49 protein-coding genes and 7 pseudogenes are annotated in these 55,101 nt (G+C 68.4%); 25 read left to right on the top strand and 31 right to left on the bottom strand.

What is annotated here, in order from left to right; translation table 11 throughout:
- Positions 1-179 precede the first annotated feature (179 nt).
- Together ACZ7GZ_RS34645 and ACZ7GZ_RS34650 are read right to left on the bottom strand one after the other, a co-directional pair.
- Positions 180-614 carry a hypothetical protein gene (locus ACZ7GZ_RS34645; protein WP_471030418.1) on the bottom strand — a complete coding sequence of 145 codons (435 nt, stop codon included), beginning with the start codon at positions 612-614 and terminating at the stop codon, positions 180-182.
- Positions 615-712: 98 nt separating this feature from the next.
- Positions 713-883: a hypothetical protein gene (locus ACZ7GZ_RS34650; RefSeq protein WP_471030420.1), complete on the bottom strand. Its 171-nt coding sequence runs from the start codon at positions 881-883 to the stop codon at positions 713-715.
- A gap of 209 nt (positions 884-1,092) precedes the next feature.
- Between ACZ7GZ_RS34650 and ACZ7GZ_RS34655 the strand changes: the two genes are divergently transcribed.
- Together ACZ7GZ_RS34655 and ACZ7GZ_RS34660 are read left to right on the top strand one after the other, a co-directional pair.
- Positions 1,093-1,263 (top strand): hypothetical protein, encoded by a 171-nt coding sequence (locus ACZ7GZ_RS34655; RefSeq protein WP_471030422.1) that lies wholly within the window; start codon positions 1,093-1,095, stop codon positions 1,261-1,263.
- 37 nt (positions 1,264-1,300) lie between these two features.
- Positions 1,301-1,621: pseudogene (locus ACZ7GZ_RS34660) on the top strand (RNA-guided endonuclease TnpB family protein); the annotation flags it as partial.
- A 498-nt stretch (positions 1,622-2,119) separates the two neighbouring features.
- On the opposite strand, the gene ACZ7GZ_RS34665 reads toward ACZ7GZ_RS34660, so the two are convergent.
- A complete protein-coding gene (locus ACZ7GZ_RS34665; protein ID WP_031174186.1) occupies positions 2,120-2,290 on the bottom strand; it encodes a DUF5670 family protein in 171 nt (56 codons plus the stop codon).
- 121 nt (positions 2,291-2,411) lie between these two features.
- Between ACZ7GZ_RS34665 and ACZ7GZ_RS34670 the strand changes: the two genes are divergently transcribed.
- The 7 genes and pseudogenes from ACZ7GZ_RS34670 (at position 2,412) to ACZ7GZ_RS34700 (ending at position 8,502) form a co-directional block, all read left to right on the top strand.
- Positions 2,412-3,266, top strand: a complete 855-nt coding sequence (locus ACZ7GZ_RS34670) for a transposase (RefSeq protein WP_471030423.1) — start codon at positions 2,412-2,414, stop codon at positions 3,264-3,266.
- Positions 3,266-4,207, top strand: coding sequence for a hypothetical protein (locus tag ACZ7GZ_RS34675; protein WP_471030426.1), 942 nt, complete (start codon positions 3,266-3,268; stop codon positions 4,205-4,207). Before ACZ7GZ_RS34670 ends, ACZ7GZ_RS34675 begins: the two co-directional genes overlap by 1 nt.
- On the top strand, positions 4,116-5,660 hold the full coding sequence (locus tag ACZ7GZ_RS34680) for a tyrosine-type recombinase/integrase (protein ID WP_471030428.1): 1,545 nt from the start codon (positions 4,116-4,118) through the stop codon (positions 5,658-5,660). Before ACZ7GZ_RS34675 ends, ACZ7GZ_RS34680 begins: the two co-directional genes overlap by 92 nt.
- Before the next feature lie 16 nt (positions 5,661-5,676).
- Positions 5,677-6,219 carry a hypothetical protein gene (locus ACZ7GZ_RS34685; RefSeq protein ID WP_471030430.1) on the top strand — a complete coding sequence of 181 codons (543 nt, stop codon included), beginning with the start codon at positions 5,677-5,679 and terminating at the stop codon, positions 6,217-6,219.
- Positions 6,173-7,204 (top strand): Mu transposase domain-containing protein, encoded by a 1,032-nt coding sequence (locus ACZ7GZ_RS34690; RefSeq protein WP_471030431.1) that lies wholly within the window; start codon positions 6,173-6,175, stop codon positions 7,202-7,204. The genes ACZ7GZ_RS34685 and ACZ7GZ_RS34690 overlap by 47 nt, the downstream gene beginning before the upstream one ends.
- Positions 7,201-7,847 (top strand): annotated as a pseudogene (locus tag ACZ7GZ_RS34695) (ATP-binding protein); the annotation flags it as partial. The gene ACZ7GZ_RS34690 and the pseudogene ACZ7GZ_RS34695, both read left to right, overlap by 4 nt.
- Positions 7,848-7,965: 118 nt before the next feature.
- Positions 7,966-8,502: a GNAT family N-acetyltransferase gene (locus tag ACZ7GZ_RS34700; RefSeq protein WP_471030433.1), complete on the top strand. Its 537-nt coding sequence runs from the start codon at positions 7,966-7,968 to the stop codon at positions 8,500-8,502.
- A gap of 732 nt (positions 8,503-9,234) precedes the next feature.
- Here the strand turns inward: ACZ7GZ_RS34700 and ACZ7GZ_RS34705 are convergent.
- Positions 9,235-10,209 (bottom strand): alpha/beta hydrolase family protein, encoded by a 975-nt coding sequence (locus ACZ7GZ_RS34705; protein ID WP_471030436.1) that lies wholly within the window; start codon positions 10,207-10,209, stop codon positions 9,235-9,237.
- Between the two features lie 347 nt (positions 10,210-10,556).
- Here ACZ7GZ_RS34705 and ACZ7GZ_RS34710 point away from each other — a divergent pair, with 347 nt between their 5' ends.
- On the top strand, positions 10,557-10,964 hold the full coding sequence (locus ACZ7GZ_RS34710) for a hypothetical protein (RefSeq protein ID WP_471030437.1): 408 nt from the start codon (positions 10,557-10,559) through the stop codon (positions 10,962-10,964).
- 9 nt (positions 10,965-10,973) lie between these two features.
- The gene (locus ACZ7GZ_RS34715; protein WP_189952113.1) at positions 10,974-11,192 is read left to right on the top strand and encodes a helix-turn-helix transcriptional regulator; all 219 of its coding nucleotides are present in this window, start codon (positions 10,974-10,976) and stop codon (positions 11,190-11,192) included.
- A 901-nt stretch (positions 11,193-12,093) separates the two neighbouring features.
- Here the strand turns inward: ACZ7GZ_RS34715 and ACZ7GZ_RS34720 are convergent.
- On the bottom strand, positions 12,094-12,705 hold the full coding sequence (locus tag ACZ7GZ_RS34720; RefSeq protein ID WP_471030440.1) for a hypothetical protein: 612 nt from the start codon (positions 12,703-12,705) through the stop codon (positions 12,094-12,096).
- A gap of 536 nt (positions 12,706-13,241) precedes the next feature.
- Here ACZ7GZ_RS34720 and ACZ7GZ_RS34725 point away from each other — a divergent pair.
- Together ACZ7GZ_RS34725 and ACZ7GZ_RS34730 are read left to right on the top strand one after the other, a co-directional pair.
- Positions 13,242-14,216 (top strand): GlxA family transcriptional regulator, encoded by a 975-nt coding sequence (locus tag ACZ7GZ_RS34725; protein WP_471030442.1) that lies wholly within the window; start codon positions 13,242-13,244, stop codon positions 14,214-14,216.
- Between the two features lie 109 nt (positions 14,217-14,325).
- Positions 14,326-15,072 (top strand): MBL fold metallo-hydrolase, encoded by a 747-nt coding sequence (locus ACZ7GZ_RS34730; RefSeq protein ID WP_471030444.1) that lies wholly within the window; start codon positions 14,326-14,328, stop codon positions 15,070-15,072.
- A gap of 151 nt (positions 15,073-15,223) precedes the next feature.
- On the opposite strand, the gene ACZ7GZ_RS34735 is transcribed toward ACZ7GZ_RS34730, so the two are convergent.
- From ACZ7GZ_RS34735 to ACZ7GZ_RS34780, 10 genes and pseudogenes are all read right to left on the bottom strand, one after another.
- A complete protein-coding gene (locus tag ACZ7GZ_RS34735) occupies positions 15,224-15,523 on the bottom strand; it encodes a hypothetical protein (RefSeq protein WP_471030445.1) in 300 nt (99 codons plus the stop codon).
- A gap of 105 nt (positions 15,524-15,628) precedes the next feature.
- Complete coding sequence (locus ACZ7GZ_RS34740; RefSeq protein WP_471030447.1) at positions 15,629-15,901, bottom strand: hypothetical protein; 273 nt, start codon at positions 15,899-15,901, stop codon at positions 15,629-15,631.
- A 304-nt stretch (positions 15,902-16,205) separates the two neighbouring features.
- The gene (locus tag ACZ7GZ_RS34745) at positions 16,206-17,273 is read right to left on the bottom strand and encodes a DUF6292 family protein (protein WP_471030449.1); all 1,068 of its coding nucleotides are present in this window, start codon (positions 17,271-17,273) and stop codon (positions 16,206-16,208) included.
- A 143-nt stretch (positions 17,274-17,416) separates the two neighbouring features.
- On the bottom strand, positions 17,417-17,674 hold the full coding sequence (locus tag ACZ7GZ_RS34750; RefSeq protein ID WP_471030450.1) for a hypothetical protein: 258 nt from the start codon (positions 17,672-17,674) through the stop codon (positions 17,417-17,419).
- A 192-nt stretch (positions 17,675-17,866) separates the two neighbouring features.
- The gene (locus tag ACZ7GZ_RS34755) at positions 17,867-18,520 is read right to left on the bottom strand and encodes a hypothetical protein (RefSeq protein ID WP_471030452.1); all 654 of its coding nucleotides are present in this window, start codon (positions 18,518-18,520) and stop codon (positions 17,867-17,869) included.
- 9 nt (positions 18,521-18,529) lie between these two features.
- The gene (locus tag ACZ7GZ_RS34760; protein WP_471030454.1) at positions 18,530-18,838 is read right to left on the bottom strand and encodes a hypothetical protein; all 309 of its coding nucleotides are present in this window, start codon (positions 18,836-18,838) and stop codon (positions 18,530-18,532) included.
- Positions 18,835-19,155, bottom strand: a pseudogene (locus tag ACZ7GZ_RS34765) (zinc ribbon domain-containing protein); the annotation flags it as partial. The pseudogene ACZ7GZ_RS34765 and the gene ACZ7GZ_RS34760, both read right to left, overlap by 4 nt.
- A 193-nt stretch (positions 19,156-19,348) precedes the next feature.
- Positions 19,349-19,666, bottom strand: a complete 318-nt coding sequence (locus ACZ7GZ_RS34770; RefSeq protein WP_471030456.1) for a hypothetical protein — start codon at positions 19,664-19,666, stop codon at positions 19,349-19,351.
- A gap of 669 nt (positions 19,667-20,335) precedes the next feature.
- Positions 20,336-20,707: a hypothetical protein gene (locus tag ACZ7GZ_RS34775; RefSeq protein WP_471030457.1), complete on the bottom strand. Its 372-nt coding sequence runs from the start codon at positions 20,705-20,707 to the stop codon at positions 20,336-20,338.
- 11 nt (positions 20,708-20,718) lie between these two features.
- Positions 20,719-23,313 (bottom strand): hypothetical protein, encoded by a 2,595-nt coding sequence (locus ACZ7GZ_RS34780; RefSeq protein WP_471030459.1) that lies wholly within the window; start codon positions 23,311-23,313, stop codon positions 20,719-20,721.
- A 284-nt stretch (positions 23,314-23,597) separates the two neighbouring features.
- Between ACZ7GZ_RS34780 and ACZ7GZ_RS34785 the strand changes: the two are divergent.
- Positions 23,598-24,344, top strand: a pseudogene (locus tag ACZ7GZ_RS34785) (transposase).
- A 101-nt stretch (positions 24,345-24,445) separates the two neighbouring features.
- Here the strand turns inward: ACZ7GZ_RS34785 and ACZ7GZ_RS34790 are convergent.
- Positions 24,446-25,381 carry a hypothetical protein gene (locus ACZ7GZ_RS34790; RefSeq protein WP_471030461.1) on the bottom strand — a complete coding sequence of 312 codons (936 nt, stop codon included), beginning with the start codon at positions 25,379-25,381 and terminating at the stop codon, positions 24,446-24,448.
- 208 nt (positions 25,382-25,589) lie between these two features.
- Here ACZ7GZ_RS34790 and ACZ7GZ_RS34795 point away from each other — a divergent pair.
- Together ACZ7GZ_RS34795 and ACZ7GZ_RS34800 are read left to right on the top strand one after the other, a co-directional pair.
- Positions 25,590-25,973 (top strand): annotated as a pseudogene (locus tag ACZ7GZ_RS34795) (transposase family protein); the annotation flags it as partial.
- A gap of 395 nt (positions 25,974-26,368) precedes the next feature.
- Entirely contained in the window at positions 26,369-26,614 is a 246-nt protein-coding gene (locus ACZ7GZ_RS34800) for a hypothetical protein (protein WP_471030462.1), read from the top strand.
- A gap of 393 nt (positions 26,615-27,007) precedes the next feature.
- On the opposite strand, the gene ACZ7GZ_RS34805 is transcribed toward ACZ7GZ_RS34800, so the two are convergent.
- Positions 27,008-27,226, bottom strand: a complete 219-nt coding sequence (locus ACZ7GZ_RS34805; protein ID WP_471030463.1) for a DUF5133 domain-containing protein — start codon at positions 27,224-27,226, stop codon at positions 27,008-27,010.
- Positions 27,227-27,744: 518 nt separating this feature from the next.
- On the opposite strand from ACZ7GZ_RS34805, the gene ACZ7GZ_RS34810 reads away from it, so the two are divergent.
- From ACZ7GZ_RS34810 to ACZ7GZ_RS34825, 4 genes and pseudogenes are all read left to right on the top strand, one after another.
- Positions 27,745-27,936: a DUF2795 domain-containing protein gene (locus ACZ7GZ_RS34810; protein ID WP_471030464.1), complete on the top strand. Its 192-nt coding sequence runs from the start codon at positions 27,745-27,747 to the stop codon at positions 27,934-27,936.
- 155 nt (positions 27,937-28,091) lie between these two features.
- Entirely contained in the window at positions 28,092-28,655 is a 564-nt protein-coding gene (locus ACZ7GZ_RS34815) for a hemerythrin domain-containing protein (RefSeq protein WP_471030466.1), read from the top strand.
- Positions 28,656-28,871: 216 nt separating this feature from the next.
- Positions 28,872-29,036, top strand: a complete 165-nt coding sequence (locus ACZ7GZ_RS34820) for a hypothetical protein (protein ID WP_471030469.1) — start codon at positions 28,872-28,874, stop codon at positions 29,034-29,036.
- A gap of 13 nt (positions 29,037-29,049) precedes the next feature.
- Positions 29,050-29,565, top strand: a pseudogene (locus ACZ7GZ_RS34825) (glycosyltransferase); the annotation flags it as partial.
- A 557-nt stretch (positions 29,566-30,122) separates the two neighbouring features.
- Here the strand turns inward: ACZ7GZ_RS34825 and ACZ7GZ_RS34830 are convergent.
- Positions 30,123-30,656, bottom strand: a complete 534-nt coding sequence (locus tag ACZ7GZ_RS34830) for an EF-hand domain-containing protein (RefSeq protein WP_471030470.1) — start codon at positions 30,654-30,656, stop codon at positions 30,123-30,125.
- Positions 30,657-30,704: 48 nt separating this feature from the next.
- Entirely contained in the window at positions 30,705-31,259 is a 555-nt protein-coding gene (locus ACZ7GZ_RS34835; protein ID WP_471030471.1) for a hypothetical protein, read from the bottom strand.
- A gap of 601 nt (positions 31,260-31,860) precedes the next feature.
- Between ACZ7GZ_RS34835 and ACZ7GZ_RS34840 the strand changes: the two genes are divergently transcribed.
- On the top strand, positions 31,861-32,640 hold the full coding sequence (locus ACZ7GZ_RS34840; protein WP_471030474.1) for a hypothetical protein: 780 nt from the start codon (positions 31,861-31,863) through the stop codon (positions 32,638-32,640).
- A 399-nt stretch (positions 32,641-33,039) separates the two neighbouring features.
- On the opposite strand, the gene ACZ7GZ_RS34845 is transcribed toward ACZ7GZ_RS34840, so the two are convergent.
- Entirely contained in the window at positions 33,040-33,201 is a 162-nt protein-coding gene (locus ACZ7GZ_RS34845; protein WP_471030475.1) for a hypothetical protein, read from the bottom strand.
- 190 nt (positions 33,202-33,391) lie between these two features.
- Here ACZ7GZ_RS34845 and ACZ7GZ_RS34850 point away from each other — a divergent pair, with 190 nt between their 5' ends.
- Positions 33,392-33,793 (top strand): hypothetical protein, encoded by a 402-nt coding sequence (locus tag ACZ7GZ_RS34850; RefSeq protein ID WP_471030476.1) that lies wholly within the window; start codon positions 33,392-33,394, stop codon positions 33,791-33,793.
- A 21-nt stretch (positions 33,794-33,814) separates the two neighbouring features.
- Here the strand turns inward: ACZ7GZ_RS34850 and ACZ7GZ_RS34855 are convergent, their stop codons facing one another.
- Entirely contained in the window at positions 33,815-37,552 is a 3,738-nt protein-coding gene (locus tag ACZ7GZ_RS34855) for a HEAT repeat domain-containing protein (protein ID WP_471030478.1), read from the bottom strand.
- A 176-nt stretch (positions 37,553-37,728) separates the two neighbouring features.
- Between ACZ7GZ_RS34855 and ACZ7GZ_RS34860 the strand changes: the two genes are divergently transcribed.
- Complete coding sequence (locus tag ACZ7GZ_RS34860) at positions 37,729-37,896, top strand: hypothetical protein (RefSeq protein WP_471030480.1); 168 nt, start codon at positions 37,729-37,731, stop codon at positions 37,894-37,896.
- Positions 37,897-38,465: 569 nt separating this feature from the next.
- On the opposite strand, the gene ACZ7GZ_RS34865 is transcribed toward ACZ7GZ_RS34860, so the two are convergent.
- From ACZ7GZ_RS34865 to ACZ7GZ_RS34905, 9 genes and pseudogenes are all read right to left on the bottom strand, one after another.
- On the bottom strand, positions 38,466-39,815 hold the full coding sequence (locus ACZ7GZ_RS34865; protein ID WP_471030483.1) for a hypothetical protein: 1,350 nt from the start codon (positions 39,813-39,815) through the stop codon (positions 38,466-38,468).
- Positions 39,816-40,098: 283 nt separating this feature from the next.
- Positions 40,099-41,010, bottom strand: a complete 912-nt coding sequence (locus tag ACZ7GZ_RS34870) for a hypothetical protein (protein WP_471030486.1) — start codon at positions 41,008-41,010, stop codon at positions 40,099-40,101.
- A 782-nt stretch (positions 41,011-41,792) separates the two neighbouring features.
- Positions 41,793-42,989 carry a glycosyltransferase family 4 protein gene (locus ACZ7GZ_RS34875; protein WP_471030488.1) on the bottom strand — a complete coding sequence of 399 codons (1,197 nt, stop codon included), beginning with the start codon at positions 42,987-42,989 and terminating at the stop codon, positions 41,793-41,795.
- 600 nt (positions 42,990-43,589) lie between these two features.
- On the bottom strand, positions 43,590-46,118 hold the full coding sequence (locus ACZ7GZ_RS34880; RefSeq protein WP_471030490.1) for an ABC transporter permease: 2,529 nt from the start codon (positions 46,116-46,118) through the stop codon (positions 43,590-43,592).
- An 84-nt stretch (positions 46,119-46,202) separates the two neighbouring features.
- Positions 46,203-47,060, bottom strand: coding sequence for an ABC transporter ATP-binding protein (locus ACZ7GZ_RS34885; protein WP_471030492.1), 858 nt, complete (start codon positions 47,058-47,060; stop codon positions 46,203-46,205).
- Positions 47,061-47,111: 51 nt separating this feature from the next.
- Positions 47,112-48,383 (bottom strand): sensor histidine kinase, encoded by a 1,272-nt coding sequence (locus ACZ7GZ_RS34890; protein WP_471030495.1) that lies wholly within the window; start codon positions 48,381-48,383, stop codon positions 47,112-47,114.
- Positions 48,380-49,078, bottom strand: a complete 699-nt coding sequence (cseB, locus tag ACZ7GZ_RS34895) for a two-component system response regulator CseB (RefSeq protein WP_471030497.1) — start codon at positions 49,076-49,078, stop codon at positions 48,380-48,382. Before cseB ends, ACZ7GZ_RS34890 begins: the two co-directional genes overlap by 4 nt.
- 620 nt (positions 49,079-49,698) lie before the next feature.
- Positions 49,699-49,810, bottom strand: a pseudogene (locus ACZ7GZ_RS34900) (Tn3 family transposase); the annotation flags it as partial.
- A gap of 409 nt (positions 49,811-50,219) precedes the next feature.
- On the bottom strand, positions 50,220-50,726 hold the full coding sequence (locus tag ACZ7GZ_RS34905; RefSeq protein WP_471030499.1) for a Tn3 family transposase: 507 nt from the start codon (positions 50,724-50,726) through the stop codon (positions 50,220-50,222).
- 514 nt (positions 50,727-51,240) lie between these two features.
- On the opposite strand from ACZ7GZ_RS34905, the gene ACZ7GZ_RS34910 reads away from it, so the two are divergent.
- Positions 51,241-52,143 carry an NADP-dependent oxidoreductase gene (locus ACZ7GZ_RS34910; RefSeq protein ID WP_471030501.1) on the top strand — a complete coding sequence of 301 codons (903 nt, stop codon included), beginning with the start codon at positions 51,241-51,243 and terminating at the stop codon, positions 52,141-52,143.
- Positions 52,144-52,812: 669 nt separating this feature from the next.
- On the opposite strand, the gene ACZ7GZ_RS34915 is transcribed toward ACZ7GZ_RS34910, so the two are convergent.
- On the bottom strand, positions 52,813-53,985 hold the full coding sequence (locus ACZ7GZ_RS34915) for an epoxide hydrolase family protein (protein WP_471030504.1): 1,173 nt from the start codon (positions 53,983-53,985) through the stop codon (positions 52,813-52,815).
- Between the two features lie 102 nt (positions 53,986-54,087).
- On the opposite strand from ACZ7GZ_RS34915, the gene ACZ7GZ_RS34920 reads away from it, so the two are divergent.
- A complete protein-coding gene (locus ACZ7GZ_RS34920; protein ID WP_471030506.1) occupies positions 54,088-54,663 on the top strand; it encodes a CGNR zinc finger domain-containing protein in 576 nt (191 codons plus the stop codon).
- Positions 54,664-55,101: the final 438 nt, after the last annotated feature.

Genomic DNA, 55,101 nt, shown 5'->3' on the forward strand with positions numbered 1-55,101 from the left:
CCGCCGCTGGGCGAGACTGAAGAAGAGGTCGTCGAACCGGGCCGCGTAGTCCTCCAACGGCCCCGGCGCAGGCGGACACGGACGGCGAGCGGTCATCTTCAGCCCCCAGTAAGGAAGTTGACTCCTCCCACCGGCCTACGGCCAACCCGACCTGCCGCCAACCCACACCACCGCCGGATTTAACGAACTACCGGTAGGACGTCGACCACGAACTGCGAGGTTTCCATCAGCCTGCGGTACACCCCCGAGGTCAGACGCTGGGAACGGGCGAGCACCTGAGCGCCGTCTGCGCAGCCGTAGCACAGCGGGAGGGAGGCGCACAGCAGGGTCGAGACGACCAGCGCCTCGTAGCGGCCCAACAAGGTGCGGCCGCGCTCGATCAGCTCCCGGTCGGCCCACTCGGGCAGTACGGAGGTTTGCCCGAAGTACCTGTGGAGCTGGGGCGGCAGGCTGGCGGGCAGTGCGTCGCTGTTCTTGCCGAACCCGAGCAGCGCCTGCCGTACCTCTTCCTGCCGCCCCAGCTCGTAGATCTCGGCGATCGCGGTATCGCCCACCGGATCACCGGCGACCCGCATCGGGTCCAGCACTTCGTCTGTCCATACACCGGCGGGCACATCGGCCTCCTAGAAGCAGGTCACGGGATACCCACTCCTACCAGCCCGAACAGGACTCCATGGGAGGTATCACCCAACGAGGCCACGGATGACTCAAACTAGTTCTGGACCCACCCGTTGGCGGGGTCGTAGCGGTAGGCGGGGGACGTGACGTCCCCCGCTGATGTCTCTTCGCCCAAGCGGACGTTCAGGGTTCCGGAGTTGTCGGCGAAACCGTCGTCGTTGATGCCAAGGAACAGCGTCCGGCCCTTGAGCGGATCGTCGCCCAAACCCCGTTCGGTGTAGTGCTCACCGACCTTGAAGGTCTCCCCATCCTTACCCCACTAGCCGACGAGAGACCCCCGCACGGCGCCCGCGCCGTGGTGGGGCGTGGTCTCGTCGCCATCTACGCGCATGTAGTCGGAGGCGACGCTCCCGCCTTGCGGCCCGGTGGTCCACTCACAGCGGCCGTGTGGTCGGGTAGCCGGATCACCGGCACATGGAAGATCAACAGCTATCGCGGCTCGACGCACTCCGCTTCGCCCGACGCGTCGTCGCCGAGCACACCGCCCGCCAGCTCGCTGCCATCGACCAGTGGATCGCCGATGAGGAACGACGCGAGACTGAGCGACGGCAGGGTGAGGAGCGTCGTCCGCCAGCGCCGGAGTAGCTGATCCAGTACGGCCTCAACAGGGCCAACGTGGATGATGCTGCGGGATCACTGCTCGCTCTACAACGGTGCGTTACAGGAGCGTCGCGACGCCTACAGGAACGTCTCGAAGACGAGCGCCACGTGCGGTGACCAGTCCTCTCAGCTCAAGGAAATCCGGACGTTCGAGCCGGATCGTCAGGGCCGCTGGTCGTTCTCCTCGCAGCAGGCCACGCTGCGCCGGCTGGACAAGGCGTTCGCCGCATTCTTCCGTCGGGTGAAGGCCGGTAAGAAGCCCGGGTACCCACGCTTCAAGGGCGTCGGGTACTTCGACACCGTGGACTTTCCCAAGGACGGGGACGGCTGCCACGGGGATGCCGCCCATCTCCAAGTCGGCCAGGACTTCAGTGCCAGGCGCCACCAGCGGGGCCATCTCACGGGCAATCTCATCGAGCAGGACCGGATCGCCCTCGAATTGGCACTCATCGAAGCATTCGGTGCGGCTGCTGCTGACCGAGCCGCCGTTTCCGAGCCCGCAGCCGTGCCCTGGCTGCGGGCCGTCGGCATTATCGCGGTCGAGATGGAGGGCGTGTGGTCTGTTGGACATGGTCGCCGGGGTCGAGCCGCGTGGCCTGGCCACCCGGCCGAACCAGATGCACGCCCGATACGCACCTACCTCGCAGACCGGAGGAGCAGGGTTCCACTGCTGAGTCTGCGGGGCAGGTGCATGACTCACGTACCCTGCGGTGCGTCCGATAAGCCCGATCCCTCCCACCGCCGCAAGGAAGCTTCTCTTTCACGCCAGTGGGCCCGGCCGTGCCGGCCGGGCCCACCATTGCTCGCGCGTGGCGCGCTCCTCGCGCCGGGTGTCATTCGTCTACCAGCGGTACCAGCGGCCCTTGCGGCCTGCGCTGTCCGCGGAGCGGACGACGAAGCCGAGCAGCCACACGATGAGCACGATCACCGCGATCCACCACAGTGCCTTCAGGGCGAAGCCCGCGCCGAAGAGGATCAGAGCCAGCAGAAGAACCAGAAGCAGGGGAACCATCGTTATCAACCTCCTGGCCACCGGATGCCCTTGCTTCAGCCCTACAAGCACAAAAAATATGAGTTACTTCCAAGGAATGAGGGGCATATACGCGGCGATTCGGCGGGACCACCGAGCCGGCATGACGATGCGGGAGTTGGAGCGCAAGCACAATGTTGCCTGGCGGACGGTGCGCAAGGCCCTGGACTCGGCCTGGCCGGAGCCGCGCAAGCCGCTGCCGCCGCGGTCATCGGCGCTGGATCCGTACAAGGCGGTGATCGACGGGATCCTGCGGGCGGACCTGGACGCGCCGCGCAAGCAGCGGCATACGGTCACCCGGATCTTTCACCGGCTGATCGAGGAACACGGTGCCGACGTGTCCTATCCGATGGTCAGGCGCTATGTCGCCGACCGGAAGCCGCGGATCGCGGTGGAGGCGGGCAAGGCGCCCATCGAGGCGCTCATCCCGCAGACCCATCCGCCCGGCATGGAGGCGGAGGTCGACTTCGGCGACGTGGCCGTGCGGCTGGCGGGAGAACTGGTGACCTGCTACCTGTTCTCCTTCCGCCTGTCGTATTCGGGCAAGGCCGTCCACCGGGTGTTCGCCTCCGCTGGTCAGGAACCCTTCTTTGAGGGGCACGCGCACGCGCTACGCGCGCTGGGCGGGGTTCCTCGGGGCCGGGTGCGCTACGACAACCTCAAGGCCGTCGTCGCCCAGGTGCTGGGGCTGAGCCGGGCGAGGGTGGAGACCGACCGGTGGATCGCCTTCCGGTCGCACTACCCGTTGACTGAACTACTGGAGACGTCTCAATCCGTCCTTGGTCCCGCCCAGTTGACCACCACCCAGGTCTATCTCACGCCCCGCAAGGAAGAGGTCATCCGGCGGCTGCTGACCCATCACGCCGAGCAGACGAGGCAGGCCGCTGCTCGCACCGCACCCGCCGCTGCCCCTGGCTACTCGGCCGAGTCGCTGGACGTGCTCGGGACGGCCCGCTGATGACCATGATGCTGGAGACCGAGCAGGCCGCGGCGCCTTCGCCGCCGCGGCCGGTCACGGAGTTGGTCCGAGCACGGCCGCGGGAGGAGGCATGGCCCGCGACCGGGCAGAGCCGCGAGGAGGTCTGGGGCCGGCTTGCCGCCGAGCCCTTCGCCCCGGCTTGCGACAACAACGGTCGCAAGTTCGGGCTTGGCCTGCTGCTGGACTGGCTGGCCGATCAGCCCGGCGCCACCTGGCAGGAACGTTGGCTGGCCAGCGGCGCCGACGACGACGGCGCCAACTGGCGGGAGATCCCGCAGCGTTGGATGCGTGAGCGCGGACACGAGGTTCCCTGGCGCCAGGAGTCCTTCTTCCGGGCGGTGCACCCCGCTCTTTGCGCCGACCCCGTCCGGCCTTCACTGCCCTGGTTGATCACCTCGTCGCTTCGCAGCAGCGCGCTCGTCGGCATGCTCGCCCAGCACCGCGACCCCACCGGCTTCGCTCGACTGCGAGAACGCTGCGCTACGGACCCGAGCATCAACACGGCCGCGGCGACCCGCACCGCATATCGCGCTCCCCAGATCCTCGTCGCCAAGGGCGGCATCATCGCTGACATCGTCCCGGGCGACGTCTTGGAGCTGCCGGACATCGAGGCCGATCTGCGCGGCACCTCTGTCGGAGCCACCCACCTGTTCTACCGTGTCCTGCACGACCTGGGTGTCTTCGACGATCGGGCTCCGGCGACGCTGCGCGAACTCCGAACGGGCGGACAGCGCACGCCCGAGCAGCTGATCGACCGCTACAGCATCGCCTGCCGCCCCGTCCGCGACCTACCTGCGAGAACGCCAGCCGGCACTGGACTACAACAGCTTGGATGCGCTGTCGTACTACCTGGCCAAGCTGTTCTGGTCCGACCTGGAACGGCACCACCCGGGCATCGACAGTCTGCACCTGCCGACTGATGTCGCCGACGCCTGGAAGCAGCGGCTTCGCACCACCACCAAGACCGTTCGCACCCCGGACGGCCGCCGGATCACCACCGAGGCACCTCGGATCAACTACCGCGAGTGCCTGACCCCGGTGCGGGCCTTCTACCTGGACCTGGCGCACTGGGCCGTTGAAGATCCCGCCCGCTGGGCCGGCTGGGTCGCCCCCTGCCCGGTCGGCAGCGAGGAGATCAACCGCAAGAAGGACAAGCGGCGCCGCAAATCACGGATGGATGCCCGCACCCGCGAGCGGCTGCCCGTGCTGCCGCTCCTGGTCCGCAGCGTTGACCAGCGCCGCAAGGACACCGCCACCGTGTTGGCCGCCGCCCGCGAGGCTGCACCGGGCGAGATGTTCACCGCCGCAGGCCAGACATTGGTGCGCGTCGCCCCAAGGCGGTCGGCGGCCGCCAAAGTGCTGGCCGAGGACCCCGTCACCGGGCACCGACGCGATCTCGGACGCGAGGAGGACCACGCCTTTTGGGCCTTCGCCATCGTCGAGGTGCTGCGGGCCACCGGCATCCGGGTCGAGGAACTCACCGAGCTCTGCCACCACAGCCTGATCCAATACCGGCTGCCCACCACCGGCGAGCTCATCCCGCTCCTGCAGATCGTTCCGTCGAAGACCGACACGGAACGGCTCCTGGTCGTCAGCCCCGAACTCGCCGAGGTCCTCTCCACGATCATCCGCCGGGTCCGCGACAAGAACAGCCGAGTCCCCCTGGTCCCCGCCTACGACCACTACGAGCGCACTTGGCTGCCGCCCGCACCACTGCTGTTCCAGCGACACCGCGGCTACGAGAACCGGGCGATCAGCTCGGGCGCCGTCCGGAAGGTGCTTACCACCGCCCTCGCACACACCGGTTTGGCGGACTCCGTCACCGGCGGCCCGTTGCACTTCACGCCGCACGACTTCCGCCGTCTGTTCATCACCGACGCCGTCCTCGGCGGCCTGCCCCCGCACATCGCCCAGGTCATCGCCGGACACCAGGACATCAACGTCACCCTCAGCTACAAGGCGGTTTATCCCGACGAGGCCGTCCAAGCCCGCCTGGCCTTCCTGGCCCGTCGACGAGCCATGCGGCCAACCGATGAATACCGCGTCCCGACCGACGAGGAGTGGACCGAGTTCCTGGGCCACTTCGAGCGGCGCAAGGTCTCCATCGGCACCTGCGGCCGCTCGTTCAGCACCCCCTGCATCCACGAACACGCCTGCGTCCGCTGCCCGATGCTCTGGCCCGACCCGCCCAACGCGACCGCCTCGTCGAGATCCGCGACAACCTCCTCGCCCGCATCGCCGAAGCCGAGCGTGAGGGCTGGCTCGGCGCGGTCGAAGGACTCAAGGTCAGCCTCGCCGGCTCTGAGGATAAGCTCGCCCAGATCGACCGGCGTTCCCAGCAACGAACCGCCGTCGGTCTCGGCATCCCCATGACCAGGAGCGACGCCCAGTGAGCACCGATTCAGATCAAAGGGAACCAGAGCGTGATCTGAGTACTTGGCCAATCGAACGCCTCCAGGCGTTCACTGCGGACGCTCACGGCTGGTCTCAGCTCGAATTGGTCCGCGTTGTTGCCCAGCAACACGCCTACGACTCCAGCGGGCCCCGCGAAGTGCGTCGGCACTGGGCTGAGCTGTCGCTGCTGGCGAACCGGCGCATGCTCGGCGACGGCGCAGAGGGATCAGCGCGCGAGCTCCAGCAGGAATTCATGCTGCGAACGTGGGTGATCGAACACCTCGGTCCCGAGGACGAGAACTTCGACTGGAGTCCAGAAGAATTGGGCGCCGACACACTCGCCGCACTGGCGATGTCGCCATCAGATGCGGCGACCCTCGCCACCAACTGGCACGAGCTTCCCATCGAACAGATCCGCGAGCTGCGGCGGCACAAGAACCTGACAGGGCACCTGAAGTGGCTCATCGGCCATCTGCAGCCCGGCCCAACGCGTGATCGGCTTCTTCCTTGGATCGAGACGCGCCAACTGCTGCCCTGACCACCATCGGGCTGAACTTCAGTATTCAGAAGCGAAGTTCAGAGAATACGGGTTCGAAAGCATGTACTGCCGCCCGGGCCTCGAAGGAGCCCATGAGAAGGGCGGGGTGGAGGGGCAGATCGGGTGGTTCCGCCGGAACCACCTCGTCCCCGTCCCGGAAGTCGACTCCCTCGCCGAACTCAACGCGATGGTCGAGCGATGGGACGCCGAGGACGATGACCGCCGCATCCGGTCACGGCCCAGGACGATCGGCGAGTACTTCGCCGTCGAACGCCCGCTGCTGCAGCCGCTGCCCAACGAGCCGTTCGAGACCGGTCGGCTGTTCAGTCTCCGGGTGGACAGATACGCGCAGGTCAGCGTCCGCACGAACCGCTACTCGGTGCCGGTGGGACTGATCGGCCGCACCGTTCGGGTGATGCTGCACGCCTCCGAAGTCGTCGTCTATGACGGCCGCAAGGAAGTCGCCCGGCACAAGCGGCTCATCGCCAAGGGCCAGCCCTGCCTGGAACTGGACCACTACCTGGAAGCCCTGGTCCGCAAGCCTGGCGCCTTTCCCGGTGCGACCGCGCTGGAACAAGCCCGCGCCGCAGGCAAGTTCACTCCCGTCCATGACGCCTGGTGGGCCGCTGCCTGCAAGGCCCACGGTGACCGGGATGGCACCCGCGCTCTGATCGAGGTCCTGCTGCTGGGACGGCATCTTCATCATGAGTGCCTGGTGACTGGGCTCGCCGCCGCCCTCCGGGCAGGCGCCCTGACCGCGGACGCGGTCGCTCTGGAAGCCCGCAAGGCCGCCGAGGCCGACGATGCGCCGGCCACGACGGCAGATCCGGAGCCGGACCGGGCGAGTGTGACGTTCCTGACCGAACGGCGCCTGGCCCACCTGCCGCCCGACAACCGGCCGCTGCCCTCGGTCGCGGCCTACGACCAGCTGCTGCGACCGAGGCGGCCGGCCGACCACTTTGCCGTCGAGGGAGAAACGCCATGACGACGTTCAAACGCCACCGCGGGCTGACCGAACAGCCCGCCGACGCTGCTGTCGACCAGGCATGCCGGATGCTGCGGCTGCCGACCATCCGGGCCCAGTTCCCCCAGCTGGCCGAAGCCGCCGCTCGTGACCAGATGTCGTATCGCGGTCTCCTCGCCGAACTGCTGATGGCCGAGTGCGACGATAGGGCCCGTCGCCGTTCGGAGCGGCGGATCAAGGCCGCCCAGTTCCCACGCGAGAAATCCTGCGGGCCTTCGACTTCGAGGCGAACCCCAGCGTGGATCCGGCGGTCATCCACACCCTGGCGACCTGCGAGTGGGTCAAGAAGGTCCTGCCGCTCTGCCTGATCGGTGACTCGGGCACCGGCAAGTCGCACCTGCTGATCGCGCTGGGCACCGAAGCTGCGATGGCCGGCTACCGGATCCGCCACACACTCGCCACCAAACTCGTCAACGAGCTGGTCGAGGCCGCGGACGAGAAGCAGCTGACCAAGACCATCGCCCGATACGGCCGCGTCGATCTTTTGTGCATCGATGAGCTGGGCTATATGGAGCTGGACCGCAGCGGCGCTGAGCTGCTCTTCCAGGTTCTGACAGAGCGTGAGGAGAAGAACAGCGTCGCCATCGCCTCGAACGAGAGTTTCACGTCTCCGGTCTCGGAGGCGAACCATGCCCACTTGGCCTGAACCCCCTGCTCTGGACGGCGCAGATCGGCTGGGGACTCGCTTGGCCGGTGCTTGGCGGAGAGATCATCATGTGGGAATGTCTGAGAACCGATCCCCTGTGGCAGCGACTGTGGTGCGCCTTGCCCAGTACACGAAGGCGGACCAGGAAGAGATCCTTGGCAACAGCGATGATCCCTTCGGTGTCGCCTCGACCGGTCTGACCTGGCTGCCGAAAGAAGAGCACTTCGGCATCAGACACGACGGCCGGCTCGTGGCACACGCTGGCCTGCTGCGACTGCCTGTCGCGATCGGCGACGCCGAGACAGAGGTGGTGGGCGTCGGCGGGGTGGCCGTCGCACCCGGCATGCAAGGTCAGGGGCTGGCGCGGCTCGTCGTCGCAACTGCACTGGAGCACGCCCGCACGATGGGGCCTCAGCACGCGCTCCTGTTCTGCCGACCTCCCCTCGTGCCGCTCTACCAGCGCCTCGGATGGCACCCGCTCGACAAGGACGTACTCGTCGAACAACCCGAAGCCCGCCTGGTGACCATGCCGCTGCGGACCATGGTGACGCCCCTGCGCGACGACGCCCGCTGGCCCTCAGGACCAGTACGGCTGTTCTCGCTCCCTATGTGACGGACCCCTTCAGCAAGAACCACCCAGCGCGGTGACAAAGAGTTCACCCATCCCGCACCGGTATCAGTTCTCACCAACATTTTCCGGCTCTGCGATCAACAAGTGCTGCCCAAACTCGGGGACAAACGGTGTCGGCTCTCGGTTACGAAGCCACCAGTGCCGCGCCGGCGCACGATATGCGAATCCCACCCCGCGTGATCCGGGATCAGGTGGTGAGAGCGAGGCGAGCGAGGTAGTCGTCGGCCGCTGCGGCGCCGAGTTCCTGCCGGACGGCGTCGCCGCGGTTTCCAGACCAGGGGGCCTCCCTCGCGCTCGAGCCGCTCAGCCCCTGCGTAGACCTCCGCGAGGCTGTGGCTCTGCTTGAAGCGGTGACCGATCTTTGCTTCGAGGTCGCGGTAGCGGGCAGGCAGTGACAGTCCGAGAGCCCAGCACAGTCTCGGTGTCGTCAGATCTGTGGGCCTCTTCCAAGCTGCTCTCGCAGTCGGGTTGGGTGTGTAGCCCGGGCATTGATGCGGGCGGGGTTCCTGGTGCGACAATTCGACAGGGTTCAGATCAGGCTGCGGCTGGCTCGCCGTCACGGATGTGGTCAGCGCAGGCCACCACGGTCAGCTGGCCGGGGTGCCGGGCCGCCGGCCTCGATGGCGGGTGCGGGCCGCCCGAGGTGTCGTCGATTCAGGCTCGGGATCACCGTAGGTCTGAAGGGGTGACCGTGGTGCGGGTATGGCGAATGCCTCATCTGAAGAACCGGATTTGCGGGTAGCGGGGTGAGGGGTGCTGGAGCAGCTGGTTGTCGAGGTGGCGTAGATGAAGGTCGAAGAATGCTCGTATGTAGTCGCGTTGGGCGTGGATGGCGTGGTGCGGGTCGAGGGTGCCGATTGCTTGCGTCACCTGGCTGGGCGTCAGCCCGAGGGCGGGCGCGGCCTGGGGTAGCAGTGTTTCCAGGTCGGTGAACGAGGTGTGGGTGGAGCCGATGAGGGCCAGTTCGCGTTTCCAGCCGTACTGGCTGGTCCAGAACTGATCCCAGCTGGGATCCTCCGGGCCTGGGCGGGGGTCGCTGCCGAAGAGAAGGAATGGCCGGTCGGTGCCGGCGGTGACGGGTGGTAGGAGGCTGCCGTCCAGGTTGGCTCCGGCGCGCAGGCGCCGGTCGGCGCGGATGGCTGCGGCGGCTGTGGCGCCACCGAGGGAGTGGCCGAGCATGCCGATGCGGGACAGGTCGAACGCGCCGGTGAGGGTGGGTGGCAGGGGTCGCCGTCCGGCGTCGGTGTTCTGTCCGGCGTTGAGCGCGGTGAGCTGGTCCAGCACGAACCGGGTGTCCGCGGTGCGGACAGCGAGGGCCTTGGCGATCAGGGCATCGTCGATGTCGCCGGTAATGGCGAAGGTTTCCACCCGGCCGTCGGGAAACTCGACTTGGTCGGCGTCGTAGGTGTGGTCGATGGCCACGACCAGGTAGCCGTGGCTGGCTAGTTCCTCGATCAGAACCGTGCCGAGGCTGCGGTCGCTGTGCAGGCCCGGTGAGTACACGACGACCGGTTTTCCGCACCGGCCGCGATCCACCGGTGCGGCCAGATGGGCGTGCGTGGTGGGCAGCTGCAGCGTGCCGGACGGGATGCCCTGTTCCCGCTCGAAGAAGGTGCTGGCGCCGGGTGTCATCCACGGCGCGGGCGGGTGGCCATGGGCGGTGCGTGCGGGGTACCAGAGCTGGATCATGAGTTCCCGAGCCGGGCGGGAATCCTGCCAGGGATCGACGCGCGACCGGTCGACCAGGTGCACCGCGACCGTGCCCAGGGGATGCGGACCGGTTGGTGCGGGCAGGGTAAGCCGCACCGGACTCGGCGTGAGGCTGGCGGCAACCGGCGCGTCCGCGGCGGGTCGCGACTGAGCGGATGCCGCGGTGGCCATCGGGACGGAAGCGATGGCTGACGCTACGGCGGTACCGAGCAGCGCCCGGCGGGTCAGGAGCCGCCTTTGGTTCAACATCCCAGAAATGTAAGGCGTACCTTCCATCAAGTCAAGGTCGCTTGACCTGATGGAAGGGACACCTTACATTCATCCACATGACAAAGCAGGTACAGCAGGACCAGGTGACGCGCGCGGCCCGCCGCGCGGTACTCATCGACGGCATACCCGTGTCTACTTTGGGCGTGATAGCCCTGGCACTGGGCAGCAACCCCCATCAGAGCACCGCCCAGAAGGCGTGGTGGATCGCAACCACCGCCGTCTTCACCCTCGCGATCGCCTGGGTGCTGCTGCGGGCATTCCGGCGCGCAGACGAATACCTGCGCAGGATTCAGTTGGAGAGCATGGCCATCGCGTTCGCCGCAGTCCTCGTGGGGCTGCAAGTGGCTACCCTGCTCGATGCCGCAGGCATCGTCCAGCTCCATCAGCTCGCGCAGTTGATCCTCCTCGGTGGCGTAGCCATCTGGATGACGATCGCCGACCTGCGTACCCGCCTGAACCGGTGACGGCGCATTGTGAAGAACCGACTACGCGAACTGCGTGCAGCTCGCCGATGGAGCCAGGCCGACCTGGCCGACCGGTGCCAAGTCTCCCGGCAGGCCATCAACGCCATCGAAACCGAGCGGTACGATCCCAGCCTGCCTCTGGCGTTCACCATCGCCGACGTCTTCGGCCTGACCATCGAGGAAATCTTCCATCCCGACCGGACGGAAACGACGGACAACCCGGCCTGACATGTGATGGATGGCTAGGACGTCAAGTGCCGGGGCTGGTGTCTCCTCGCGCCCCCTGGGTGCTTGAGAGGCATTGAGTCGGCTGGCGACGTAGCTGGCGCGGTCTCCCCCGTTGAGCTTGTGCCAGTTGTGGGCCGTGCCGTCGGCGAGGCCGAGGAGATCGGCGAGCATCTCCCAGTGGACGGCGCCGACCATGGCGAGCCATGCCCCATTGCGGGCCTTGCTGGTGCTGGTGATTCCCAGGCGGGTCAGTCGTCTCTGCAGAGTGTTGGAGGTCATGGGCTGGTCGAGGCGGAGGCCGGGGAGAAGGCAGGGTGTCTCGCGGGTCCTGAGCGGGGCGGCCAGTGGACGTCGTTCGTTGATCAGCCGTTGGAGCAATGCCGACAGCCGCGGCCGGAGCCAGAGCGGATCTCGGCCGAGTTGAAGACCGAGGACGCCGGGCTCCTCTGGGTCGACCAGGACGTGGTCGGTCGTGAGGCTCACGAGTCGGTCAGTTCGCAGCCCGTATTGCAGGACGAGACAACCAGCCACGCGGTCGGTGATGTGCTCGGACTCGTCGGTCTCCAGGCGGAGAGCGGTGAGGATCCGGTCGGCATCGCTCGTGATCGACCGGTCGACGGTCCTGGCCGCGGTGGCGATCGCGACGTTCAAGAGGGATCAAGTGGGAGGTGGCGGCCCAGAGCAAGAAGGAGCGGGCCTGGTTCTGGCGGGGCTTGTTTTGCGATCAGCCATCGATCGACGAGGGGCTGGGTGACGCTGTCGAGAGTGCTGCCGCGACGGCGGATGTGGGTGAACAACACGTGTGCCGTCTGCAACTTGCGGCGAGATGCTCGCGCGGGAACCGGTTGAAACCGGACCGTTCGAGGCGGTGGTGAGCGAGGGGCATGAGATGCCAGGGTGCTTATCGGGCAAGGACAGTCTTGTCGTACGGGTCCGTCACCACGTCGAGACACACCCTGATGTCCAGCTTGAACTGGGCCAGTTGCTCCTTGCGCGGCTCCAGCACCTCAGCCAGCACCAGCAGTCCACGGAGGTGCTGAACAGACGCTGTTTGGTCGGAGCGGCAGTGGACGCGCACGGCGGGCGCGCCGCCCCTGATGCTTCGGGTCTCGGCGTACCAGTCGGTGAAGCTGGCGGCGTTGCGGGCGACGGCGGAGGCCTTGATGTCCTCGGGGGTGGCGGGGATGTCGGTAGCGCGGAACGGGCATGCCGTGGCCGGGTCGAGGGTGAGCATCACCTTCTCGGCCTGGTTGAGTGCGGCGTCGATGTGCGCGAGTGCGGCCCGGCGGGCGGGGAAGTCCTGGCGGGCGGCGGCGAGTTCCTCGGCGGCGTCGACGATCTCGTCGTGGGCGGTGACGATGTCCAGGTGGTGTTCGGCCGGGGCCAGGCGCCCCATAGCGCGCAGTGCCTGCCGCAGGCCACGAAGGTTGTCCTGGGACGGCGTGCCGCGAGTGAAGCGCAGGACCTCGCGGGCGGCGCGGGCTACGCCGTGGTCCTGGAGTTCGTCCAGCACCGGTACGGCTACTCGACCCTCGGACGCAGTGACGATCAGCCTTGGCTCTTCCCGGGGAAGGCCGGCGGACAGCCGATCAGCAGCCGGCAACTCATGCGCAAGCTCACTGCGATGCGCATCCGGGCTCGACCCACCCGCAACACCACCCTGATGCAGCTCTCGGCCGCACTCCCCGCTGTGGTGCTCAGCCGCTTGCTCGGACTGCACATCTCCGCAGCTGAGAAGTGGGCCAAGGAATCGGCATCCACACGCGCCGCCTACGCTGCTGAACTCTCCCGCCGGAAGGCAGACGGAGGCTCGTACCGGTGAGCTCGCGTATCTTCCGCGCCTTCGGTCCGGCCAGCGGCGGGCTGCTACCCGCACGAGACCCGGCGGAGACTGGGGGCGAGGACGACGATGCGGGAGCGGACTGAGTGTCAGGATACGGCAAAGGCGCTGGTCAGCGTGCGGGCCCAGCCCGGCCATCCCTCTCGATGGCCCGATGTGACAGATCCTGGTCATTGCGGCCAAGTCCGATCGGGCGGAATGATCAGGGCATGTCCCAACCGCACCGCGTCGTGATCGTCGCCTTCCCCGGCATCGAGCTGCTGGACGCCACCGGACCGGCCGAGGTGTTCTCAGTCGCCTCAAGGGTCGCCGGAGCCGACCGGCCTGGCTACCTCGTGCAGATCGCGACGGCCGACGGCCGCCCGGTGGCCACCTCCAGCGGCGTCCGGCTGATGGCCGACCTGACCCTCGACGACGCGACCGGCCCGATCGACACCCTGCTGGTGTCGGGGGCTATCGAGCTCGTCGACGGCGGCGTGGAGCCGGTGATCGACCATGAGGTCACCCACTGGCTGCGCTGTGCTGCACCCCGGGCCCGGCGGATCGGATCGATCTGTGCGGGAGCGCACCTGCTGGCCGCCGCCAGGCTGCTCGACGGCCGGCCGGCCACCACGCACTGGCTCACCGCTGACCGGCTGGCCGCCGAACACCCCGGCATCCGGGTCGATCCCGATCCGATCTTTATCCGGGACGGGCAGGTGTGGACCTGCGCCGGCGTCACCTCGGGGATGGACATGGCGCTCGCCATGGTCGCCGAGGACCATGGCCAGGACCTCGCGCTCGCGACCGCCCGGATGATGGTGATGTACGTCAAACGCTCCGGCGGGCAGAGCCAGTTCAGCGTGCCGCTTTCCGTCCAGGGCTCCTCGGACGGCCGTATCGACGAGCTGCGCAGGTGGATCGCCGAACACCTCGCCGAGGATCTCTCGCTCCAAGCCCTCGCGGCCCGCACCCACCTGAGCACGCGGCACTTCACCCGGTTGTTCCACCAGCGCACCTCCACGACACCAGCCGCCTACGTGGAGGCGGCCAGGCTGGAGGCCGCCCGGCGACTGCTGGAGGACAGCGACCGGAGCCTGCCGGAGGTCGCCGCCACCAGCGGCCTCGGCTCCGTGGAGACGCTGCACCGCGTCTTCCGCCGACGGCTGGGCACCACCCCGGCCGAGTACCGCCGCCGCTTCTGACCCCTCACTACCTACACGGCCTGCCAGCCACCGAGCGCGCCGCGCACCGGCGGGCCGAGCTTCGCCATGCCCGCACGCGGCATCGACCAGCACACTTCGGAGGAAAACCATGTCCCGCACGAAGGTCGTCCCGATCCCGGTCATGGGCCAGCACAACATCAACGCCTACCTGCTGCTCGGCCGCCGTCCCGTCATCGTCGACGCCGGAACCCCCGGGAGCGGCCAAAAGATCCACGACCAGATCACCGCCCACGGCGTCGACCCCACCGACGTCGCAGTGATCGTCATCACCCACGGCCACATCGACCACTTCGGCTCCGCCGCGGAACTGCACCGGCTCACCGGCGCGCCCCTCGCCGGCCATGTCGCCGACCTCGAGCCGTACCGCTCCGGCCAGGTCCGCGAACCGTACGTGCCCACCGGCCCGATAGGCCGCCTCATGGCTCGCAACCGGAAGCTCCACGCTCGGGCCGAGCCCTTCGAACCGACCGTGCTGATTCGCGGCGAGACGAGCCTGGAGGACTTCGGGCTCGCGGCGCGCATCATGCCCACCCCCGGTCACACCGCCGGATCGGTCTCGGTCCTCACCGACGACGGAGACCTCGTCGCTGGCGACCTGATCGCAGGCTCCTTCATGGGCCTGGTCCCCGGCAGGCCCGCCAACCCGCCCTTCCACGACGACCCCCGGCAGAACCTCGCCAGCCTCCGCGAGATGCTCGCCCTCAACCCCACCGCCCTCCACGTCGGCCACGGCACCGCGCTGGATCCCGACCGTGTACGGCAGTGGGCCGATCGGGAGCACGGCCGCCTCGCACGACTCGAAGCCGCCGGGCGCCTCACCACGCGAAGTGAGTGACGCACCGTTTCGCAGCCCGGCAGCGGAACGGGCCCTGGTGCCGACCGGCAACGGCCTGTCGGCTTGGCGGCGGCAGTGTCCCAGGTCGGCCCGCCTCACCCGGCGCGCCGGCGATCCCGCTGCATTGCCGCAGGGGCGACAGAGAAGGCACTCACTGACCACGAGCATTCCGCAGGTTCTGATAGCCGGACTTACCGGTATCGACGTAGAAGAGGGAGTCTTCCCCTTCGTCGCCGGTGACCGCGCGGACCACGATCAAGTCGGACAGGTCGGGTTCGAGGCCGTGGGCGGTGGGGTTTGCGAGGTACATCAGCAGGATCGCTGTCGAGTCGGCGCCCAGGCCGTAGGACAGGACGGTGGCCCGCTTGGGGCGGAAGGCGTTGGTCACGGGGTTGGTCACGGGGTTGGCCGCGAGCTCGGCGAGCTGGGTAGGCGGCGCGTACACGGGCATGCGGTGGCTCCAGAGGGTTGGTGCACGAGTGGCGGTGACCGGAGCGGCGGCCGCAGTGCCGGACCCATACGGAGGGCCCGGCACCGGGCGGTGTGCCGCGTGCGGTCAGTCGCGCTCCAGCTCAAGGGCCACGAACTCCCTCTCAGTGCGGGCGGTGAAGCTCACCGGGAGCGGGGCGGTGGGGGCGTCGAGGACGTACGGCCCGTCGAGGGGGATGTAGATCTGGATGCGGTCGGCGCGGAAGCCTCGGAAGCTCCCGCTCAGGCGGACCATGGGCTGCACGAAGACGGCGCCGTCGTCGCCGGTGACGATGTCGTGGATCTCGATGGTGCGGATGGAGGGGCTCGTCGGCGTCGGCGTACGCGATGGTGACGGCACTCTGTTCGTCCATGGCGCGGCCGAGGTCGGTGAGGGTGTCGGTGAGCGACTGGCGGGCGGTGTTCTTCATCGTGTCCAGCACGGAGTCTCCCTGGGGATGTGTCTGTCCTCGGTGGTGAGCTCTGCCACGAAGCCAACAAGACAAAGATACGCGCTAGCGTCACAAACGGGAGGGGAACTCGCCTGCTTCCCAGGCGAGTTGGCACGTTGACCGACACCGGCTACACGAAGCGGCCTGGACACCGAAACGGTGTCCGGGCCGCTGGCCGGGGTTATCGCCTCGCGCGTTTTCCTGCTGGCGGGTTCAGCCCTGCAACGTGCCTCCGACCTGGTAAACAGTCTTGGGATGCCTGGCGCCGTGCCGGCGGTCGGTGATCGCGGCCAGCAGCTCGAAGGGATCGGGCTGCTGATGCTCGCTGAGGTAACGGATGCCTTCACCCTCCGGCGGGGTGCCGGTCTCCTTGCCGATCGGGTGCCGCCTGCTGACGGCGGTACGCCAGCCGTAGCGCTCGTCCCACACGAGGGCGGGCGCGCCGGATCCGCTCAGCGCCACGGCCGCGGCGAGCACGTCGCCGTCCAGGCGCTGCACCCGGACGTCCTGCGCCTGGGCCAGGCCTGCGCCGACCAGGACGTCGGCGACGCGCTGCAGGTACGGCTGGACCTGCCGGGCGCGCAGTTCGGTGGCGGCGCTGGCAAGGGCTGTGCGCTGCAGCGCAGTTGGGTAGCCGAGCCGGGTGGCGGCCTCCTCGGGGGTCACGTCCGGTTCGGCCTGCACCAGGTCGGCGATCCGCTCCCCGCGCAGCCGGGGCAGGGCCCGCGCGGCCGCGGCGTAGGACAGGCCGAGACGCTCCTGGACCGTTGCGAGGGTCACCGCTGGGTCCTCGTCGAGCAGATCGCCGACCCGGGCGGAGATCTCGTCGCGGGGCACCATGTCCCCGCTGCCCTTGGGCCTGCCCTTGGGTCCGGCATCCTTGCCTGCGTCCTTGCCGGTGCGGAAGGCCTGCACGATGCCACGCGGGCAGTGCTCCACCCCCTTGATCACGGTCAGGTGAGGGGCGATCTGGGGATGTGTTTTATAGTTCTTGTCCCAGGTCTTGGGGCTGACGCCCAGCTCGGCGGCGGCTTCGTTGCGGTCGAGGAGGTCCTGCCCGTCGCCCTCCTGCGGCAGTTCGGGAACGGGTCGGCCGGCCAGGTGGGCGGCGGTCTGCTCGCTGTCCCACAGCTTCACCCGGGCCCGGTCGGAGCTGATCTGCGGCGGGAAGTCCTCGCTGGCATAGGGCTTCTTATTGCGGAAGGTGCCGATCGTCACGCCCATGGCGGCGGCGAGCTCTTCGCTGTTCTGGACGTACTTCCGGCGTCCGGCGCGGATCATCAGTCTCTCCTGGTCGGTTGTGCAGGGCGCCGGCGGCGGCGTTGCGGGCGGGAGCGAGGCAGGGACGGTTCATGCGGTTCAGGCGGGCGTGCCCGCGCAGGCCACTGGGATTCGAGGGTGCGGAGCCGCCCACTTCGCGCTGATCAGATGACCTCGAGGCCGCGCAGGGCAAGAGCGTCGTCGAGGTGGACATCGGTCACGCGGCCGAGACGGGCGGCCAACTGGTGGTTGCCGCGAGCGGCTTCCTCGCCCCGGGCCGCGCGGGCGGCAGCCGCGTCATGCACGGCGGTCGCCGCCAGATGGGCGGCGGTGGCGGTTGGACTGCTGGTTCCGCACGCCTCACACGACGCGCGGTCGACATTGCGCATGCCGCAGCCGCCACAGGCCCAAGCGCTGGTCATCGGTGCGGTTCCCTTCGGTGCGTGGTGATCGTCTCTGTCGGAAAGGGTGACGGTCTGGACTTCGGTCCGGGGTGTGCTTGCCACAACACACCCAACAAAAGAAAGTTACCGGGCTTGCATCATCGCGGGCAAGGAGGCGGTCCGCGAGCCCGCCGCACCGCTACACTCGACGGACGGCGCAACCGGTGCGCGTCACTTCCTGTCCTGGGCGGTGTGTGTCTTCGGTTGGCCGGTGCCCTTGCCACCCGCTTCGGCGGATTGGGCGCGGGCCGCTCTCTTTGTCCGCGGCCGGCCGACTGTCCCTGCAACGTAAGGTGCCCCGCGACGAGGGGACAGCGGGGCAGGATCAGTGTCGCAGCCCGAGCCCGGCGCAAGGCGGGTTTCGCCGCACCAGCTCTTCCCGATGGCCGAGTCCGTGCGCTCGTCGACAGCATCCATCACCAGGCACTTGAGTTCGGCCGGTTCCAATGCCTCAACTTCCCACTGCACGGGACGGTCCAGGTCGAAGCCGTAGCGGCGGGCGAACCCTCGCCAGCGCGGATCTTCCCTCTTCCCTTCGGCCGGCGGCAGCTGGTACTCGCGGACCTGCCCGTCCGTCAGCAGTACCCGCTCCACCCGCTCCCAGCAGCCGGTGCGCTGCACCCAGTCGCGTTCGATGTCGGAACCGCTTGCGTCGAAGTCGCCGATGTAGAGCAGCTGCCTCCGGCCGGGGATCGCTGCGCGCCCGGTCACGGACGACGTCGGCGTAGGGCTGGCTACCGAATCCGCGCACGACGAGGCGGGGATGCTGTACTCCGCGAGCCACCCGGTCAGCAGCTGGCGCAGCGTGTCCTTCTCAGCCGCCACGTACAGTGCTCACTCCTGCCCGCGGGTCCGGTCCAGGCGGAACCACTCGGGCATGTCCGCCACGAACGCGGCAGCGTCGGGCCAGGCCGGTGGGACGTGCACTTCGCGGATCGTGTCGATGAGGTCCGGGAAGAGCCCATCGCGGCGGGCCTGGGCGAGCCGGGAGGACAGCCTGCGATAGGTGGGTGCGGTGTTCGGCAAGAGTCCCTCGGCGACCAGCCGGTACATGACCTGCCGCACGGTGACGCCGCCGTCGTCGCCCTCGACGATGTCGCGGGCCCGGTTGATGATGTCCTGCCCTCTGATGCGAGCACTCATCCGGTACATTTGGCTTCCTCCCCGGCATCTACCAGGGATTCCCCGGCGCACGGGGTTCGGCCGGTTGCCCAGCTCTTAGGTTCCTGCCTCACAGACCGGCTGACGCCGACGTCTCCACAGACTGAGACCGCGAGCCCCGCGGCCTTGATGTTCTTCGCAGCCTTGATGTCGGCATGGTCCTGGTGACCACAGGCACGGCACCGGAAGACCGCTTGGCTATCACGGTTCTCTGGAGCTGTGTGCCCGCTGGCATGGCAGGAGATCGATGTGTACGCCGGATTGACCTTCACCACACGCGTGCCCGTGTACCGCGCCGCGCTGGTGAGGCGAGTTCAGGGCGGTGCCATCACTTGTCGAGGATAGTTGCGTCGGTGCGGTGTTGCACCGAACCGGAGTTACGACGCCGACGCCTCCTCACCCTGACCCAGCGGGAGCAGGGAGAGGAGGCCGGCCTCCGCGGGTAGTACTCCTCGGGCCCGTCCAGCAGTGCGGGCCCGCGGAGCAGGGTTGTCAGCGGCGGCCTTCTTTGCTGACCGCATCCCACCATCCCCGCTGCACGGGGACGATGCGCTCCCCCACCTCAACGTCGGGCGTGGCCGGGTCCGGCCCGTAGGTCGCGTTCACCCATTGCGAGGTAGGCCGGGGTCGGGGCGCTCCGTGCGCGCATGGTGTCCCCGCGCGTCCCGTGGCGGCCCACGGCCCGGTGACCCTCCAGCCGCGCTTCTCCACCAGGGCAGCCAGGGTGTCCCGTTCGACGGACAGCGGGGTGCGGTAGCGGCCGTCGATGGTCTGCGGCCGCCCCAGGGTGTCATCGTCGTGTTCCCGCACGTCCGGCACACGAAGGCCAGTACCGCGTTCCCAGTGATCGGCGAGACGTAGAGTTCCGCAGCCACGGGACGGTGATCCTCCTCCGTCCGACAGGCGATGGCTCGCCGCTCTTCCTCGGTCAGCCGCACGGGTGCCTGGCGCCGCTCCCCCTGCATCCGGTAGGCCGCGCGCCGCTGTTCCTGGTCCACACGGCGGCGGTCCCCTTCCAGGGCGGCGGTACGGCGGCGGTCGGCCCGGACGATCGCGCGCACGTCATCCATGCCGACCCAGCCTCCCAGGTCGACGTCGGCACCGCCGACGGTCCGACGCACGGTGTAGGGCAGCGCCGCATCAGGAGCGTGATAGACGCGGTACTCCTCCCCCTGCGCAAGTCAGCGTCGCGGTCCGGCGGTTGGTGCCCGGGTTCGTGACCCACTCGGCCACGGCCGGACGCACGGCGTACGGGTCCCGGCCGGGCCGCTCCGCCACGAGTGCGTCCGGCGCGCTGGGCCGGTCGACGCCGACGCATGCCCCGCCCTCGCCCTCCCACACTGCCGAAGAAGAAGACCGCTGCCCAAGAAGACGACAGCGAAGAACAGCCAGCCAAGAAGACGTCGGGGCGCCGGCCGCGCACGCATGTTCCCGGGTGGGCCTTCCAATGAGCTGCGCGCGTGACATTTCCTCACTCTTTCACGGGCTCCACATGGTGAGGATCCCGGAGGTAAGCGCGCCGGCCGCCGCGCCTTCCAGCACGGTGCGCAGGGTGCGGCCCATTTCACGCAGCCGTGAGTGATCGGGTTGGTCCTCCCCCACTTCCCTGAGGACCGCGGCAGCCAGTTGATGGACCGCGCACTGCTGGCCGGCGTCCAGGTCAAGCGCAGGCAGAGCTTGGACGATGGCCTCGGTGAACCGCGTCAGGCGAGGAAGGTCGACCACGTTGGCGGGGCCGCCCATCACCACCTCGTTGTTCCGCCCAAGTACCAACTGGCCTTGAATATCGCCCTTGATGCGCAGATCGTAGCGGTCACCGAGTTCGTCGGGACGGTCCTGAGATTCTGTCACAGCATCCTCGATCAGTTCGTGTAGTACGAGTCTGAGTAGTGCGGCCCGGGGGAGAATCCGGAGGGTGGTGTCGCCGGCAGTGTTGGCCAGTCTGAGGTTCCGTACGCGCTGCACATGTTCCTCAAACCGACCGGCGCCTCCAGGCACAGCACCGTGCCCTTGTTGACCCGCACTGTGCAGGTGGCCAGTGCCGGTGAAGCGAGCGGATCGTTCTGCTCGTCGCACCCCACGAATCCGATCCGCACCTGGCTGTTGTCCCCGTCGACGAGATCCGGATTGCGATCTCTCCGTGTCGCCTTGAGGTGGAGGGTCGTTCCGGTTGGTACGACGAATCTGCAACTCAGGAAACTGCCGCCGGCTCGGTTCTGCGATGTCGTGTCACTGCGGCATACCGGCTGGCCGGCAACGTCGGCGGACACTTCGCTGATGTATCCACCGGGTGTCATCACCATCACCGGAGACAGGGCGGTGGGTGACTTGGACGGATCCTGTTTGTCAGGCTCATCACCGATACCGGCCAGTCCTGCGCAAGCCGTCCGGGCTGCTTCGTCCTTCGGGCTCGTGGTCGTCACGCAAACAGTGCGCTCTTGGTCGGCACGCACGGTGCACGCCGAGGCTGAAGGGCCTTGATCGCAGCCCCAGTAGACGAAGTGGACCCCGTCCGGGAGTGGAGAGTTCGGCCGTACCTCGATAGGCCCGTTCTCGCCCTTCTTCGGAGTGACTGTGGTGGTGCAGTCCGTTTGGCCGTGCCCCGTCCGGCATCCCTTCTCGCGTGTGCCGGGCAGGGAGACCTCGATGATGGCGCTGGTGACCTTCACATGTACAGGTACTGTCTCGGGGGCATTGCCGTTGACTCCGAAGACGACTCCTGAGGCGACCAATCCGGCGAGACCGCCGCCGAGGATCAGCTTGCCGGTGAGTCCAGACATGACCTTCCCGAGTCCCGCCTTGGCGGCACCAGAGCCTCCCGCATGGGTCGATCCGGATGTGCTCGCAGTGCTCGTGCCTGTCGCAGCTCCTGGATCCGCAGGGGCGGAGGAGTGCCCTGCTGTCGGGTACGAGACGTGCGATGCTGACGCGTGACCGGCGGTGGGATCTGCCGGGTGGCCGGCGGATGCGTGAGGCCCATACGACATGTGGCCTGTGGGGGGTGCGGAGGTCGTAGGCCCGAAGAGATGCTGAGTCTGCCGGGTTGCCTCCGCAAGCGTGTGTTCGCCGAGTTGGGACCAGATGGTGGCAGCTGCCGTCAGTGCCGCGACAGCCGCTACGCGCTTACCGGTGAGAAGCGATCGGATTCCCTCTTCGTGGGTGAAGTAGGCGATGAGTCGCTGATCGCGTGCGGCTGTGGCGGCTTGTACGCCGTGTTCGAGGATGCGTCGCCAGGGGCCCATGCGCAGTGAACGGGCCGCGCTGGGTGCCATCAACGCGGCCAGCCGGGCGCCGACGCGTGGTTTCCCAGTCGTGATCGTCGCTTGAATGACGGCGGACACGAAGCGGCTGTCGTCGCTCACGCGTCTTGCCTGGGCGTCCGGTGATGTCGCCCATTCGGTCAGACGTCCAGCAGTGTCGGCCAGTTGTCCGGCCTTCAGCTTCAGGTGTTCGGGCAGAGCCTCCCTGGCTCCCCGGGTGAGTTGTAGCCCGTCGTCGCATGCGGTGATGATGCCAAGGGCAGTGAGGTGGTCGGCGGCCTGGAGAAGAGAAGTCGGTTCGTCGACCAGGACCGCGATGAGCTCGGTGGACATCCAGCCTTCGGCGGCTCCGAGCAGGGATATCATGTCCCGCTCCGCTGCAGTCAGGTCGTCGAGGACCCTGGCGAGGATGTCAGGGAGTTCACTGGGAGACGGCAGGCGGACGCCGCTGCCGTCCGGCCTGCTGGCGGCCGCCGCTCGCAGCAAGGCGAGGGGATTGCCCGACGTTGCCTCCCAAAGCGCGTCCGCAGTGTCCGCCTCCGCTGAGGTGAGGGCTCGCCCCAGGGCATCGCCTAGCAAGGATCGCCCGTCCTGTCGCCCCAGTCCGCGAAGCGGGAGAATCCGGCCGTTGCCCCAAAGAGTCTGCTCGGCCGAGGTAAGGACGAAGGTGGCGTCCGGGGCCCGGTCCAGCAGCCCCGTCAGCTCTGACCTGGGGCAGTCCAGATCGTCAATGACGAAGCAGGCTCCGATCCCGGCCATCAGCCGTTGCATTTCGATCACACTCGGCCGATATGCGAAAGAGTCGTAACAGGACTCGAAGATATCTTGAGCGATATCGTCGGCGTCGCGCCCGGATCCGTTCAGAAACACGATTCCGGATTCCCGTCCGGCCATCATGCGAGCTGCATGTCGAACGAGCGCGCTTTTCCCGACCCCTTCTCCACCGTGGACCTGGATCGGGTCTGCCTCCGACACAGCTGATCTGATCTCACCCATTTCGCTCTCACGGCCACGCAGTGCGCCGGTCCGCCGTGGAAGCAGCTCAATACGCTTCCGGCGAGTGGGCTCGGGCCGCTCTCCCGGCTGCAACACCGTCACGATCGAGCGTTCAGCGGTGACGACGACGTTGTGGTCACCAATGACCAACTGGCCTCGCACGTCACCCGTGACACGAACCCGCGCATCAGTTCCGCTCATTCGCCCCCCAGCTCCCCAAAATCCGTGTTCCGATGAAACACTAGAGGAAATTTCATCCGGCGGATACAAAAATGCGGTGATATAGCCGATCGAAGCATGATCGGCGCGTTCCGCTCCGCCTCACCTGCTGAGGGCACCCCGTCATGCCGGGCAACAGGCGAGCACTGAGCGTTTTCAGGGTGGCCACTGATCCGGTGACGAGGCCGACGTCCGCAACGCACGAGGCTCCTGTGCCGTTGAGAGAGGTGTTCGACGTCTCAACTCATCAGCGCAGGAGCCTCTCGTTGGTTCCCTATCCTGCCGCACTCGACCTGCCTCACGCCCTGGTCGAGTGGGTAACCATGCTCATCGTCACCCGCGAGGGTGACCGCCGGTGCAAGCTCCCGCCTCACCAGCGTGCTCTCGTCGGCTTGATCTACCTTCGCCAGCACGACCCCCTCACGCAGGTCGCCGCCGGCTTCGGCATGTCCGTCGGCACCGCCACGCCGACGTGACGGCCCTCGTCGATCACCTGTCCCACCGGGCACCCGGCCTGCTGTGAGTCCTGCGGGAGACCGATCCCGAGCACGTCCTGCTCGACGGGACCCTCGCCGAGTGCGACCGGGTCGGCGACAGCCGGGCGGACTCCTCCCGCAAGCACCGCCGCCATGGCGTGAACGTGCAGGTCGTGGCCGATCCCACGGGCAAGCTGCTGTGGATGTCGCCCGCGCCGCCGGGCCGCACCCACGATCTGACCGCGGCCCGCACTCACCGCATCATCCGGATCTGCGAACACGACGGCGTTCCCGTCCTCGCTGACCGCGCCCACATCGGCGCCGACTACTGGGTGACCACGCCGATCAGACGGCTCCCGCACCAGGACCTCAACCCGACCCAACGGACGATCAACCGAGCCCTGTCAGCAGCGCGAGCGCCAGTCGAACGAAGCGTCGCGAGGCTGAAGTCCTGGCGGATCTTCCGCAGGGCCCGTTGCAGCCCCAACCGCGTCGTCGATCTCCGCCGCCGTCCTCACCCTGGAGCGTCAACGCTGAAAACGCTCAGTGCCGAAGGTGGCCGCTCAACGCTGCGATTGCTGACCTGTGTGCCCGTCGCGCATGGGGGCACAGCGTAGTAAATGCCGCCGCGCCGACGGCTATAGGTAGCCGTCTCGTTGTCGGCTGCGTTGCTGCTCCTGCCGCGCCCTTATGCGTGCACGCACGAGAGAGGTCAGGGGAGCGCGGAAGGCCAGAAGAGCCGTGAGGGCGACAGCGACTCCACCCCAGGTGACGAGCGCGTTGCTAGCGGAGTCGACGCGATGCGTCCATGTGTTTTCCACGGCCACATGAACGACTATTGGTGGCTGCAGCGTAGCGAGAGCCCGGTCGGTCGCGCCCTGATAGGTGGTGAGGTTCAGCATCAGCTCGTAATTCCCTGGCTCGGCTGCCGTGATGCTCCACTGCCAGTTGATGGTGTCCCCCGGCTGGGCGATGACTTGACGGGCCTGAGTGTCAGCCAGCAACTCAACTTTGACCTCATGGCCCACGGGGGTTAGAACTGCGCCCTGAACACCGCCGACCTGAAACTGTCGAGTCTCTCCCGAAGGCCGTACGGCTACTTCTGTCTTACCTAGAGCTTCGAGATCGATCTCGTAAATAGTAGAGTCCCCAACCGTGGTTGAGATGTGTTTGCTGTAGCCGAGGAGCCCGCTGAAAAGCTTCCGTCGGTCGTCACGGATCTTGGCTTGGAAAGCCGCCTGATCATTAAGCTTGGGAGGTGGTTCGGGTGGGCTTCCAGCCTGGTTGTTCCTCCCGTACTGTGTAGAGAAGAGGATGCCCACGCCGAAAACACAGCAGGCCGCCGCAAGAAATATCCACAGCGCGAATCGTATTGGATTGCGTCGGCGCAGCCTCGCGCTGGCACCTATTGAAGTGTCCCGATTCTTCCTTCGTTCTCTTCTCTCTCTCAACCTTTTCGGCGCCATCAGCAGTGCTTTTAGTAGCTGGATCAATAACCAGATGATCTGGCCGATTCCGACTAGACAAAGAGCAGAGATGAAGACCAGATACGACATGATCGCGATATCGGCCACTCGACTACCCCCGGATAATGGTTTTTCGGTGATCGCACTGCGTCGAGGACCGGAGCATGATCATTTATCGATATGGAGTCCTGTACGGAGCCCGGTCAGGTGCAGGGCTAGAGATCGTGTGGACCTCAGCGTCTCAAATTCCTCAACGAAGCGAGGGCAGGATCAAGAGCTTCGCGGAACGCGGTGAGTGGAGCGAGGCTTCCCCCGTGAAGCCGTCGCGGCTCTGTCCACCCTCGCTCCGCCCCTGGAGGAGGCGATGAGGGCGATCCGGGAGAAGGCGTTCGTCATCCTCGACGGCACCCCGCTGCCGATCTACCGTATCGCCGCCGACACCCCGTACTGCTCCGGGAAACACAAACGCCACGGCATGAACGTCCAGGTCCTCACCGACCCGTTCGGACGGCTGCTCTGGGCCTCGCCAGCTCTGCCCGGCTCGACTCACGACCTGACCGCCGCTCGACAGCACGGGATCATCGACGCCCTCGCCGCTGCCGGGCTCAAATGCTGGGCGGACAAGGCGTACCAGGGCGCCGGCGGTCCCGTCCGGGTACCGTTTCGAGGCCGCCGCCTCAAGAGTCGCACCCGTCAACACGGGATCCGTGAGACGACGCGGCCCGCCGGGAAGCCGGGGGCTCTGTCGTGTGGTGGGTTGATGTGGTGTGCCCTGCTCGGGCGGGGCCAGTGGTACGCCGGCTGTCCGTGGATGTGTGCCGTAGTGGCCACACTTGATGTTGAACCTCTGACACACACCGGACTTGGTCGTACCTGCCGGACGCTCTGCGGTCACAGGGCGGACGCCGACGCCACCTGGCGTCGGGGGGACAAGCAGGGCGATCGGGGTACCACGATGACGGCTCGTGTCATCGGCAGCTGATGAAGGGCGAACACGTCACCTTCCCGATCCGACCAGGCCCTGACGACCAGGCGTTTCGCGGTGTTCGCCGCCGGGAACCCGGCGGGCCGCCGACGCAGACGAGAGGAACGGACATGAGCGGGCAGCAGGACCGTGACACTGATCGTTACCACCGGGCGCGCAGCGACGAGGAACCCGGTGCCCACTCCGGCGGGGAGCAGCAGGCACGGGACCGGTCGGTGCCGGGCACGGCGAGTGCCAAGGAGGGCTACCAACCCGATCGCGGTACGACGGCGGGCAAGCCCCTGGAGGGAGTCGAAGCACCAGCGGAGGCCGACGCCGAACGCGGCGAAGAAAGCGGAGAGGTCGGAGACAGCTAGTGACCGTGAGCCGCCGACTGCCGTCAGGGAGGACAGTCCATGAGTGAGAGCACGCCGTCGCAGGCCGAGGGCGAGCCCGAGCAGACGAACGGAGCGGAGGGCGAGCGGGAGCAGTCCGGTCGTCGAGACGCGCCCCCTGACCACGCCGTCGCAGGCGGAAGGCGGGGACCATAACGGGGACGGCGACGGAGAGTGGGAAGCCGGCTGGTCCGGTCCGTGAGGCGGTGGCCAGGCCGGAGGGGCCGAGCCGACGTTCCGTCCGGCCGGACGGCCCCTGCCGGGCTCCGGCCCCGCATCCCCAGGGCTGCCTCATGACCTCATGACCGTGTCGGCGCGAAACGTCATGAGGCCATCGCCTGTCCTTCGGCGACCGATCAAGGGGCTGGAGACCGATCAAGGCGCCGGTGCACCAGACGGTTCGTGGCCGAGCTGGCGGCGGGCCGCAGACAGGGCGCTGTCCACGTCTCGTGTCCCCGTGGAAACGCACAGCGTATAGGCGACGTCCTCGATCCTCTGGCGGGCGTTCGGTCCCCCCGCCTCGGCATGCAGCGCGGCGAGCACTTCATACTGCTCGACCAGGTTGCGCAAGATCACAGGATTGGCCATCAACATTGCCGGCTCCCTTCCCGCACCGTCCAATGTCGGTCGTGTTACCGCGCCGTGGCCCCCGACTCCAGGAAAGGCCGGGGATCGGAGTCGGCATCACCAGGCTTCTACGAGTGTCTGTGCCTCACATCGTGCCCCGGGGAGTGCCCCGCCGCGACTCGCCGAGGCGGCGTCCATCAGGCGGCCGAGGCGAACACGGCGCGGCGATCGTCGTTGGTGACACGGCCCAGCGTCACGGCCATCACGCCGACCTGGTCGCCGCCGTCCAGGAGGCACCTGGATTTGTACGCCGTCGTCCTGCGCCACCTCCACGGTCAGCGCGTCGAGGAAGCAGTGCCTGGCGGCGGCATCGGCGATCACCTGCGGCTCCCCGCCCGTGAGGCCGTAAGGGCAGGGAGACGTAGGCCCACGCACGTGGAGGAGGCGTACGAGCCCGAGCCGCCGGCGGACGACGACGTCCGCGTGGACCCGTCAGGCCCGGTGCCCCCGCCCGGTGAGGAACGGGAACGGGCTCAGTGGAAGCCTTGCGCAGCGAACTGGCCCGCCACCTGGAGCGAGCCGCGTTCCCGGCCGATCGGCAGACGGTGCTGGACGTCCTGGAAGCGCACCACGCACCGGACGCGGCGCTGGATGCAGTACGACGGCTGCCGGACGGCGGCGAATACGCCAACGTGGCCGAGATCGTCAGCCCGATCGATCACAGGCCCGAGGGATGAGTCTTCCGTGATGCCGGCCGGCATCCCGTCGGCCACCGGGGTGAAGTGTCGGACCAGCGTGAGGTCGCTGCCGCGCGCGTGGGAGGTATCCGTGCTGGGTGGGGCGTGCGCAACCGGTCGGCCCCCGGCCTCCGAACGACGACGAGTGGAGAACCATGGGACACGGCGGAAACGTCATCCAGGAACTGACCGCGGACCACCGCGAGGTGGACGAACTCTTCGCCCAGATCGAAGCGCTGCCAGGGGCGGACCAGCAGCGACGCGAACTGGCGGACCGGCTCACCATGGAGCTGCTCCGGCACTCGGTGGCCGAGGAGGAGTACCTGTACCCGACGGTGCGCCGGTACGTCGACGGGGGAGACGACCTCGCCGACAAGGAGATCGCCGACCACGGCGAAGTCGAGCGCATGCTCAAGGAGCTCGAAGACTGCCAACCCCAGGAGGAGCGCTTCGACACGCTGATCCTGCGGCTGAAGAACGCCGTCACGGCCCATGTCAGCGACGAGGAGAACCGGCTCTTCCCGCTGCTGGCCGACGTCTGCTCCGCCGATGCCCTGGAAGAGCTGGGTGAGAAGGTCCGCTCGGCGAAGCAGCACGCTCCGACTCGCCCGCACCCGTCCGCGCCGGACACTCCGCCCGCCAACAAACTCCTCGCACCCGGTACCGGCATGGTCGACCGCCTGCGCGACATGCTCACCGGGCGCGGAAAGCAGGGCTGAGAGGACAGCAGCGGCTCCCCGCCCTTCCGGCGCGGCTCGACGCCCGGCGGCCCGGCCCCCTGGCCGCTGCCGACGTCCGTCAAGGTCGGGGCCGGCGAGGACATGGTTAAACCCTCACAGCCAGCAGCCTGCTCCGCAGGCGCCACAGTGACATTGTGCGACTGGGGTTGCGCCGTGGGTGGCACAGTCGGCTGCCTTGCGCCGAGCTGTCTCGAAATGTCTGAGACAACCGCGGCGAAGGCACTCGCGGAGCCGAGCAGCAACGGCATAAGCCTCCGGGACGGAGCCACATTCCATGCGCTCCTCGGCATCTACGCCCTGGTCCACGACCCGGTCGCCGCTCTTGTCGCCGACGGCCGCACAGCTGGGAGCGGCTGCTGAAGGAGGTGACCCGATGAGGATCGCCATGGTGTCCGAGCACGCGAGCCCTCTCGCGGTGCTCGGCGGGGTGGATGCCCGTGGCCAGAACGTGTATGTGGCCCGTCTCAGCGAGGAGCTTGCGGCGCGCGGCCCTGACGTCACCGTCTACACCCGGCGGGACTCCAGGGACATGCCCGACCGGGTGTCCCTGCCCGGCGGTACTGTCGCGGAGCACGTGCCGGCCGGTCCTCCCGAACCGGTTCCCAAGGACGCGCTCTATAACCACATGCAGGACTTCGGGGCGTACCTCGCGCGGGTCTGGGGCCGGGAGCGGCCCGACATGGTCCATGCCCACTTCTGGATGTCGGGCGTGGCTGCCCAGCTGGGTGCCTATCCGCACGGCATCCCGCTCGTGCAGACCTTCCACTCGCTGGGCACCGTCAAGCGGCGCTGCCGGGACGCCAGCCCGCCCCAGGGCATCGCTCTGGAGCGGCAGATCGGCGGCATCTGTGACCGGGTCCTGGCCACCTGTACCGATGAGGTGCAGGAACAGCGTGTCGACCGCTCCCTCCCGGCGGGGACGAGGCCTCGCGCAGGAGAATGGAGAGCTGCAGATGGATGGGACTGTCTACGCGGACGGGGGGGACCCCTATCCCTACCCATGTCACTACAAACGCACTTCTGTCGACCCTGAGGCCTAGGACGCTTCCTTCGGGTCATCTCGCTGACCAGATGAAGATGGCGGCGAGGTGGAGTCCGGCTAGATGTCCTGGTCCGGAGATCCTTTCGCAGTAGCGGCAGAAGCCAGATACAGCCCCACCACATCACGGTCTTCGGCTGACCGGGGGCAGGCGTCCTCACGAGGTGCTCCGTCATCTCTCGTGAGCATTTCCCGATCCTGTCGACCGCCTGCTGCCTCCCGAACCGAAGAACAAACGCTGCTCCGGCGCGGACGTCGATCGAGACTCGGCGGTGTGCTCCGCTGTCGACACGCCAGCGTGGGACGCGACGGTATCGACCCGGAGAGCCAGACCTGCCACAGGGTCGGGCCCTCCGGTTACGGTCCCTGCACGCGGCCGAGCCGGCTTGGCGCCGGATGGGAGTTGCTCAGTACAGGGCGTCGCCCATGGCGGATCCGTCGCCCGTGACGTACGCGCGGATCGATGCCAGGTACTCCTGGCGGCTGACGCGTCCGTCGTTGTCGTTGTCCAGCGCGTCGAAAGCCGCGTCGGCGTTGTCGGCCCGGTTGCCCAGTGCCCGGCGCAGCGTGGTGAATTGCGTCCGGTCCAGGGCACCGTCCTGGTCGGCGTCGGCAAGGTCGAACAGGGCGCCCAGTGCGTGCTGGCAGATGGTGTCGAATTTCTCGGCGTCCACCCAGGCGATGTACTCCTGGTAGGTCATCACGCCGTCGCCGTTGGCGTCCATCGCAGCCCAGGCGCGTTCGCCCGTGGTGCGTGCGGCGATGACCAGGGGGTCGTCGTCGCTGCGTCCGGTCGCTTGCTGAGCCCGTTCGATGCGGACGAAGTAGTCGTGGCGGGAAGCGACTCCGTCTCCGTCGGTGTCCAGCATGGCGTAGATGCGCGCCTTCGGGGTGGTGGGGTCGGCCGGGGCCGTGTGCGGCCTGGTCGAAGGGAGCGGCATGCCGGGTCTTCCTTCCCGTGTGAGGAGTGTACTGGTCGGCGCGGCTGGTCAGTGGGTGAGGCGGAGCACGAGGGTGGAGTCGACGGCGGTCTCGCCGGCGGGGGTGCCGCAGCCGGCGCCGGTGCTGGTGCCCACGGCGTTGATGGTGTCGCTGGCGAAGCGCGTGCTGTCGGGGGTGACGGTGCCGGTGACGACCAGAGAGGCGGTGCCGTTCACCTTCACAACGTCGATTTTGTCGAATCGGAAGGTGGAGGCGGTGTTGTCAGTCCAGTGGACGGTCGTGGTGGAGGTGTCCTCGTGTTCGTCGCCGGTGCATTCGGTGGCCGGCATGGTGACCGTCCGCTCGAAGGTTCCGGCGGCCACGGGTGCGCCGGTGGCGTCCACGCACGTCACGCTGCCGGTCATGGCCAGCGTGTCGGGTACTGGGAGGTTGATCCCGCCTGGATCGACCGCGTTGGCGAAGACGCCGTGGGCGTTCAGCACACAGGTGGCATCGGTCGTGGGTGCGGCGGAGCCGGCGTAGGCCGAGGCCCCGGCGAGCAGCGGTACCGCGGCGAACAGCGATGTGGCGACCAGCAAGCCACTGCGGGCTGCGATCTTCATATTGGTCTCCCGTGCTCTCTGCTGTGGGGAACGGGCGTGTCCGTGGCCAATGAGGACGGCGGGCGGCAAACTCAGAGGCGCTGTGATGCCGGATGACGTCCTGCGCCACAGCGGTCACTGGGTGATCACCTTCCGTGAATCCGCCCTTCGCCCCCCAGCGTGGGCCACGATCTCCTGACAACGTGCCGACGTCGCAGATGACCACCCGATTCGGTGATCGCTCCTCAGCCACCAAGCACTGCGATGTGACCGTGTCAGCCCTGCCCGCCCGGTACCCGGCTCAGATACGCCGGCGGGCTGGGCGGGACTTCGGGCTGCGGCGCGCGGACCCAGCCATGGATATGCATGGTCTCGGTCCCCCAGTAACCCCACTGACCACGCAAATGCACCAACCACCAGACCGCCAATACCGACTCTCACCACCACCGACCCCAAGCGAGGAAGCCCCAACCGAGGGCCGGACCACACGGCCAGCACCTCGCCGTCTCCCTCTTCGTGGCCGGATCGGCGGTCTTTCGGCGTCAGGGCATGGCCGGGTACGCCTGGGATCATGTGGTGGTCCCGCCCGGACTCCCGTCGATCGCCATGGAGGCGCGCTTTGATGGCCCCAGCCGGCATGACCAGCTTCGAGGACGTCTACGCCCTCCCCGACCCCCGCGGGTACTTCGCCGCCCTCGAGCCGTACGCGTACCAGACCCCCGGCCACGCCCAGCCGGTCTTCCGCGCGCTCGCCGCCGAACTCGGGCCGGGGCGGCGCACGGTCCTCGACCTGTGCTGCTCCTACGGAATCAACGCCGCCCTCCTCAACCACGACGTCACCCTCGACGAACTGTTCGCGCACTACACCTCGGCCGGGATAGCCGAACTCACGACCGCCGCACTCGCCGACGTCGACCGTGACTTCTACGCGGCCCGCCGCCGTCCCGACGCCGTGCGGGCCATCGGCATCGACGTGTCACGGCCGGCCCTGGACTACGCGGTAGCCGTCGGGCTGCTCGACGAGGGGCACTGCGTGGACCTGGAACACACCGAACCGACAGAGCGGCTGCATGGCTCACTCGCCGGGACGGGCCTGATCACCGTCACCGGCGGCACGAGCTTCCTGACCGAACGCACCTTTACCCGGCTGTTCACCGCCGTCGGCCACCCCGTGCCAGTGGCGGCCTTCGTCCTGCGTACCCACGACTACGGGCCGATCTCCACCTGCCTGCAGTCGTACGGCCTCACGGTGGAGCGGGCCGCCGGCACCCAACGGCAGCGGCGCTTCACCGACCCGCGGGAACAGCAGCGAGCGGTGGCCACCGTCACCACCCTCGGCGAGGACCCGGCAGGAAAGGAGTCGGCGGGCTATTTCCACACCCGACTACACCTGGCCCGCTGAAACCCATGCCGGGGACCTGGCAGGACCGGTCCCGTGCCAGGCGGGACTTGTACCACCCGACCTACAAGCGGTACGGGACCGCATCCTCGCCTGGATGCCATTCTTCGATGACTACGGCACGACCTCGAGGACGTTCGGATCGCGTCCTGCAGGCCCGGCTACTGCTGGTTCGGCCCAGCCGCCAGGACACCGTCGCTCTCTTCGTCGGTGAGGGTGAGTGTCGGCATGCGCGGCCGGGCGTCGGTGCACTACCAGCTGGTCGAGCTGGAGGCGAAGGCCACGATCGCGCGCGAGCCGGGGCAGTGGAGAGGGATCCGCCTCGCGTGAACAAAGCCACTTCCGGCTGTCGTGGGCAGCTGTCGGCATGGAAGGCATCGTCTTCAAGCGGCTGGACGACGCCTACCACGCGTCGGCGAGGGGGTGGCACACCGAGGCGATCGTCAGCGCGGTCACCGGCAGCCCGGCCGCTCCCCCACCCTGCTGCTCGGCGGATACGACGATGACGAGCACCTGCGGTACACGGGCCGCACCACCAACCTCACCCAAAGCGGCCAGCGGCACGCTCGCTGGCCTCCTCGCCACTGGCTTGGCCCGACCATCCCTGGACGGGCCGGGCGTTCTCCGCTGGGTGGGCCAGCCGGGAGACCCTGCACGTCACGCTGGTGGAACCCAAACTGGTGGTGGAAATCGGCGTCGACGTCGTTGTGCGCTCACGAGGCACGACCAGGGCAGGTCATGAAGCGGGGCGGAAATGGGCGGTGACGGCGGGGCCGACCGAGCCGGGGCCCAACTTCGCACGGATCCGATCCATAGCCTGTTCGGCCATGTGCCGGGACTCGCGTGCCTGATCGAGGCTGATCTGCTGGGCGACCTGGTCGGCGTCGAGCAGGAAGAAGTCGCCAAGGATGTCGCCTCGTTCGCCTCCGGGATCTCGTTGCTGCAGCAGGTTGTCCCGCTGTTCGTGGCCGGAGCCAGCGACGTGGGCGTGCGTGCGGGCCGTTCCTCCCCCGGCGAGCAGCAGCCGTTATGGGAGGCCGCCCCAGGCGTCGAAGCCGGTGGTGATCGCCCCCACAGGTGCCAGACGTCGTCGGGCTGGCGGTGCTCGGCGAGCAGCAGCGTGGCCACTTCGATGTCGGATCCCGTGCCGAACTGACAGTCTGCCGGGTCCTGACCGCTACCACTCGTCGGAGAGGCGGTCGGCGAGCGTCTGGATCTCCGGGTCATAAGGCCAGCGTTCGGCGAGTGCCATCACGGCCGCCCATTGCAGGTACCAGTCGGAGTCGTCGGCGGCCCGCTCGCGTAGTAGCGCCTCGGTGACGGGGTGGTCGCGCCAGCCGCCTGCGAGGGCCCGGATCGCCGCACTCCGGCTGATCGTGCCGGCTCGACTGGTGACGATTCGCTGCAGCAGCGCGCCGGTCTCCGGGTCGGCGCGCCAGCCCGCCGCCAGAAGGTATGTGACGTTCGCGCGCAGGTGTTCGTCGGGATCGTCAACGGCGAGCCGGCGCAGCAGGACGGCGGTCTGTGGGGTGTGACAGCCGGTGACGAGGGCCTGGACGGCTGCCGAACGGACGTAGGGATCGGGGTCGTTCTCGGCTCTGTCGTGTAGCAGCGCGACGGTGTCGGGGTGGTCGCGCCAGCTGGCTCCGAGCGCCCGTACCGCCGTTTTCCGTACATATTTGACATTCTCGGCAACTATGAGTTTATGCAGAAAAGACCGGGTTTGGTCGCTGCGCCATCCGGCGGCGAGGGAAACGACTGCCACCGCGCGGGCCTGCCACTCACCCTTTCCCTTGGCGACGCTGCGCAGCAGTGCCTCAGCGTCGGGATGGCCGGGCCAGACGGAGCCGACGGCCCGCAGTGCGGCCTGTCGCACCGGCTTGCTCGCGCCGGAGGTGGCGAGCTCGCACAGCCACGGCAGCGTTGGCGGATGGGTGTGCCATTCTGTGGCCAGTACCCGCACCGCGGCCATCCGGACCGTGTCGTCGGGGTGAGTTTCGGCCCGTTCGCGCAGCAGCATGGGGGTCTTCGCATCGGTGCGCCGGTCGACGACGAGGGGCTTCAGCGCGGCATGCTGCGGACCCTCTGCGGCGGGCGAAGGCGCCGGCCGGGCTGGGGCAAGGTCGGCGGGTGGGGTCTCGGCGCGGGCGAGCGCCCGTTTCGCGGCCTCTCGCACCCATGGCTCGCTGCCGGCGTCGGCGGCGACCGAACGCAGTAGCGCTACGGTCTGCGGATCGTCGGGCCAGCCCTCGACGAGGATGTGGAACACCCTGTACCGCAGATGCGGGTCTGGATCGCGGGTGGCGCGGTCGCGTACCACGGCCGCAGCGTCCGGGTCGCGCGGCCAGCCGTCCGCGATGGATTCCACCGCGGTGAGGCGGACCGAGTCGTTGCGGTCATCGGTCGCGGATTGGCGTACCAGGGCGAACGTCTCAGGCTCGTTGCGCCAGCCGTCAGCGAGCGCGGCCAGCGCCCCCTGCCGTAGGTACCGGTCGTGGTCGGTGAGGCACGTCTGCAGCCAGTCTCTGGTGGACCGGTCCTGGTGACGGGTCATCGCGAATAGCTGTAGCGAGCGTCTCCTGAGGTTTCCATCGGGGTCTGTCTCGGCGAACTTGCGGAGCAGTCCGGCGACCTGCGGATCGTCGGGCCATTCCTGCAGGAGCGCGCGTAGCGCCTCGTCCCTGTCGGCGGGCTCGGGTCCGAAGACCGCCCGACTGACCAGGCCCTCGCGGAACTCGCCGTTGTCGCGTAGCAGCGCGGCGCCGACCCGCGCGGCCGGCGGTACCTCGGACCAGATGAAGTCCTCACCCTCCCTCGTGACCCTCAGGAACTGACCGCGCGCCAGGTACCAGTCGTGGTACCGCCGACCGATGGCGTTGTTGCGTGCGCCGAGCCGGCCGAGCACAGGCGGTAGCGTCTCCGCGACCGCGCCGGTGACCGGGGAGCTGGGGAAAGCCCGTTCCGCGACCATGTCCTCGATCAGCGCGATCACCGCGTTGACGACGGCGGAACACTGGACGGGTAGCTTGCCGGGATCACGGACCTCGCCGAGGCACCTAGCGGCGAGCACGATGTGGTGTGGCGTCTCGCCCGAGGACGACCCGGGCCGTCGAATGAACCACAGCGGGTCGGCCGCGAGGAGGTGGTCGACGATCTGGCCCGCGAGGCGCGGTTCGACCATTCCCGCGACAAGGACGAGCGTTTCGTGCCAGGTGGGGTCCGCCCAGTGCTTGCCGTACACCTGGTGGATGAGGGCGTCCCCGGTCAGGCTGCGCTCGACGGTCAGCCGGTGCTGGATTTCCGCCGCGGCCTGGTATTCGAGGAAGGTCTGGTGAGGGAAGCCGAGGCCGTCGGCGCGGTGGACCAGTAGTCCGGTGTGCCGGAGAAGGTTCTCCAGGAAGGCATCCCAGCGCTCTGGGCGGATCTTTCCGGGGCGTCGGACGGCTTCGTGTGAGGCCAGTACCTCGGTGACTGGGGTCTTGTGATCGGAAAGCCTCTGGTAAGCCAGGTAGCCGATCAGCTCGGGCAGCCGTTCGTGGACATGCCGTGCGGCGGCTTCGGCTTCCTTGCGCGCCCGCGGACTCTGGACGTTTTCCACGAGGTGCTTGATTGATTCTTCGTGGCTTTTCGCAACTCGCTTGCTCTGGTTGTTCTCGTAGACCAGGTCAGTGAATGCTTCATACACCGCGGCGCGGCCGTCGGGCAGTGGGCTCTCGGGCTTGGCGAGGTAGAGCTGGCACAGCATGAAGGCCATCAGCGGGGTACGGGCCAGCTCGTCCAGGGAGGCGCTGCGGAGCGCACCAGCGAAACGGTGGGCGCGGCGGGTGGCTTCTTGTTGCGGCCAGCGGGTGCGGAAGTACTTTTCCATGTAGGTGTGCAGATCGTGCGACGTGAACGGCTGCAGTTCGTAGTGCGGCGCCTTGAGGCCGAGGACGTGGTCGAGGACGTTGAGTTCGCCCTCGGCCAAAGGGCGGGTTGCTACGACGCACCGGTACAGCGGCGGTTCTGCCGCGACGGCGTTGGCCAGCTTCTCCAACACGGCGCGGCGCTCGTGCGCGTTGGGGAGCTCGTCGAGGTCGTCGACGAGAAGCTGCCAGTGCGCCCCTGTCCAAGGCCGCTGCAGGAAGCGGTCTCGGGTCAGTTTCGGGTGCCGCCCGAACTGGCTGAGCTTTCCGGTGGCGGCGGCGAGCACGTCGGGTACGTGCCTCTCCTCTCCGGTGAAGGCGTGTGCGCTCACCCATACCGGGACGGCCGGATCGGACTTCGCGCTGTTGTGCGTGTTGGCGGGCAGTTCACCGGCCGCGTCGCGCAGCCGCGCGCGCAGCAGCGTGGACTTGCCGGTTCCGGGGCCGGCGATGAGCACGCACAGCCGGTCGGCCTTCCGGAAGACCGCTTCGGCTGGCTCGGAGGGAACGGCAAGGCCGTTACCGCTTCTTCCGGCGGCAGAGCCGTTGCCGGGCACCGCGTGCTCGGCCCGGGCCGCAGGGCGGCTGCGCTGGTGCACGTAGACCTCGTCCAGGGAAGGCGGTTCGGGAATGTCCAGATACGGGTGCTTCTCGGCAGCCTTCCGGGCGGCTGCCAGGTAGCCGCGCACCTCCTCGGGCATGCTGGTCCCGCGGTGGGCGACGCGCTCTTTTTCGGCCTCCGCGTACAGCCGTCGGGCGCGCCGGATGTCCTCCTGGCTCCCGCCCAGCGCTTTGACCAGACGGTCGAGCTGGTCCCGGTCCGCTGGCCGGCTGATGCCGCGCAGCAGTTCACCGACCCGGGTCGGCGCGGACAGGCCCATCTCCGGGGCGATCGCCCGCAGGGACTTCATGCCGTTGTCGGCGCGGACCTTGTCGAGGTGTTTCAGCAAGCGCCGGAACGGTCCCTCGGCAGGCCACGCGGAGTGATCGACCGGCTCTCCCCTGCTCATCGGCCCCTCCGTCCGGTGTCCGGTCACTGTCCTGTGCTCGCCGCCGCCTCCTGACGACATGCCAGGCCGGCGACGGCGGCCGGGGCGGCAGGCCCGGACAGGACGCGGCAGGACACGCAGCCTAGCCAGCCGACGGGCAACGTGGACGCCGTCCACAAAGAAAGGGAGCACACGCAATGCAATCCTGGCTGGTTCTCATCGGCGATGTCCTGGGGTTCTCCGCCGCCGTCGTCGCCCTGTTCACCGAAGCCCTGCGCCGGGGCCGGCGGCGGGCGCGGCACCCCCGGTCCACCGGACCCGGCCGGTCCGGCGGACCCGGCGGATCCGGCGGGCGGCGGTCATGAGGTCAGGCGTTCACCGTGAGAACCGTCTTGCGGTCGGCGCATGCGCACCAGCCGCGCCCGTCGGACGCGAGGGCGGTGACGGGGGCGAGGACCGTAGCCCCCGTCAGGGGCTTCCCCAGTCGACCGACGGCCGGCCCTGGCCTCGGTAGTCGGTGTCGTGTGGCTGGCGCCGCGCCGTGGTGCCCCCAGGGGGTGCTGCGCCCCACCGGGGCCGGCCGGCCCGGGCCCGAACCCGAGCACCCGGGCCCCGTCAGCGGCCCGGCCCCGGCCCCGTGTGCCCGCATGTTCACGGAGTCGATCGCGCAGCGCGACCAGTCCCGCTCTCCACGGGAGCCGAGCTCGTCGAGCACCGGGGCGGTGCAGCTTCCCCCGTACCCGGGCCTTCGACCACTCGGCGAATCGCCGGTGGGCCGTCTCACGACGGCCTCACGGACTCGCGAAGCTGGGCTGTCCGGGATCGGGATGCCGCTGGCATTCCCAACTACCAGACGTGGCCTGCTGCCTGCTCGCCGCGCCCGCGCCGGGTCGGGGGAACCGGCCTCGCCGGGGTGCGGGCGGGGCCGTGACGGTCAGCGGGCACGGACCTCGATGGGGGTGCTTTGGCTCGTCTCACTTCCCACCTGGAACGTCAAAGACGTGCGGCCCGTGGTGTTCGGGTCGATGGCCTTGACGGCCACCCACGCGGTGGACTTGGAGGACTTGCCCGGCAGCGCCAAGTTGACCTTGGAGAAGGTGAGGGTCTGACCGTCCTGGGACAGCTGTCCGACGAAGTTCTTCTGCGCTCCGTCGGAGTCCAGCACGGTCAGCTGGTAGCCGGGGTTGCCTTCCTCCACGAACTGCAGCCCCATCCCTTCGGGCAGGCTGACCTGGACGGTCTGCACGGGGACCGGCCCTTCGGTGGTTTCGAGATGGACCCCGGGATAGCCGACGGGTCCGCCGGCGGTCAGCCTGACGTCCGGCGGTCCGCCCGGGGCGACCGAAAAGCCGGCGCTGCGAGCAGCGGTGTAGCGGAAGTAGACGCTGCCGATCTGGAAGGCGTCTTCCGGCTTGTCCGGATTCCAGCTCAGGGTGCTTGTCTTGCCGTCGGAGGTGTTGGTGGACTGCGGCCAGACCAGGAACCGGTAGTACCCCGGCTTGTCGCCCTCATCCAGCAGGTTGACGGCGTCGAGGATGCGCTTGTTGCCGGTTCCGGCGTCCGCGTGGCCCTTGACGTTGAGCTTGACCGGGGCGGGAGTGAGGTGGGACGGCGTGCCGTCCTCGTGGACCAGCTGGTAGTACACGTGGTCGCTGTTGTTGCCGGCCACGTTGTCCCTGCCCTGGCGGGGGTTGACCAGATCGATGATGAACTTGTCGGCGATGTAGCCGTTGTCCGACACGTAGCCGAAGCCGGCCTGGCTGTTGGGAGTCCCGCCCCAGCCCCTGTCGTAGGGCAGGCGGACGAAGGGCCGCCCGATCCGCCCGTTGTCCGGGTCGTAGCCGGGCCAGAGGACCTCGACCTCCACGTGCGTGATGCGGGTCGTGCCGTCGTTGAGGCTGACCTTGACGCCGAGCTGGTACGTGCGGCTGTACTGGCCCTGCTCCGGTGCGGAGTCGACGTTGAGGTCACCGCGCAGCGTGAAGGTGATGACGTCGGAGTCGGCGAGGAACGTCAGGTCGATCACCTCGTACTCCTGGTCGATGCCCATGCGGCCGCGCGGCACCTCGACAGCGGTGATGTAGGACAGGTCGTCCCGGCCGTAGTAGGCGTACTCAACCTTTGTGATCTTGACGCCCATCGGGACACGGATGCGGCCGTCGTACCGGAACTCGGAGTCCCAGACAGAGAACCGGTTCGCGTATCCGAGGGTTTTGATACTCGTCCGTTCCGGGTCCGACGTGGGAGCGTCGACCGGTGATACCGCTGATACTGGTGCAGTCATGCCAATCTCCTTTCGACTGGAAAATGTGAGGGACAACCGAACGGCGGCAGCTGGCCTATTCGCTCTTCGCGGCCGCCGCGCCCCAGCGGGTGTTGAGCTGCGTGCAGGCACAGCCGCATCGCCGTGCCGCACACGGGATGCGTTTCAGCACAGCTTCTGCCCGTGTTCTTTGGCCTCCGTCTGTGCCGGAACTCGGGGCAACTGCTGAGCAGCCGCCCCGCCGGGCTCTTCGGGCACAGCGGGGACCGTGTGACTGCCGGGTTGCTCAGATGACTCAGATGACTCAGATGACGTTGATGGTGGTGGAGGGTGAGAGACGGTCGCTGACGGAGAATTCGACCCTGGTGGCGCCGGGTGGGGTGGCGTCGGAGGCGCTCACGGCGACCCACATGACCGATCGTGATCCGGCATCGGGGATTCCCAGGTCGACGTGGGAAAAAGTCAGCACCTGCCCGTCGTCGGAGAGGTTCCCCATGTACACGGTGGTGTTGTGGTTGGCGTCCCAGACGGTCAGCTGGTGGTCGGGATTGTCCGGTGTGCCGAACTGCATGTTGAGCTCAGCTGGGAGGGCCGCGGTGACGGTTTCCAGGGGGATGGCCTGTGATCCGTTGTTGCGGACCTCCACGCCCGGGTAGACGGGTGCCCCTCCTCGTTCCGCGGTGACAGGGGCGCCGCCGGGTGTGACGTCGTAGGCGGGTGTGACGACGACCGTGGTGGAGGGGGAGGGCTTGCCCGCGACGGTGAAGGCCAGGCTGGTGGCTCCGAGCGGGGCGTTGTGACCGGCGCTTACGGCGACCCACATCACCGATGTCCCGGGCAGGTTCAGGTCCACGTCGGAGAAGACGAGCGTGGCTCCGTCCTCCGAGAGCCTTCCCATGTACGGTGTCGTCTGCCCGGAGGGGTCTTGGACGGTCAGCTGGTAGTCGGCGAGTGTCTGCGTGCCGAAGAGCAGTCCGCGGTCGGCGGGAAGGGTGACCGACACCGTCACCGGCTCGACGTCCACGTCGGAGTCGACGTGGACTCCCGGATACCCGACGGGCCCGCCCCGCGTCAGTTCCACGTCCGGCGGGCCGCCGGGCGTGAGTGTGAACTCCGCCCACTGCAGTACTACTTGACCGTGGTTGTCCGCGTCACCGACGGGAGACTGGTACAGGGGATCCTCCTTGCCGCCCGCCTGGGCGCCATTGCCGGCCACGGTGCGTCCTGCGGTGACGCCAGGGCCGCTCACAAAACTGCTGCCACCTCCACCACCGCTGCCCCAGTAGCCCTGTGAGGAGGCAAGGGTGATCCCTCCACCGCCTCCCGCGTAGCCGGCGCCTCCACCTGTTTCACCGGCGCTGTAGCCTGCGCCCCCGCCTCCCCCCATACCCGGGATCGGCACCTGGCCCCCAGGATTTCCTTTTACGTTGGGGCCGCCGTTCTGGCCGGTGTTGCCACCACGCCCGCCATAGTTGCTGCTCCAGGAGCTGCCGGCACCGCCCGTCGAACCCGATGCTCCGCGTGCCACCGTGCCGGTCCACCCACCCCGCGACTGGGGCTGCCCGTCGGAACCGCTGGTGCCGCCGCCCGCCCCGCCGCGCGCATCAATGAGACCCGGCCGCGAGCACGCGCCTCCTCCTCCGGCGATCAGCAGCGGCTGTCCCAGCCGCTGGCTGAACAAGCCGCTCATCCCGCCCCCACCGTGGCTTGCTCCCAGGTCGACAACGATCCGCAAGGTCTCCCCGGGGACGACGGCGATGTCCCCGGTGGCGAATCCGCCCCCGCCCCCTTGGTCGGCTCCGCCGCCTCCGCCTCCCCAGCAGCGGGCATTGACCGTGGTGACGCCGGGGGGAACCGTGAAGTCCTGGACGGCTCCGGTGTAGTCGAATCGCAGGATGTGGGTGAAGGGAGCGATCGGTGCGCTGATGGTCGGCGCAATGGCCGCACGTGGCTCGATCACCGTCACGGGTTCGCCGGTGGGGAGAAGCGCTGCCTCGGTCATGACGTGCCTTCCTTTCGTTGCAGGTCGACGGGATCGGTTGTGGTTTCTCTGTGCCCCGCGGCACCATGACGGCCGCAGGCGCGGTTCGTCCCCCGGAGCGCGGAGTCGTCCCCAAGGCTGTGGCTCATCTCGCCCGCATCGACGAGCGTGCCGATGGCGCGCTTGCGTACGCCGTTGGCCATGCGCTTCATGGCCAGCGATTCGATGGCGTCGCACCAGGTGGCGAGGTCGGGTGTGGCGCTCAGTTCGATGGAGCGGGCTGCGGCCCGTTGCGAGGCGCGGGCCCAGTTGTCCGGGTCTTGCAGGGAAGTCAGAGCGTCGATCCAGGCGTTGAGGTCGTCGCGGTAGGCGAAGATGCCCGCTTCACCCAAAGATTCGACGAGTCCGGGGGTGGGGTGGGCGATGACCGGGATGCCCGAGGCGAACGCCTCCACCGCCACCCGTCCCCAGGACTCGTACAGGCTCGGCATGAGCATCACGCGGGAGCGGCTGTAGACGTGTTCGCGCATCTGCTGTCCGGGAACGCCGTCGAGGACCTCGCAGTTGGGCAGCCTGGGCGGAGGCATGATCTGCTGGCCGTAGGCGCCGCGCACACCAAGGAACTTCCACTGAGGTGTCCAGGCGGCGATCTGCCAGAACAGCTCACCGCCCTTGTCGGCGTTGAGATTGACCAGGGTCGCGCAGTCGCCGGGCTGCGTGCGGTACTCCTCCGCGATCACCGGCGGGCGCACGACGATGCTGTGCCGGGGCAGGAACTCGCGCGGGTAGCGGGCGTAGAAGATCTCGCCGTCCCGCCTGATCCACTCGCTGTTGTAGACGACGAGATCAGCGCCCGCCGCGTTGTGGAAGCTGGCGGCGAAGTTGTCGTGGCAGATCACAGCCAGCGGGATGAGACGGTCCCGGGCGAGGCCGGCCACCAGGGGCACGTTCTCGTAGTGGGAGACCAGCACATCCGCCGTGTGGGCCCGGGCGGCAAAGTCGATGCCCTCCTGGAACGGGATGACCCGAACTCCGTCGATCTCGTACGTCTTCTCACTCTTGCCGGGGTGTGACAGCCAGACCTCCACCTTGTGACCGCGCTCGGCCAGGGGGCGCAGCATCGAGTGGAGCATCCACTCCGAGCCGGCGTTGTGGTCCGGTGGATACCCGTACACCCGGGCCACGATGGACACGCGCCGCACGGTCGGTGCCACGGCCAGTCGGTACGGACGCAATGCCAGCTGGTCCACCAAGAAGTCCCTCCGGATGGTGGTGCGTCGAGGCGCGCGAAATCAGGCGGAGCGTGTCTGCCGGCTCCGGCCTCTCATCCATTCAGCCCTGACCCACCCACGCGGAACCAGTGCCTCCCTATTGAAACCACCGCTACGTGCGCTGCTGAGGCACGGCATGAAACGCCCAGCTCACAGGCACTCTGGCTCGCGCCGGTCGCAAACCGGCCAACCGCCGCCCCTCACCGGCCACACAGCGCCGGCAGCAGGGCGCAGGGGCCGGTCAGCTGGTTCTGCCTACCGGCACAGGCACCGGCGAGGAGCTGAACGCGGCGGACCAGCAGCGTCGGTTGGGGTCTGGTTGGCGGTGCTGGGCCGACGCCTGCACGCGGCCGCCTCTATGCCGGGCAGAGACAGAACCCAACGCCGCACGACCAGTCTGCCGGGCCGTCGACTGCTGGTCGGTCGAGACCCGCTTGTAGACCAGGTTCGCCATCTGGGGCCCCCTTCCGTCCGGAGATTGGACTCTGTCTGTCACCGAAACCCTGTCATCAATCGCCAGGCGGGGCAGGCCGCTGGCGGGGTCTACTGGGCTGCTGTCGCGGCGGGGATGTCGACGCGGGCGGCCCTGCGGGCGGGCCAGAGCGAGGCGAGCAGCGAGCCCGCCAGGGCGATCAGGATGGTGAGGGCGAGGCGGCCCCAGGGCAGGACCAACTCGTAGCCCGCGACGTTCGCTTGGAGGGTGCGTCCCAGTGCCCAGCCGAGGAAGACGCCCATGACCGTGCCGAGGGTCGCGCCGAGCGCGCCGAGGAGCAGGGCTTCCAGGCGGATCATCCGGGTCACTCCGGCGCGGTCCAGACCGAGGGCGCGCAGCGTGCCGAGCTCCTTGCGGCGTTCGAGGACGGACATGGCGAGGGTGTTGGCGATGCCCAGTGCGGCGATCACCAGGGCCATGCTCAACAGGGCGTAGAAGACGTTGAGCTGGTCGCCGATGCCACGGCTGTCCTGGGCGCGGATGTCTGCCTGGTCGAGGACGCTCAGCGTGGGGTTGTCGCCGAGGGCGTGGGTGACGCCTGCGCGCGCGGCCCGGCTGGGTCCGCCGTCCGTGGCGACGAGGATCCCGGCGGTGCTCGGGGTGGAGTCGTAGCGGGCGACGAGGGAGTCGGGCGCGGTGATGCTGGGCATCAGGTCGCTCTGCTCGTCCGCCTGGTAGATGGCGCCGATGGTGAGGCTGCCGCGCTGGTCGTTCCGCCTCTCCAGGGGCAGGGTCTGCCCGACGTGCCAGCCCGCCTGCTCGGCCTTGAAGTCGGCCACGGCGATCTGGCCCTTGGCAAGGCTGTCGAGGGAGCCTTCGACCACGTCGTACCGCAGGAGTTTGCCGATGGTGGCGGGGTCGACGCCGGTCAGGACGGACTCGCTGCCGTCCAGGCGGTATCCGGTGGACTGGTTGAGCGGGCTGTACGTGGCGCTGGCCAGCTTCTTCAGGGGCGCGGCGGTGGTGGGGGTCATCCGCTGGCCGCCCACGGACTTCACCACGTAGTCGGCGCTGAGGGCGTGGGTGGTCGCGCGGTCGAGGTAGTGGGTGGCCGAGGCCCCCAGGACGGACAGGCCCGAGGCGAGGGTGAGGGCGATGGCGAGCGCGGCAGCGGTGGCGCCGGTGCGGCGCGGGTCGCGCACGGTGTTACGGACGGCGAGGTCGCCGTGCACCGGGGCCAGGCGGGTCAGCAGCGGCCGGAACAGGGTGACGACCGGCCGGGACAGCAGCGGGATGAGGCCGATCGTCCCGGTCAGCGCGATGGCCGCGCCGAGGCCGATGACGGTCCGGGCGTCCTTCCCAGTGGTGAGGGCTCCGTACACGACGGCGGCGGTGCCGGTGAGCACCAGTGCGGCGCCGAGGCCGGTACGCAGGGAGCCGGGGCGTGCGGGGGCCGTGTGCTCGGCGGCGCTGAGCGCGGCGACGGGCGGGATGGCCATGGCCCGGCGGATCGGGAGCCATGCGGCGACCATGGGCAGGAGGGTGCCGACCAGCATGGAGATGATCACGGTGGTCGGGGTGAGGACGAGCGGCGCGGCCGGGGTGTCGGCGAAGAGCGTCTGGAGCAGGGCGGCGACCCCGGTGCCGACGGCGAGGCCGGCCACGGAGGCGATCGCGCCGACGAGGAGGGACTCGGTGAGCAGGATGCGCCGTACCTGCTCGCGGGTGGCTCCGACGGCCCGCATCAGGGCCAGCTCCCTGGTGCGCCGGGCGACCAGCATGGTGAAGGTGTTGGAGATGAGGAAGGTGGCGACGAACAGGGCGACCGCGGCGAAACCGACCAGGATCTGGCTCATGGTGCTGGTGCCGCTGGTGGCGAGGTTCGCCTTGATCTGGGCGAGCCGGGCCCCGGTGACCGCGCTGGTGCCCTTGGGCAGCACCGATTCGACGCGGCTGAGGAGCTGCGTCACGTCAGTGCCGGGCGTGGCCGTGAGTTCGATGTTCTTGTAGCGGCCAGGTTCGAGGAAGAACTTCTGGGCGGTGGCGCCGGCGAACAGCGTCAGGCTGCCCCCGGCGGGGAGCTTGGTCCCGTCGGTGCGGAAGATGCCGCTGAGGGTGTAGGAGGAGGCACCCTTGTTCGTGCCGACGCGCACGGTGTCACCGACGCGGTAGCCGCCCTTGGCGGCGGTGGCCTCGTCGAGGGCGATCGTGTCCTTGCCGGTGGGGCCGGAACCCTCGGTGAAGCGGTACGCGGGGTCGTTGCCGTCCGCGGCCGGGGCGAAGTTGCCGCCCTGGGCGTCCTTGCCGTTGCCGAGGGGCTTGCCGTCGCGGTCGGCGACGGCGGCGAAGCCGTCGACCCGGCCCGCGGCGGCGGCGACGCCGGGGAGTTTGGCCAGCGCGGTCGCGGTGCGGGCGTCGAGGTCGCCCGGTCGGCCGCGGTTTGCGGGGTCGGCATCGGCGGAGACGTTGACGGCGATGCGCTCGTAGCCGTCGGTCGCCTTGGCGGTGGTGGCCTGGTTCAGGCTGTCGCCGTAGACGAGGCTGCCGGTGATGAAGGTGACGCCGAGCATGACCGCGAATGCGGTCATCAGTAGGCGGGCCTTGTGCGCGAACACGTTGCGCAGGGCGGTACGGAACATGGGTGTGGATCCTGGGAGGCCGGCTCGAGGGAGGCGAGCGGATGGGCTGGCTGGCTGGTGCGGTGCCGGTGTACGAGTTGGTCGTCAGCTGGTGCGCGAACGGGTGTCGAAGTCCTTCATCAGGTCCAGGACCCGGTCCGGGGTGGGCTGTGCCATCTCGTCGACCAGGCGGCCGTCGGCGAGGAAGACCACGCGGTCCGCGTAGCCGGCGGCGACCGGGTCGTGGGTGACCATGACCACGGTCTGGCCCAGTTCGCGCACCGAGTCGCGCAGGAAGCCGAGGACCTCGGCGCCGGAGCGGGAGTCGAGGTTTCCGGTGGGCTCGTCGCCGAAGATGATCGCGGGCCGTGAGGCCAGGGCGCGGGCCACCGCTACGCGCTGCTGCTGCCCGCCGGACAGCTGCGCGGGCCGGTGGTGGAGGCGCTGGGAGAGGCCGACCATGGAGATCACACGGTCCAGCCACTGCGGGTCGGGGCGACGACCGGCGATGGTCAGCGGCAGCGTGATGTTCTCCAGGGCGGTCAGCGTCGGCAGCAGGTTGAACGCCTGGAAGATGAAGCCGATCCGGTCGCGGCGCAGCGCGGTGAGCTGTCGGTCGTCCAGCGTGCTCAGTTCGGTGGCGCCGACGCGCACCGAGCCGGAGCTGGGCGAGTCGAGGCCGGCGGCGCAGTGCATCAGGGTGGACTTGCCGCAGCCCGACGGACCCGTGATTGCGGTGAACTCGCCCTCCCGGAAGGTGATGCTGACCCGGTCCAGGGCGACGACACGGGTGTCGCCGCTGCCATAGACCTTCGACAGGTCGGTGGTGGCGGCCGCGATCCCGGTCGTCGTACGCAGCTCGTGCGGGGCAAGGGAGTGGGCGGTCACAGGGGACTCCTCTTCGGGTGCGGAAGGTGCACTTCGAAGGGTGTCCGGGGAACGTATCGGGGTCTGGGCCGCCATGTATCGGCGTCCGCTTCGCTCCGTATCAGTTCTGTAGCAGGGACCGGGCGGTCAGGCCGGCAGGCGCAGGGTGGCGACGGCACCGCCGTCCGGGGCGTTGTCCAGGCGCAGTTCGGCGCCGAGGAGCCGGGCCTGGCCCAAGGCGATGGTCAGGCCCAGGCCGTGGCCCGAGCCGCGCTCCGTCGCGCCCGTGTGGAAGCGGCGCGGGCCGTCGCGCAGCAGGTCCGGGGGGAAGCCGGGGCCGTGGTCGCGGACGACGACGGTACGGCCCTCGACCGTGACCTGTACCGGGGTGCCCCCATGCCGGTGGGCGTTGACGACGAGGTTGCTGACGATCCGCTCGAGGCGGCGCGGGTCGGTCTCCACGGTCTGCGCGGCCTCTTCGCCCAGTGCGTCGGCGACGGTGACTTCGGTGTCGAGGCCTGTGCGCGTCACGGCCTCGGACACGACCGCCCCGAGCGGGACACGGGCGCGGACCGGCTGCTCAGCCCCGGCGTCGAGCCGGGAGATCTCCAGGAGGTCCTCGACCAGGCCGCGCAGGTCGCGCACCCGGGCCCGGAGCAGATCCTCCGTCTCACCGGGCGGCAGCAGGTCGGCGGCGGCCAGCAGACCGCCGACGGGGGTACGCAGCTCATGGGCCACGTCCGCAGTGAACTGCCGCTCGGTGCGCAGCCGTCGGCCGAGACTGTCCGCCATGAGGTCGACGGTGGCGGCGATGTCCGCCACCTCGTCACGGCCCTTGGTGCGCCCGGTGCGGGCATCCAGATCCCCGGCAGAGATTCGGACGGCGGTCTCGGAGACCCGCCGCAGCCGACGCCCCAGCAGCCCGGCTCCGTAGACCGCCAGGGGTACGGCCGCCGCGAGGGCGATCAGCGAGGCCAACGTCATGGTCACGTCGAGCTGGCGCAGGGTGTAGAGCTCCGAGCTCATGTTGATCTGCACGGCCAGCACTGGGCTGCCCGGCCCGCCGATCCGCTGGGCGCCCCAGACGCTCGGGCCCACGTTCCCGTCGACGCGCCCGTCGTAGGCCGTGTGCCGATTACTGTCGGCCGGGTGCCGCAGTGCGGCGGGAAGGCCGGCCGGATCGAGCTCGGCACCGTCGGTGAGGGTTCCGGTGCGCCGGTAGGTGTCCATGGCCGCGTACACGCTGTTGGTGGCCTGTGCCTCGGCCCGGTCGCGGATGTCCTGCGCGGTCCACGTGTGCACGAGCACGCCCACAGCCGCCGCGACCAGGCTGGCCGTGGCCGCGGCCAGCCCCGCGATCTTCCAGCGCAGGGACGCGCGGGCCGGACGCAGCCGGTGGAACGGATGCACCGGCCTCAACGCCTGAGCTTGTAGCCGAAGCCGCGGACCGTCTCGATCCGGTCCCGGCCCAGCTTCCGGCGCAGCCGCTGCACACAAAGGTCCACGACCCGGCTGTCGCCGTCCCAGCCGTACTCCCACACGTCGCGCAGCAGGGTGTGCCGCTCAAGGACGATTCCCGGGTGGGCGGCGAACTCCAGGAGCAGTTTCAGCTCGGTCGGGGTCAGCGCCACCGGGCTTCCCGAGACGGACACCTCCAGGCCGCCGGTGTCGATGGTCAGGTCCCCGAAGACCAGCACCTCTTCCTCAGCCGGTGGCAGCTCGTCGCCTCTGGCCCGCCCGGGTTCCGGTGCGGGTGGTGCGTAGGTCGCCCGCCGCAGCAGCGACCGGATGCGGGCCACGAGCACGCCGGTCTCCACCGGCTTGACCACGTAGTCGTCCGCTCCGGCCTCCAGACCGGCGACGATGTCGAGCCCGTCGCCGCGAGCGGACATCATCAAGACGGGCACCAGGCTGGTCTCCCGGATTCTGCGGCACAGACCGACCCCGTCCAGACCGGGCAGCATCACGTCGAGAATCAGCAGGTCGAAGCTCTCCTCGCGGAAGAGCTCAAGGCCCGCGAGACCGTCGGCCGCGGCCGCCATCTCGTAGCCGTAGCGCTCCAAGGCGACGGTGAAGGACCGGCGCATCAAGTCGTCGTCCTCCACTAGCAACACGCGGACAGGGCGCGAAGAGGCCGGAGCCGGGGCGGGCGAGGACACGGGCGGATCACTCCTGCTCAGACAGTTCAGACGGTTCAGGTGAGGCATCGGTCCCGTACGCAGCGAACGCGCGATCGGCGGCCTGAAAGGAACGATAAGGCAGACACCGGACCCGGCAACCGCGTCACACGGCGGACCCGCATCGCACCCTCACCACCCCTTCCACCCGTAAACCTCCAGGCCAGGTGGGGTGGAGCGACTCCGGCCGGTGCCGGGACCACTGAGTGTCGGCTAGCGGCCTCCCTTCGCCGTGGCCGGGCCCACCGGCCGATTCGATGGGCAATGAAGCGTTCCCTGATACCCGCCCGATACAAATCCCGAGTTCAGTCGTGACGACCTGTCGGCCGGGCGGCGGACAGGCCGGGGCGCCCGGCCCCCGAGACGTACGCCCCGGCTCTCGTCCGCTACGACGACGACCGGGGCACCAGCGGCTGAAACGTGCGCCTGCCCCGGTGAGCCACGTCTCCGTATGGTCCGGTGCCGGTTGTCCGGCACCGGTTGCGACATCCTGAGCAGCGCGGGGGACGGGCGCGGGGGGGGCAGCGTGATGTCGAGGTGCGCGGCTATCTCCAGCTCGAACCTGCCCAAGACGTTCAAGCTTCGATGCTTGAGCGGCGAGAGGCGGGCGCTGTCCTCGTCCGCGATCTCGTGGCCCTCCGCCTTGAGCTGGGCCACGGCGGCGTCGATGTCGCACAAGTGGGCCCGGGCTCGCATGCCGGGACGGACAACGACGCTCGACGGCCTACTTCTGATCCTGCGCTCCGGTGAGGAGGTGCAGGAGCCGGATGAAGTTGCGGCAGTGGCCGCCGTCGCAGAACCGGTTGTCGGGCTCACTCTCGCGGAACCAGCACGACAGGCACAGCCCGCCTTTGCGGACGTGGCGGCTGGTCCAGATGCCGATTTCGACGGGTCGGGTGGCGAGTCGTTCATCATGGTTCTCCTGGCAAAGGTGGTGAGGCCGCCTGGCTGTAGCCGCCGCTGGTCGAGTCGTCGCCGCGCAGCGGGCTGAAGTCGACGTCGAGCTTGGGGTCGTAATCCTCGGGCTGGATGCCGAGTTCGTGGGTGGAGTACGCGCCGAACCGTTTGATGTGCTCGGTCAGGTACGGCGAGATGTGGGCCAGCCGGGTCCTCGGGGCCGGTCGATCTCCCAGCCCTCCTCCAGGAGCTGGCGGACGATCTCCGCAATGTCCAGGGCGTTGTGGAAGATCACCGCGTTCGCAAGCAGGGCGTTGAACTTCATCGCCTTCTCCTGCTCGATGGGGTCGTTGTCGGCGAGGACGCCCTGGTTACCGAAGCCGACCCACGGAGAAAACCGGTGGACCGGCTCGTACACGTGGGTGCCACCGCGGACTGGGGTGCGCAGGTGTTGCACGGGGCCGGGGGCGAGCGGGGCGACGACCAGGTCGAGGCCGAACAGGGGCCGGATTCCGTGTTCGAGCGCGGCCTGCGCGAACCGGACGGCGCCGGTGACAGCGTCGCGGTCGGCCAGAGCCAGCGCGGTCATGCCTCGTCCGGCGGCGCGCTGGACGAGCTGCTCGGGGTGGACGGCGCCGAAGCGGGTGGAGAACCCGGAGACGGCGTTGAGGTGGGTAAACCCGCCCATGGCGCGCCTCCCATCTCCGGCCCCCTTCGGCCCGCTGCGTGGTGCACCGCTCCCCCACTTTCGAATCTTGTTCGAGCGTCGTAGCGCGTGAGATCGCAGGCCCACGACTGGGGCGGGTGAGCGTCACCCGTTCGCGGGACGCACGCCACCCCGCTCCGCGACCGCGCAGACGGGGAGTGCAGCGCGCATGCGCGATGCTGGTCGACCTCCCCGCGGAACGAAACCGGCTCTTCGAATCTGACGGTGTAGCCGGGGTCTGAAGCCGCCGGTCTCGAGCAGGGATCTCGTGGGCTCTCTACAGCCGCGCCTGCCTCTGTTCGCAGGCATGGGAGCCGGCGGGGCCGTGTGGGGCGAGGCGACCCCGGAGGCAGCTCGCCACGCCTGGGCGGTCATGCCGTAGGGTCGATGTATCGGAGTAGAAACGTGCTCTGGGGCCGAGCAGACAGCCGGACAGGGAGTACGCGCACACGCGGTATCGGACGATCCGCCACTCCTTCCGCGGAAGGAGTGCGTCATGAGGGCAGCACAGTTCAGCCGGTTCGGCGGCCCGGAAGTTCTTGAGATCGTCGACCTCCCCGATCCCCATCCCGGTCCCGGAGAGATACGGATCAAGGTCCGTGCCGCGGGAATCAACGCGAGCGACTGGAAGAAGCGTCAGGGCCTGATGGACCAGGAACTGCCACAGACCCTGGGCTACGAGGCCGCGGGCATCGTTGACGAGATCGGCGACGATGTCTCGGGTGTCACGGTTGGCGACCGGGTCTTCGGAGCCTCACCATACGGAGCCGCCCAAGCGGAGTTGGCGGTGCTGTCCCACTGGGCCCCGATCCCAAACTCGCTCGACTATGCGAGGTCTGCGGCGATCCCCGCGGCAGCCGAGACCGCAGCACGCTCGCTCGACCAACTTGGCGTCACAGCGGGCAGCACCGTCCTCATCAACGGAGCATCCGGCAGCATCGGGAGTGCTGCTGCCCAACTCGCCATGGAGCGCGGCGCGCGCGTCATCGGCACGGGTAGTCCTGGAACGCACGAGGCCCTCCGCTCGCTCGGGGTCGAACCGGTGGCATACGGCGACGGGATGACAGAACGAGTCCGGGCAGTCATGCCGACGAGTGTCGATTTCGCACTGGACGTCGCCGGCAGCGGCATCCTCCCCGAACTCGTGGAACTCACGGGCGCACCCGAGCACGTGATCACGGTCGCCGACTTCCGCGGCGCGCAGCGGACGGGCATCCGCTTCAGCCGCGGCGACACCGGCCGCGCCCCCTACGCGCTGGCCCAGGTCGCTCACATGGCCGAAACGGGACGATTCTCCGTCCAGGTCGGCCAGACCTTCCCCTTGACCGAGGTGGCCCACGCGCACCGCGTCGGCGAAGCCGGGACTGTCCGCGGCAAACTCGTGCTACTCGTGGACTGACGAGCGCCTGGACCACCCACCACGGCGGTGCAGCCCACGAGCAGGAACACCACAACGGCCCCGGCAACGGACAGCCCCAGGACCCTGAACCGGCGGCGGAAAGCGGACACCGCACAAGCGGCGCAAGGAGCCGGCGTCATGAAGCCATCCGAACACCGCCACCCAGGCCGACGACACCGGCCCTACTCAGCCTCGTACTCAGAAAGGCCAGAGTGCACGAAGAGTCCTCATGGCCTCTCCAACCGCTCTGAGCACCTGTCCGGCGAACGGTGCCAACCTGGACGCTCAGTCACAGGAAGTCCGCACCGTTTTCTGGATCAGCGTTCTTCGTCGACGAGCTCGGGTGTCAGGTCGCCGGGAACCCGTCGGACACTCGGTCGGTGTCGGTGCGGCCAAACTCGAGCCTCGCCTGGTCGACCTCGATCTCCACCACTACCTCCGGAGGGTCTTCGCAGTTGAGGGCAGTCGGGGTGTTGGCGGATAAGCGTCGAGGTCTTCCAGCATGGAAGTTCCTACACTGCCCATCTGAAAGACCTCGACATGCTCCACGCCATCTTCGCCGCGTCCTGTCCGACCACGTTCTGCCGTCTCGATGAACTCGGTCTGGCAGCCGTCGGGCAACGCCTTGAGCCGGATCAGGCGGTGATCGAGTGCCGGCACCCAGCCGCGTCACCGGTTAGCGGCCAGCACTGCCGCGAGGCCCTCCTGCAGGTCTTTGACGAAATATTCGGGAACCTCCAGCGACGGGAAATGTCCCCCGCTTTCGGGCGACCTCCATCGGACGATCTGTCGGTATCGCTCCTGCGCCCAGGGGCGCGGACACTTCTCGATGTCGCGGGGATACATGCTGATTGCTGACGGGACATCGACCCGAAGTTCCGGGTCCAGCGAGTTGTGGCTTTCGTAGTAAATACGGGCCGCCGATGCGCCGGTCCGCGTCAGCCAATACAGGGTGACGTCGTCAAGAATCCTGTCTCTGGAAATCGTCTCGAACGGGCTATCTTCGGTGTCTGACCACTCGGCGAACTTGTCAAGGATCCAGGCGAGAAGTCCGACCGGTGAGTCGACGAGCGAGTAGCCGATGGTCTGCGGTCGGGTCGCCTGCTGCTTCGCGTACGCCGCGCGGTGGCGCCAGAAATCGCGGGTTTCCTCAGTCGACTTGCGCTCGACCGCTGTCAGCCCGTCCGTTGTCAACCCGGGCGGCGCCTCAGCGAACAATGTGTGGATACCGAGAACATGCGCCGGGAACCTGCCAGCGAGAACCGTGGTGATATTACCTCCCCAGTCGCCGCCGTGGGCTACGAACTTGCCGTAGCCGAGCCTTCCCATCAGTTCCACCCATGCGGCCGCGATCTTTTCGGTTCCCCATCCGGTGGTGGCCGGCTTGTCGCTGTAACCAAAGCCTGGTAGCGACGGAACCACGACGTGGAACGCTGGCGCGTTTGCATCTTTCGGATCTGCCAGCTCGTCTACTACATCGATGAACTCAGCAATGCTGCCTGGCCAGCCGTGCGTCAGGATCAGAGGAGCGGCATCTGCGCGCGCGGATCGGCGGTGCAGGAAGTGGATTCCCAGATCATCAATGGTCGTGCGGAACTGGCCGATCCGGTTGAGGCGTTCTTCGAACGACCGCCAGTTGTACCCGGTGCGCCAGTAGTCCACGACATCGACGAGGTCGGCGAGGGGAACGCCCTGTTCCCATCGGCGAGGGTCGGGCGCGGCGCGATAGACCGTTTCGGCCTCCGGTAGCCGCGCTGCGGCCAGTCGCGCACGCAGATCGTCGAGGTCAGCGTCAGTTGCGTGGGCTTCAAATGCTTGCACGTCGCCGGTTGGACGGGGCATGAGACCTCCTGGCCATCGCGGAACCGGCTACGACGTTCACGAACCGGCTACGGCGGTTCTAGCATGTCTCCACCTCGGTGAGCAACCAGCTAAGGTGGTTCCATGCATGCTGGGTTCCCTGACTTTCGCCTCGGTAACGTGCTAGCGACCAGCTTCACGGCGACTCTGACGGAGCGTCGTGGCGACGCTGTGGAGCGCATTCCCACGCCGCAACGACTCGTCGACTGGCTGGCAGTGAACGGCCTGGCCGTGGAGTCCTGCACCACTGCCCAGCTCGACCTCGCTCGGACACTGAGGGAGTCGATTCACGCCGCCGCGACAGCGGCCGCCATCCAGGACGCTCTCCCTGCGTCTGCTGTCCAAGTCATCAATGACTGCAGCATTCAGGGGCGGGCCGCGGCTGTCCTGACGCCCGAGGGCAACCGTGAATGGCGACTTAGCTCGGCTTCCTGCGTGGAAGACGCCCTCAGCGTGATCGCCGCCGACGCGATCAGCATCCTCGCAGGCGAACGAGACGGAAAATTGGCCTTGTGTGCATCACCAACCTGCCAGGCCGCCTTCTTCGACACCAGCCAAAGTCGCACCCGCAAATGGTGTGAGATGAACACGTGCGGGAATCGTCAGAAGAAAGCGCGCTTCAATGCCAAGCAGCGCAAAAACCCCAGATCAGCGGAGTGATCGTTACCTCGGTACATCCAAGTGGGCCCCACGCCTGCGACACATCTGTCGCGTTGGGTCCCCCCAACGGCACCACTAAGAGGTCCACAGAAGCGCGGCCTCAAACTGGGGGCGGACGCGTACGCGGGTGCTGTTCTCCTCCGAGAAGACTTTGTCGCGCGGTCTGCCGTTCTTGGTGAGGGCGTCGAGCTGGAAGTGGCGTTCCTGGGTGAGCTTCGAGCACCTTGCGTACCCGATGTGGATGTCGGCGGTCGGGGTGACCGTTCCCCGAACCCTTTCCCAAAGTTCCCATTTCAGGCCGATGGCTCTTGACCTGCTGACACTGGGTTCAGAAACAGGCACTTCAGCTTGTTATTTAACCTCTGGCCTCGAACGACGGGTCGCACACCGTCACTCACCTGGGGATTCGCCGGACAGGCGGACGGCCCTCGCATGATC

Source organism: Streptomyces sp. NPDC037288, from assembly GCF_055603265.1.

Excerpts from the sequence above, each read along its gene's own strand:
- ACZ7GZ_RS34670 (WP_471030423.1), top strand. The coding sequence starts at position 2,412 with ATGACGATGCGGGAGTTGGAGCGCAAGCACAATGTTGCCTGGCGGACG.
- ACZ7GZ_RS34710 (WP_471030437.1), top strand. The coding sequence starts at position 10,557 with ATGACAAAGCAGGTACAGCAGGACCAGGTGACGCGCGCGGCCCGCCGC.
- ACZ7GZ_RS34860 (WP_471030480.1), top strand. The coding sequence starts at position 37,729 with ATGCAATCCTGGCTGGTTCTCATCGGCGATGTCCTGGGGTTCTCCGCC.
- ACZ7GZ_RS34730 (WP_471030444.1), top strand. The coding sequence starts at position 14,326 with ATGTCCCGCACGAAGGTCGTCCCGATCCCGGTCATGGGCCAGCACAAC.
- ACZ7GZ_RS34855 (WP_471030478.1), bottom strand. The coding sequence starts at position 37,552 with ATGAGCAGGGGAGAGCCGGTCGATCACTCCGCGTGGCCTGCCGAGGGA.
- ACZ7GZ_RS34675 (WP_471030426.1), top strand. The coding sequence starts at position 3,266 with ATGACCATGATGCTGGAGACCGAGCAGGCCGCGGCGCCTTCGCCGCCG.
- ACZ7GZ_RS34835 (WP_471030471.1), bottom strand. The coding sequence starts at position 31,259 with ATGAAGATCGCAGCCCGCAGTGGCTTGCTGGTCGCCACATCGCTGTTC.
- ACZ7GZ_RS34745 (WP_471030449.1), bottom strand. The coding sequence starts at position 17,273 with ATGATCCGCGCCGGACGCCGGAAGTACGTCCAGAACAGCGAAGAGCTC.
- ACZ7GZ_RS34735 (WP_471030445.1), bottom strand. The coding sequence starts at position 15,523 with ATGCCCGTGTACGCGCCGCCTACCCAGCTCGCCGAGCTCGCGGCCAAC.
- ACZ7GZ_RS34850 (WP_471030476.1), top strand. The coding sequence starts at position 33,392 with ATGGGCGGTGACGGCGGGGCCGACCGAGCCGGGGCCCAACTTCGCACG.
- ACZ7GZ_RS34780 (WP_471030459.1), bottom strand. The coding sequence starts at position 23,313 with ATGAGCGGAACTGATGCGCGGGTTCGTGTCACGGGTGACGTGCGAGGC.
- ACZ7GZ_RS34815 (WP_471030466.1), top strand. The coding sequence starts at position 28,092 with ATGGGACACGGCGGAAACGTCATCCAGGAACTGACCGCGGACCACCGC.
- ACZ7GZ_RS34800 (WP_471030462.1), top strand. The coding sequence starts at position 26,369 with ATGAGCGGGCAGCAGGACCGTGACACTGATCGTTACCACCGGGCGCGC.
- ACZ7GZ_RS34915 (WP_471030504.1), bottom strand. The coding sequence starts at position 53,985 with ATGCCCCGTCCAACCGGCGACGTGCAAGCATTTGAAGCCCACGCAACT.
- ACZ7GZ_RS34700 (WP_471030433.1), top strand. The coding sequence starts at position 7,966 with ATGTCTGAGAACCGATCCCCTGTGGCAGCGACTGTGGTGCGCCTTGCC.
- ACZ7GZ_RS34905 (WP_471030499.1), bottom strand. The coding sequence starts at position 50,726 with ATGGGCGGGTTTACCCACCTCAACGCCGTCTCCGGGTTCTCCACCCGC.
- ACZ7GZ_RS34820 (WP_471030469.1), top strand. The coding sequence starts at position 28,872 with ATGTCTGAGACAACCGCGGCGAAGGCACTCGCGGAGCCGAGCAGCAAC.
- ACZ7GZ_RS34840 (WP_471030474.1), top strand. The coding sequence starts at position 31,861 with ATGGCCCCAGCCGGCATGACCAGCTTCGAGGACGTCTACGCCCTCCCC.
- ACZ7GZ_RS34920 (WP_471030506.1), top strand. The coding sequence starts at position 54,088 with ATGCATGCTGGGTTCCCTGACTTTCGCCTCGGTAACGTGCTAGCGACC.
- ACZ7GZ_RS34665 (WP_031174186.1), bottom strand. The coding sequence starts at position 2,290 with ATGGTTCCCCTGCTTCTGGTTCTTCTGCTGGCTCTGATCCTCTTCGGC.
- ACZ7GZ_RS34655 (WP_471030422.1), top strand. The coding sequence starts at position 1,093 with ATGGAAGATCAACAGCTATCGCGGCTCGACGCACTCCGCTTCGCCCGA.
- ACZ7GZ_RS34805 (WP_471030463.1), bottom strand. The coding sequence starts at position 27,226 with ATGTTGATGGCCAATCCTGTGATCTTGCGCAACCTGGTCGAGCAGTAT.
- ACZ7GZ_RS34910 (WP_471030501.1), top strand. The coding sequence starts at position 51,241 with ATGAGGGCAGCACAGTTCAGCCGGTTCGGCGGCCCGGAAGTTCTTGAG.
- ACZ7GZ_RS34725 (WP_471030442.1), top strand. The coding sequence starts at position 13,242 with ATGTCCCAACCGCACCGCGTCGTGATCGTCGCCTTCCCCGGCATCGAG.
- ACZ7GZ_RS34880 (WP_471030490.1), bottom strand. The coding sequence starts at position 46,118 with ATGTTCCGTACCGCCCTGCGCAACGTGTTCGCGCACAAGGCCCGCCTA.
- ACZ7GZ_RS34750 (WP_471030450.1), bottom strand. The coding sequence starts at position 17,674 with ATGACCAGCGCTTGGGCCTGTGGCGGCTGCGGCATGCGCAATGTCGAC.
- ACZ7GZ_RS34830 (WP_471030470.1), bottom strand. The coding sequence starts at position 30,656 with ATGCCGCTCCCTTCGACCAGGCCGCACACGGCCCCGGCCGACCCCACC.
- ACZ7GZ_RS34865 (WP_471030483.1), bottom strand. The coding sequence starts at position 39,815 with ATGACTGCACCAGTATCAGCGGTATCACCGGTCGACGCTCCCACGTCG.
- ACZ7GZ_RS34760 (WP_471030454.1), bottom strand. The coding sequence starts at position 18,838 with ATGAGTGCTCGCATCAGAGGGCAGGACATCATCAACCGGGCCCGCGAC.
- ACZ7GZ_RS34885 (WP_471030492.1), bottom strand. The coding sequence starts at position 47,060 with ATGGCGGCCCAGACCCCGATACGTTCCCCGGACACCCTTCGAAGTGCA.
- ACZ7GZ_RS34705 (WP_471030436.1), bottom strand. The coding sequence starts at position 10,209 with ATGATCCAGCTCTGGTACCCCGCACGCACCGCCCATGGCCACCCGCCC.